This window comes from Bacillus sp. B25(2016b) (assembly GCF_001679765.1).
Classification (GTDB): domain Bacteria; phylum Bacillota; class Bacilli; order Bacillales; family Bacillaceae_G; genus Bacillus_A; species Bacillus_A thuringiensis_K.
The window spans coordinates 3,257,293-3,314,963 of the sequence record NZ_CP016285.1; the positions used below are offsets into that span (position 1 = coordinate 3,257,293).

The window sequence follows — 57,671 nt, forward strand, 5'->3', positions numbered from 1 at the left end:
ACTATTATCACCTGAATATGTAGCAAAAGCTATTCGTAACTTACTAGAAACTGAAGACTTCCCTCAAGGCGAGGTTATTAGAATTGATGAATAACAAAAAGGCGTGCTAAATTAGCATGCCTTTTTGTTCTACTTCTCTAAAAATATAAGCATAGACTCCGCAATTTTCTCATAACCAATTTCTTGGTAAATTTTATTCGATGTCGGATTCGCTAGATCAGTATATAACGTAGTTGTCTTGTATCCTTCATCTAACATACGTTGACTAAGTGCCGCTACACAATTAGATGCGTATCCCTTTTCCCTTGCTTCTTTCGGCGTATACACGAAATTAACTGTTATATTATTTTTAGTTGGGCGTGTTTTTGCAGCTACAGAAACAAGTTTTCCGTCTATTTCTAAACCAAATAGACGACGATTAGTAATTAATATATGTGCGGTTTGTTCCGCTTCTTCTTTTGTAGTAGGAAGATTCACTTCTTCGCAAAATTGGTATATCCACTGTTCTATTACTGGTAGCTCATCACTACTTACTTCTTTAAAGACTCCATCTCCGTTCCACTTTTTCTTCACTTGTTTTAATTCATATATACCTTGCTCCATTGCAATAGTAGTTTTCTTATTTTCTAACACGGCAATCTCTTCCGCTAATCTCTGTACAATTTTCTTATTACCAATTAATCCAGGAACATTCGGATATACTTCCGCTAATTTTTTTGCAAGTTCCACGATGGCCTCTTCCACCATTTCAGACGTAGCAACAATAATTTGTTTCTTTTCTTCTGTTTGAAGAAATACAATTGTAATTTCTTCCTCTTGTTTTACTACCCCCATAAATATCGGTTGTTGTACCATTTGTAATACACCTAATATGAGATTATTTTCCTGTTCATTTTTTTCTAAAAATGGTGTAACCGCTTCTTTAAAATTAACAATCTCTTCATATACACGTAATTGAATCATCGACAATCTCTTCTCTCTATTTATAGTTTCATTAAGTATTGGCGATTAATTCATTAAATCCTTCTTTTACGATTCAATAATATTCGAAACTAATATATTTAAATCATTTTCCACTTGTAAAACTCTCTGTTTTTCCTTTTCAAATACCTCTTCTTCTTTCCAAAATGACTCTTTTCGACTTTTAATCATGCGCTCCATTTCTTTTTTACTCGGTCCACCGTACACCTTTCTTTTTTGAATAAATGCTTCTGGCGATATAATTTCTTCCCACTCTTTTTCTAATAATTGTATTTTAAATTTTTCTTGTAAGTATATATTCACATCTTTGAAACATAATTCATGTAGCTCCTTTTTCTGTTCCAATGACATATTCGCAATAACACTTGCTACATGATGAGCATGCCGAAATGGAATGTCATAGTTTTTTGTTAAAACATCTGCGAAATCCGTTATCGTAATTGCATGTTTATAGGAACGACTTTTCAACGTTTCTTCTTCTACTTTCATCGTTCGAATGACTGCATTCAAAATGCAAAATACACGAATAGCCTTTTCAATTCCTTTATATAAATACGGCTGCAAGTCATCTTCCGTATCGACAATATCACCAAATGGTGTATTATGAATCATTTGAAATACTGTAAATGCTTCTCCAAAAGCACTACTCGTAATTGCACGGGCATGTTCAATTGAAACTGGATTTCGTTTTTGTGGCATAATACTACTAATTTGTACATATGGCCTTGCAACAGTAATACCATCATATTCTTTCGTCGCTAATAGTAAGAAATCATGAATCCATCTACTCGTATTCGTCATCATTACCGTAAGTAACGAGCTAACCTCTAATAAATAATCAGCTCCAGCGACAGCATCATATGAGTTCTCAATTACATTAGTAAATCCAAGTAAATCAGCAACTCGCTCTCGTTTAATTGGGAAACTTGTTGTAGAAAGAGCAGCTGCTCCCATTGGCGATTGATTTAAAAGTGTGTACGTTCGTTTTATTCTTTCTAAGTCTCTCTGCATCGTATCATAAATCGCTAACGTATAATGACCAAATGTTGTTGGCTGCGCTGGTTGTGTATGTGTATAAGCTGTCATAATCGTTTCCTTATGATCATCGGCAAGTTGCAGCATACTTTCTTGCAATAACAAATGATGTTCCATTAATTGTAGTACGTATCGCCTTAAACTCATGCGATACATCGTTACACCCATATCATTTCTACTTCTACCAATATGCATATTACTTACAAAATCGCATTTCGCTTCTTGAAAAATTAAATGTTCCACTAAAAAAAAGAGATCTTCATGCTGCTCTGTATAGAGCAATTGATCTTTTGGAATTCCCTCTATCTTTTTTAGTGCGTTTAATATAACTTTAGCTTCTTCCTTTTTCATTAAATTTTCTTCCGTCAGCATTGTAATATGCGCTTTATGCACTTGAAACATGTCTTTCAATAAGTAATTTCGTTGAAACTCAAATACATGTTGTAATACGCAATTCACGTATGTTTTCCCAGGGAAATCAGCGCCTTCGCTCTTTATAAACTCTTCTTTACTTTGTTTCATCACCTTTTCCCCTTTCACCTAAGTATTACTACCCATCATACCCAGAGATAGGAAAAAAGTGCTTGTACACAAAAATAAACTCGGTGCTCTCTGCACCGAGTTTATTTAATAAAAGTCGCATCATACTTATCACTTTGCAACACTTGAAAATGTAAGTTTGCTAAATGTTTCCGTATTTCTGCGCTGTCATCTTCATTTAAATTATTTGCTAAGAACACTATTTCTGTACAGTTCCCGCGTTTATCCATTGCATAAACTGCTTTTGTAACTGTCCATGGCGTATAACCATTTTTTTGCCCAGCATGTCTAAATGTTTTACGGTATTTCTTGGCACTCATGTCTGTTTCAACGATATTTGCCCACACTTTTTCTTCAGCTTCTGTCAAGCCACCTTTATGGTTTGCCTTTTGAAGTAATACCATATAATCATTTGCAGAAGCTGCTGGTAATCTATCTGACCAAATTTTGTCGTAACGTTCCTCTAAATAAAGCGGAATTTCCTTCTGTAATAATGGTCCCTTCTTCTTTAAGCGTTCATGAATAATCATCGCATATTCACGATATTGCTCTTGAGACATTTCTTTTAACTTTTTCTCTATTTTATATTTTGGAACATGTAATTCTTTATGCAAATATCCCGGGATATACAAAGATGAAACGATTGGAAATAGTGGTTGATGTGCAGGAAGTGATAAACTTTGTAAATTCCGATTAATATTATCTAATCCTAACACTTCCATTAAGTACTCAGCATTTGCATTTGAACTAAACTTAACCATTCCTTTTGCTACTTCTTCTAAAGAAACCGCTCCTTCAGTTATCTTTCCTTTCTTTTCCAAGTACCTTTGCCATCTATCTTGCGCACCACCATCTGTATTCGGTACATAATACCGATTCACATCATTAATGGAAACGAAACTAGAAGAATCAATTTTCCCTTCCGTAACTTGTTTCGTATATTCAAGCGCTATAATCAATTTCATCGTACTAGCAACTGGTAATACAACATTTGGATTTACAGAATAAACAACTTTATCATTTCTCTTTACTAGAAGTGCACTATTTTTTTCATCTTTATGTTCTTCAATAAAAGATGCAATATACTGTGCATCATCATTATTTGAACTCCACACTTTTTTCACTAAAAAGTTACCCGATATTAGCAAAACGAAAATACCCACAATCACTGCGCATACTATAGTTTTTTTCAAGTAAAATTCCTCTCCTATTGTGTAACTCTTCTCTCTATCTTTAAAAAACAAAATAATGGAGATGGTTATTCAAATAACCATCTCCATTATTTTAACTTGTATACTCCTATTATGTCTACGTCATGATTTTCACAAAATCCTCAAGGAATTTTTTATAATGTAATGACCAACCAATTCGCACCCAGTTTTTTAAGGCTTTTGCATCAGGTTGAGGACGGAAATCTGCAATACTTTCTCCTTTTGCTATTCCCACTGTATCTACATCTACACGGCGATACACATAATCCAATATTGAAGGATTTGCGGCAACCATCATTGTAACGACGTCATGTACTGGACTTCCTTTTATTTTCGGATTTAATTTTCTATAAGCTTTATAATAATACGTAAAAATCGGTTCAATTAATTTATTAAAACTTGTTTTAGAATGTTTCGTAATATACTTTACCATCTCTGGCGTAATAATAGCTTCAGATGTAACATTGAGCGGCACCAGTGTCACATTCTTGGCATTTTGCATAACTAATTGCGACGCAATCGGATCACTATGAAAATTCGCCTCTGCGACTGGTGTAACATTGCCAGGCATTAAGAAAGCACCGCCCATTATATAATATTCTTTCACATACTTCATCATTGGCTTTTCTAAAATAAATGCTGTCGCAAGTGTCGTTGACCTCCCAGCATCAACTATAATTAATTCTCCTTTATATTTTTCAAGAATGTCAAAAAACTCACAAAAAGGCTTTATATTTGGAGAAAGATTTTTCGGTGGTCGAATTGGTCCTAAACCTTCCGCCCCATGAATTTCTGGATAATACGTTGTAATATCTCCAGATAAAGGAATTTTCGCACCATTAATAACTGGTATATCTTCCCTACCTGCTAACTGTAATAAATATGCCGCATTACTTGTCGCCTTTTCTTGCGTTACATTTCCATATCCTGTAACCACACCAACAATATCAATATCAGGATGCAACAATCCATACATAATTGCTAAAGAGTCATCAATTCCTGGGTCTCCTAAAAATAATACTTTTTTCATCGACCTCAACTCCATCCCCTCAATTGTTATTAATTTATGAATAACAATCGGCATACAGAATAAAAAAGAACAATTTCATACGAAAAAACGCAGTCCTATAAGGACTACGTTCTCCAGCTAACCTATACAGTTTTTTTTACAGCACTCATACTTCCAATAATGTAAGCGATAAACGCAAAACAAATCGGAAAGACAACTGTATGTATACCAAACGGATTTGGATAGAAAAGGTGAATACACATATATGAACCTACTCCAACGAAAATGGAAGCAAGCGCTCCTGTTGCATTTCCTTTCCTCCAATATAACCCTAATACGATTGGCCAAATGAATGCTGCTTCTAATCCACCGAAAGAAAATAAATTTAGCCATATTAAAAAATCTGGTGGTTTAATGGCCGCTGCATAAACGAGTAGTCCTACAATACCAGTAATCCACAAACTTCCTTTTTTTATCGTACTGTCTGCTGCATCTTTATTTATGTAATTTACGTATATATCTTTAATAATTGACGAGCTTACAAGTAATAATAACGAGTTTACTGTAGACATAATCGCTGCCATTGGTGCAGCTAAGAAAACTCCAGCTAACCAAGGTGGCAACACTTCCATCGCAAGTAGCGGCATTACTTTATCTGGTACCGTTATACCTGGAAGTACTACTCTTGCAAATACACCTGTTAAATGCATACCGATCATAATTGTACCAACGACAACTGTTCCAATTATTAAAGCTTGGTGCATAGCTTTTGAATTTTTATAAGACATGGCACGCACGCTAATTTGTGGTAAACCTACAACACCAATTCCAATTAAAATCCAAAATGATGTCACATATGACTTCGTTAAACTGCCATCTGCTCCGAATGGTGTAATTAAATTTGGATTGATTTGAACAAGTTCCTGCATAATCTTTTCAATTCCACCACCAGCAATGACAGTAGCAATTAAAATGATTGTCGTTCCAACTAACATAATAATTCCTAATAATGTATCTGATAAAGCGACTGCACGAAATCCACCAATTAATACGTAAACAAGTACAGAAAAAGTAAATAAAAATAGTGCTGTTGTGTACGATAGACCCGTTAGTGACTCGATTAATCGTCCACCACCGACCCACTGGGCTACTGTCGCTGAAAATAAAAAGATAATAATACATAACGCAGAAAGTATAACAACTGCTTTATTATTGTATCTCCCTTTTAAATAATCGATAAGAGTAATGGCTTCCATCTTCCTAGCGATAATTGCAAACTTTTTACCGATAACCGTTAAAACGATATACCCTGTTACAACTTGAATCGCAGATAACAATACCCATCCAAGCCCCATATTGTAAGCAATACCAGGACCACCAATAAAGCTACTTGCACTACCGTACGTAGCAATCATTGTCATCGCTAATAATAAACCGCCTAGCTCACGCCCACCAAGAAAATATTCTTGTAAAAATTTATTATGAGCAGTTGCTTGAACGCGTCTTGAAGCATATACACCAATTAAAAATACAACGATAAACGAAATTATCATTGGAATGATTACATACCAATTCATCTATTATTCCTCACTTTTTTCTTCCTCATCGAGTGAAATATCTTGAAATACAAAACGAACAACTAAACTAAGTAAAATAACCATAACGATAAATCCAACGATACAGCTATAAAAAAACCATGCGGGAAAACCTAATACATATGTATATTCACTCGGATTTTTACTACCAAGCCCATAAGCGAATCCGTACCATATTATAAAATTAATAATAGCAAGTCCAAGACCAATTAACGCTTCTCTATGGGCTATTCGAAAGCGTGGATCATCATGATAATCTTTCATTTTTCCCCCTCCTCTCACGATGTATTATTGTACCATTGTTCTTCTAGTTTTTCCTACTAGAAAGCAAAACAAGCAGGATTTTTTATAATCATATAGAAGATTCTGTTACATTACATATTTTTTACAATTGTAACACAAATGAAATTTGAATTTTCAGTATTTATTAATTATGATTTTAATTAGAGGCTTTCCATCTAGTTTCCACATCCTTGATTTCGGAATAAGCGCCGTCTCGTACTGCGTTTACATTATATTTTCAAGGGGGTTATACAATGAGTCAACTAGCTGTAAATCTTCATGAAAAGGTAGAAAAGTTTCTTCAAGGTACAAAAAAGTTATATGTGAATGGATCTTTCATTGAAAGCGCTTCCGGAAAAACGTTTAAAACACCAAACCCAGCAACTGGTGAAACACTTGCTGTCGTTTCTGAAGCTGGTCGCGAAGATATTCATAAAGCTGTAGTCGCAGCTCGCATGGCTTTTGACGAAGGTCCTTGGTCTCGTATGAGCACTGCTGAGCGAAGCCGTCTCATGTACAAGTTAGCTGATTTAATGGAAGAACATAAAGAAGAGCTTGCACAGCTCGAAACGTTAGATAACGGAAAGCCAATCCGTGAAACAATGGCAGCAGATATACCACTTGCAATTGAACATATGCGCTATTATGCTGGCTGGGCTACGAAAATCGTTGGTCAAACAATCCCTGTTTCCGGTAATTACTTTAACTATACACGCCATGAAGCTGTTGGTGTCGTCGGTCAAATTATCCCTTGGAACTTCCCTCTTCTTATGGCGATGTGGAAAATGGGAGCAGCGCTTGCTACAGGATGTACAATCATTTTAAAACCTGCAGAACAAACTCCACTATCAGCTCTATACTTAGCTGAATTAATTGAAGAAGCTGGATTCCCGAAAGGTGTTATTAATATTGTTCCTGGATTCGGTGAATCAGCTGGACAAGCACTTGTTAATCATCCACTCGTTGATAAAATTGCATTTACTGGTTCTACTCCAGTCGGTAAACAAATTATGCGACAAGCATCTGAGTCATTAAAACGCGTTACACTTGAGTTAGGCGGTAAATCACCAAATATCATCTTGCCAGATGCTGATTTATCTCGCGCGATTCCTGGTGCCCTTTCTGGTGTTATGTTTAACCAAGGGCAAGTATGCTCTGCTGGATCACGCTTATTTGTTCCGAAGAAAATGTATGATAATGTCATGGCTGATCTCGTCCTCTATTCTAAAAAACTAAATCAAGGTGTCGGTCTTAACCCTGAAACAACAATTGGTCCTCTCGTTTCCGAAGAACAACAAAAACGTGTAATGGGCTACATTGAAAAAGGGATTGAAGAAGGCGCTGAAGTACTTTGCGGAGGAAGTAATCCATTCGATCAAGGCTACTTCGTTTCTCCTACAGTATTCGCTGACGTAAATGATGAAATGACGATCGCAAAAGAAGAAATTTTCGGTCCAGTTATTTCTGCAATACCGTTTAACGATATTGATGAAGTAATTGAACGTGCAAATAAATCGCAATTTGGTTTAGCTGCTGGTGTGTGGACAGAAAATGTTAAAACTGCACACTATGTTGCAAGTAAAGTACGTGCAGGTACAGTATGGGTAAACTGTTATAACGTCTTTGATGCAGCATCTCCATTTGGAGGATTTAAACAATCTGGCCTCGGCCGTGAAATGGGATCTTACGCATTAAATAACTATACAGAAGTGAAGAGCGTTTGGCTTAACTTAAATTAATGAGAAAGAACCTGACCTACCTGGTCAGGTTCTTTTCATTATGTATTCCTTTAAACTTGCAGTCCTCCGCTCACATTTAATACTTCACCTGTAATATAGGATGCGTATTCTGATGCTAAAAAGGCTGCTGCGTTCGCAATATCTTCTGGCGTTCCAATTCTACCAACTGGAATAGCGCCAACCATCTTTTCTTTCACTTTATCTGGTATCGTTTTTGTCATATCTGTATCCATAAACCCCGGACAAATCGCGTTACAAGTAATACCGAAACTTCCAACTTCTTTCGCTGCCGTTTTCGTTAAACCTACAACTCCTGCCTTTGTAGCCGCATAATTTGCTTGCCCTATGTTTCCTTCTCTACTAATTGAAGATATATTAATAATGCGCCCATACCCTTGTTGTCTCATGTAAAGAAGCGCTGGTTGCATACAATAAAAAACTCCAGTTAAGTTTACTTGTAATACTTGTTCCCAAGCAGACTTCTCCATTTTATGTAACATTGCGTCTCTTGTAATTCCAGCATTATTCACCAAAATATGTAATGTACCAAATTTTTGAACCGCATATTCAATTAACGACTTCGCTTCATTTTGATTACTTACATCACATCGATATGAGCACACTTCATATCCTTCATCTGATAACTCACGTGTCGTTTTTTGTAGATTCTCTTCATTTACATCGCTAATTAATACTTTCGCCCCTAGTTTTGCATAAACCCTTGCAATCTCTTTTCCAATTCCCTGTGCAGCTCCTGTTACAACAGCTGTTTTCCCGTTTAAAAACTCCATCCCTATCCCCCATTTCTATTACTTATACTGTATATTTCGGCTTTTTACTTTCCAATTCCTCTTTGTATAAAAAAGTCTATTTGTGTCAAACTAACTTTGCAACGTCGCATAAAGTGAAACTTTAATCAGTGGGGGTTTTCTTCATCCCCCACTGATTATTAGCCCTCACCAATCGGACTTTTATGGGCAGCCCGACCCCCACCTAACTTCTTTACTTTCGCTGAATTTTGAGGTGAGGTCTTACTGCCCATTAAAGCGGGATAAAGTGCAAGGAGATTGTGTCGAATGAACAAAAAAAATTTCAAACAAAACAAAGCTACTGATGGCATTGATGTTGAGTTCTCTCGCGAACTCGCTGACCACAATGACTTAGAAGCAAACGCACGTGCAAATGCCGCTGATGCACGTCAAAAGCGCCAATCAACCGAAAAATAAGGTACATCACAACCTTATTCTTTTCAAAAGGGACCTACTACCCAACAAAATAAACCGAGAGACATCTCTCGGTTTATTTTTTATATTTTTTTGCATAATGAGCCAAAGTAAGCAACGGATATATATGAGCATAACTATGATAACGAATATAAAACCCACCTGGTAAACCTGTTCCAGTAGGATATTTTTCATTTATATAAGAGTTGGAGAGCAAATATGAAATACCTTTTCGAATAACTGGCGTTTCTTTATCATAGTAAGAAATGAGGGCATCTAACGCCCATGCTGTTTGGGATGGTGTACTAAACGGCAAAGTAACAAATCTTTTTTCCACACTACTTTGGCAAGATTCTCCCCAGCCACCATCTTCATGCTGTATATGTTCAAGCCATAAAGCTGCTCGTTTTAATGATGGATTGCTAGATGGAATTCCGAATGACCGTAAACCTGTCATAACAGCCCACGTACCATATATATAACAAATTCCCCATTTCCCATACCACGATCCATTTTCCTCTTGTACATTCATTAACCAATTTATCGCACTTTGTTTTTGTTTCTCGGGCAATTCATTTTGCGTATACGTCCCAAACAATTCTAACACTCTTCCTGTAATATCTGGTGTAGAAGGATCTGTAATCATATCACTTGCATTTTCGATTGGTAAATTTGCTAATATACGGCTCGTTACCCCTTTTTCAAAAGCCCCCCAACCACCATCATTATTTTGCAATCCTTTAACCCAATTAACAGCTCGCTTCCAAGCATTGTCTACATTTTCGTTCCCTCTACTTCGCGCCAATGCTCTTAACGCAGCAGTTGTATCATCAATATCTGGAATCGTCGTATTCACATCCGAAAAGCCCCAACCCCCCGGGAAGAGATCCGGTGCATGTACACTCCAATCTACTTTCTTCGTTTGCTGTTTTCTTAGTAAATATGCTGATGCATTGTGAATCACTTTACTTGCTTTCGGAACTTGAGCTTCTTGCAAAGCATAACTGAGTAAAGCTGTATCCCATATAGTTGATGGAGAGTTTTGCAAATGGCTCCCTCTTTCCATCTTCCATATATAAGATGTGATTCCCGTTATAGCCTTCTCAATAATTGGTGATTGAATAGAATGTCCTAATGCAAGTAAAGCATAAATCATATAAAACGAGGCAGTTGCGTAGCTATATAATGTTCCATTTTCATCAATACGCTCTTTCATAAAACGTTCTACTTCCTCATATCCTTTATGATGCAAAGAAAGTGGATACGTTATAATTTTCTTCACGTCACTTAATAATGTTTGAAAAACCGGAGACCGGTCCTCCCGAAACCATTCTCCGCCCCCGCCTGCAATGTGATTTAAATTTGGCAATAACTTTTTCCCTACTCGAAATCTTTTATTTAAACAAAGCATCATCGGAATTAAATGAATACGTGCTGAGCTACTCAGTTCAAAAATACTGAGAGGGGAATCATTCTGCAGAAACATAATTGGTGTTGGCAAATGAAAGAGAGAAGGATATTCATATTCTCCATGAATCGCTAATAAAAACTTCGTCATAAAATGAGCACGCGCTACCCCACCGCGCTCATTTATAAACATTTCCGCTCGCTTCATATTCGCATCTTCTTTTGTATATTTTTCCGATGCAAGTAAGGCAGCATAAGATTGAATTGTAGCAGATAAATTCCCCCCCGCTTCATCTTCATACAATTTCCATGTTCCTTCATTTGTTTGGAGTGATGCTAATCTTTTTACAAACGGTTCTATCTCTTTATCTCTACCTAATAATTTTAATAAGAAAATCATATGACAATCTGTTAGTAGAGCTCCTTCAAAACAAAACCGCCACGTACCATCTTGCCGTTGCATTGTTTGAAGTGCAGTTGTTCTTCTCGCTATTTCTTCATGCACTTTTTCATATAATAACAAGTTACTCACCCACCCTTTCGAAATCCGTATAACGATATTCAAAAAGATAGCTGAATATGTATGAAAACAAAGAAAAGCAGAACATATAAAATGTTCTGCTCATAAACAATATCCTACTCCGACAATAATCCCTAATAAAGCACCGACTACTACTTCATACGGTGTATGCCCAACAAGTTCATTTAACTTCTTATATTCTGTTTCTCTACCGTGAAAAAACTCATTCAATATTTTTGCTTGTTTACTTACTGCAAGCCTTACTCCTGAAGCATCATACATAACTATAATGGCAAAAATAGCAGCAACCGCAAACATCGAGCTTTCCACACCTTCCACAACTCCAACTCCTGTAGCAAGCGCTGTAACTGTTGAAGCATGAGAACTTGGCATCCCACCTGAAGCAAAAAACTTTGCAAAATCAAATTCACCTGTTTTGACTAATTTAAAGACTACTTTCGTTAATTGTGCTAAAAACCATGAAAGTACAGCAGCCATAAGCGGATCGTTATGTAAAATTGTTTCCACGTTCTCAGCTCCCTACTAGCTATAATGGAAATCCTATATAGTATCAGTATAAAGAAAAATGCGTAGAAAATACTACGCATTATGATACTTTTGCTGATTTATTTTTTATAAATTTCGGTTGTTTCTGCACTAAGAACTTTGTCTTCGCTACCGAGAATACAAATAAAGCAACCCATATACAGAAAAATGCAATCATATGTGTAGCTGTGAAATGTTCACCAAATACAAATACACCTAAAATTAAGCTAATTGTTGGCGCAATATATTGTAAAAATCCGACCATATAAAGTGGAATAAGTTGCGCTCCTTTCGCAAAATAAAATAGTGGTAATGCTGTTACAATGCCTGCTCCTATTAAAAGTAACGTTGATAACATGGAAATAGATCCAAATGAGCCGAAACCATGTGTGCCTGTCATAACAAGGTAAATGATTGCAAACGGCGTCACTAACATCGTTTCCATCGTAAGCCCGATTGTCGCATCATAGTTTAACAATTTTTTCGTTAATCCGTATAATCCAAATGAAAAGGCAAGTGAAAGAGAAACCCACGGAATAGATCCGAAACGTACTGTTAAAATGACAACTCCTACTCCAGCTAAACCAACTGCAACATATTGCCAAAAGTTTAACTTTTCCTTTAAAACGACTGTACCAAGTAAAATACTAATAAGCGGATTAATATAATAGCCAAGACTCGCTTCAATAACATGATTATGATTAACAGCCCATATGTAAACAAACCAATTTCCGCTAATCAAGACTGAAGCTATTGTTAATGACATTAATAATTTAGGTCGTTTAAAAAGATTCACAAATTCCCCAATAAACTGGCGAAATCTCTTCGTAACACCTAATACGAGTAACATAAAAACAAACGCCCAAACGATGCGGTGTGCTAATATTTCATCTGCAGGAACTTCTTCAACCCATTTCCAATAAATCGGCAGAATACCCCACATCGTATAAGCACCAGCCGCATATAGTATCCCTTTTTTTTGCTCTGCTGATTGACTCCCCATCTTCCTTTTTCTCCTCTTCTCATTTTTTCTCCATTATACGTTCTCATATGCTCACTTTACCAATAATCAATCTGCATTTCTTTCGACATTTCTCATACAACGAATAATAAACATACCGTTATTGCAACAAGTAACGGTATGCCGAAAACAAATTTCTTTTTATGAGTTTTATGATGAAACATATACATACCAATCCAAGCTCCAACTGCTCCCCCAGCTGCCGCTGATAAAAACAACGTACTTTCTGGCGTTCTCCACTGTTTCTTCTTTGCTTTTCGTTTATCAAGCCCCATAAGGCTAAAAGCTATAACATTAATAATAATAAAATAAATCCATTTCATCGCTTTCTCTCCTTATGAAAAATTCGATTAATAGTAACACGAAAAAACGACGGAAACAACTGAAGAACGCTTTTTATCAAACTAGTTTAATTCATTACTTGCATATTTATATAACCAATTAAAATCGCAGTTATAGCAATTAAACAAAAAGATGTTATGAGCAGAAGCTTATATTTCATTCCCTTCACCCACTACCATATCATCGAAAAAACTTCTCTCAATCTCTTTTTCATCAAAATAAAGAACTACGATTAACCCTACGTATAAAGAAACGAAATTTAGAAACCATTCGCCATTATCATCTTTGTTAGCTAAACATTTAAATATCTCTTGAAATTGCATACGCTCGTCTGCAGCAACAATGGGACGTACACCAAAGTATTTCAATACGAGATTCAGCTTCAGTTGCACGGATAATGATAAAATATATTTTAATAGCTTCGTATACTCTGCACTATCTTTTTGACTATACAACTTCACAAGCTTTGGATGTAAATTCGAAATCGATAATTCCTCGTCAGTCACTCTAGTTACTTCTATCGTTTCAATCATCTTTTTCATATCCATCACATTCACCCCTTCTGAAAAAATTCTAAAGCCAAAGAGTACTTAATTCAAAATGTATAATAATTGTGCGTTTCTCGTCTCTCGTTCTTCCTCACTGACTAAATCATACTTTTTTAGGAGGTGAAAAACATCATTTAATAATTTCTGTGAATGAGTACCTTGCAAAAAATTCTTTAACTCTTTAAAAATCCCTTCAGGTAAAAAATTCTTTTGACTTTCAAGCTTATTCATCACATCTTCAATAGAATGATCAATGTTACATGCCATACTAAACTTCCCCCTCTATCCTCTATAAATAATATCCTCAGCTAACGATGTAAACACTTCTCCAACAAGAGAATCTTCATCATATACAGATGAACCATTATTTTCTTCACGTTTCGCAAAAGGTATTTTGGCAATTACTTCTGTTTGCAATTGTTCTGCAAGCATTTCGCCGCCGCCTTTTCCGAAGAGATAATTTTTCGATCCATCTTGTTCTTCATAATAAGCCATATTTTCCACAATACCTAAAATCTCATGCTTCGTATGTTTTGCCATTACACCGACTCTTGAAGCAACGAATGAAGCTACATTGTGCGGAGTTGTAACAATTATTTCTTTCGCTTGCGGAACCATTGCCGCAACATCAATGGCAACATCTCCTGTACCTGGTGGTAAATCAAGTAATAAATAATCTAATTCTCCCCAGTGCGTATTCGCAAGGAAATTTTGAATCCATTTATTTAGCATCGGTCCGCGCCACATCACTGGGTTATTTCCTTCTGTAAAGAATCCCATCGACATGATTTTAACACCGTGACTAATGACTGGAATTGCCGTTTGATCAATCATCGTTGGTTTCTTATTCGTTTCCATCATAGCTGGAATACTAAAACCATATATATCTGCATCTAATATCCCCACTTTTTTGCCCATACGAGCTAGTGCAGTTGCAAGATTAATTGTCACCGTTGATTTTCCAACTCCGCCTTTTCCGCTCGTTACAGTAATAAAACGTACTCCTGAATCCGGGCGAAGCATACTCGGCATACCAGTTTCTGTTCTAGTATTTTTCTTTAACTTCTCTGTTAAAGATGCACGTTCTTCTTGTGTCATAGAGCCAAATATTACCTCCACTTTAGAGACACCAATTGCGTAAAGTGATTCTTCAATATCTTGTTGAATTTTTGCTTTTAACGGACAACCTTGGATTGTTAGTACTACTTCAAGTTTAACCTCTGTTCCGTTCATTTGTATATTTCTAACCATATTTAATTCTACAACACTTTTGTGTAACTCTGGATCCTCTACATGTTTTAATGCATTCATTATTTGTTCTTGAGTAAGCATAGAACTCATCCCTTCTCTTATTCTAATTTATATACCACATCTTCTTGGCGCTTCATCTGGTGAAAAAACTTATTATCCCCCGCTAACGGGCGGGATTAATGCGACTATATCTCCAGTTTTTATCATATCTTCATTCATTACAAACTCTTCATTAACAGCCACCATCACTTTATCCAGCGTTTGTAAACAATAGCTGGCTTTGAGCCATTCTTTTAATTGCTGCACTGTCATTTCTTGCTTTTCTGAAATCACTAATCGATCCAATCCAACTTCCTCACGCAAATTTGCAAACAGTAAAATTGTAATCATTTTCTCATTCTTCCTTCTTTGGTTTTCCTTCTGAATATGGTGTGTTTTCAAGTTGATCTCCAACCCACATCGTTCCATCTTCCCAAAATTCTTTTTTCCAAATTGGAACGATTCGTTTTATACGTTCAATCGCGTACTCATTCGCTTCATAAGCTACTTTACGATGCGGTGATGAAACTGCAATGACTACTGCAATATCCATTATTTCTAGCCGCCCTACACGGTGCGTAATTGCTACTTTTGCGTCCGGCCATTTCCCACTAATTTCTCCACCAATTCTCATAAGTTGTTTTACTGCCATCGGCTTATATGCTTCATACTCTAAATGTAGCGTTCGTTTTCCTTTTGTTAATTCTCTCACCGTACCAATAAATGTTGTAATTGCTCCTGCTTCTCTTCTTGCAACCTTATTCGTTACTTCTTCAACTACAATCGGTATATCTACAATTTCAAATAGCGCTTGTCCCATTAGAACCACCTCTCCCTTTACAAAATGTCCAAGGCCATTTACTACCTTCGTTATCTTCTAATAAAAGAACATCGACAAACATATCTTTTTTATATCCTCTTGTCCCGCCCGGCAATACGATAAACGCGTTTGATTCTGCCAATGAAGAAACTGAGCTAGATTTATCAAACCCTGATGGATAAGCGATTAACTGACCTTCGTTATATGTCAATTTTGCTCGTACAAATCTTGTAAATGGATTCGGTTTTAGAAAATCTTCTCCTAATAACGCTTTTTCTCTTTTTAAATGTACTTTTTCACTAAACATATACGTCCGAATACACGGTCTTGCGAATAATTCAAACCCTACGTAACAAGCTGATGGATTTCCTGATAAACCAAATAATAACTTGCCATTTAATTGTGCTACAGTCGTAACACTTCCTGGTCGCATTGCAACTTTATTAAAAAGAACAAATGCACCTAACTTTTCGTAAATAGCTGGTAAATAATCATAATCTCCTACTGATACACCGCCCGTTGTAATTAACATATCGACTTGGCCAAGCGCTTCTTTCACAGCTGTAAAACACGTATTAAAATCATCACTAAACTTCCCAAAATATTTTACTCTTCCGCCTGCTCTTCGGATTTGAGACAATATCATATACGTATTACTGTTTCGGATTTTCCCTGGCTGTAATGACTCATTGACATCCAGTAATTCACTCCCAGTCGCTAACAGTCCAATTACAGGCTTTCTCGCAACTGGTACTTCACTATAACCGAATGTAGCAAGAAGAGCTGAAATACCTGGATTAATGTACGATCCTTTCTTTGCAAGAACTGTTCCTTTACGAGCATCTTCACCTTGAACAGAAATATTGTCGCCCGTTTTGAATGATCGCTTCACTTCTATATAATTGTTGCCATTCTTCTCATATTGACGAGTCAGCTCTAACATAACAACCGCATCACACCCAGTCGGAATTTGTGCTCCCGTCATAATTCGAACTGCTTGAAACGGACCTACTTTCTCATGGAATAGCGATCCTGCACCAATTTCACCCACTACTTCAAATACAATTGGCGTTTCATAACTTGCTAAATTAGTATCTTCTGCTCGAATAGCAAATCCGTCATACGGCGAACGATTAAATGACGGTACATCATGGTCAGCTACTAAATCCTCTGCTAATATACGTCCGTAAGCTAATTCAATTGGTAATAGCTCCTTTAAGCCTTTATGAGCAAATCCCATCACTTTACGAACAGCTTCTTCAACCGTAATTGGCACTCTTCTTTCCATTGTTGACACCCTCTCTATTAACCGAATACGCGATAATATAGTTGTTTCGCTTTTGAAATATCATTTGTACCATGAATAAAAACACGACCATCCCGAAAAAAAACGATGCGGTAATCATCGAATTGGCAAGATAGTAAATACGGATTCCGATCTACTTTTCCCAGTTTTTTTAATACTTTTTCTATATCATCAAAATTGTATTTCCTATTGTCTACTGTTCTAATTTGAACTGTATTTCTTCCGCATAAAACAGCTGCTTTCGTTTGATTTTCGTATGATAAATAAGGATAAGTTCGATTCAAACCGCATGAGAGACAAGCGTCTGTTTTTATTTTTCCTAGTTTTATAAAATGGTTTTGATTATTCCATATATCAAACATGAAAAATGTTTTTCTAATTGCTGAAAAATCTTCTATTAAAATTTTGAGTGCTTCCGCCACTTGATATGCTGCGACGATTTGTACAGTCGGGCTAATAATTCCAGCGGTATCACATGTCACACCTGTAACAGGAATATTTTTCAGCATACAATGTAAACACGGTGTCTCTTGCGGAATAATTGTATAACTCATACCATACGATCCAACGCAAGAACCATATACCCACGGAATATTATGTTTTTGTGATAAATCATTTATTACAAAACGAATATCAAAATTATCTGTTGCATCAATGATTACATCTACATTTTTTAATAGACCTTCCATATTTTCTAAAGTTGCATCCATTACGAAAGCATGTATTTGTACTTCCGAATTAATTTGTTCTAGCCGATTTTTTGCAGCAATTGCTTTCGGCATTTTCTCTATCGCATCTTGTTCAGAGTACAATTGTTGCCTTTGTAAATTACTCCATTCAACGTAGTCACGATCAATAATCGTCAACTTGCCAACACCTGCACGTACGAAACTTTCGGCACTTGCACTTCCTAATGCGCCTGCTCCTACAATTAACACATGTTTATTTCGAATTTTTTCTTGTCCTTTACTCCCAATTGGTTTGAACAACTGTTGTCGTGAATACCGATCAGCCATTACATACCCTTCCTCTCAAGAACTCTATTTCATATTAGAATGTTGTTTCTGATAACAAGCAAAGTAAGCAAAACCAACAAACCCAGCTCCTCCAATTACATTTCCGATAAAAACAGGAACAAAATTTTTAGCCAGATCCATCCACGTTAGATGACCAGCAAAAATAACAGCGGAAATGACAAATATATTTGCTACTACTTGCTGAAATCCAATGACTACAAATGCCATAATTGGAATCCAAATTCCGATGATTTTTCCGACAAAATCACTCGTCCCGTAAGCAAGCCAAAGAGCAAGACAAACGAGCCAATTACAACCAATTGCTAAAATTAAAGTTCTCCCAAATGATTCATGTAACTTCCCTTCCGCTATCGCTACCGTTTTATTTAAATACTCTCCCTCTGTTAATCCGCCAAGATGTCCAAAGCAATACGCAACGAAAATTGCCCCAATAAAATTCATGAGAGTAATCCAAACCCAGTTATTCAGTACACTTATCAATGTAATTTTCTTTGCATAAAGCGCCATAGACAGTGACATCATATTTCCCGTAATTAATTCTCCTCCTGCTAATACTACGAGCATGAGTCCAACAGGAAATACTGCCCCTCCTAAAACATTAACTAGACTTCCCCAGCGCTCAGGTAAATTCCCTAAAACTCGAATGTTAAGTAAAAAACCTATCGCAATAAACGCTCCTCCTAAAAAACCGAGAATAAGCATCGCTGGCAATGTCTGTCTTACTTTTTGAACACCGGCCTCAATGACAAGCTCAGCAATTTGTTCCGGCTTATGAAATGCCATTACCCATTCCTCCATTTTCTCCAAATAAAAAAGCAGCTTCAAAAAACCTCCTCAAAATAAAGGTTTTTGAATGCTGCTTAATTTCTCTGCACATCTTTTACAGAGATATCAATCATCACTTTTACTATAAAATAGAAAATCCACAACTCTTGTAAATTTTCCATTTTTCACTATGACGCTAGCTTTATATATTAACCACCGATATGTGACATTTCAATTTTAGGTATTGTTTTCTTATTTGTATGATTTAAGCGTTCATCTGAATAACGATCTTCCCTATTATTCCATATATCGCGTACTACATCTGTAATGTCCTCATCTGTATGTTCAGAACGAAGCAATTCTCTTAAATCATTTCCTTTAGAAGCAAATAAGCAGGTATATAATTTTCCTTCTGCAGAAATACGAGCTCTCGTACATGAGGAGCAAAAAGAATCTGTTACCGATGAAATAATACCTATTTCCTCATCGCTTCCTATATAACGATACCTAGTAGCCACTTCACCAGAATAATTTGCTTCTATCCGTTCTAACGGCATCACTTTGTGAATTGTATTTACTATTTCTTGTTTAGAGACGACCTCTTTTAAATCCCAACCATTATAATTTCCAACGTCCATATACTCAATAAAACGAAGAATATGCCTGTTTTCCTTAAAGTATTGCGCCATCTGCAAAATGTCTTGTTCATTTTTCCCTTTTTGAACGACCATATTTATTTTAATTTTCATACCAACTTCAGCAGCAGCCTGTATTCCTTCCAGAACCCTTTGTACTTTGCTCCTATTACCATTTAAATAGAAAAACCGCTCTTCTTCTAAGGAATCTAAGCTAACTGTTACACGTGATAGTCCCGCCTTATATAAATCAGGAGCAAACTTTTTAAGTAACGATCCATTGGTTGTTAAACCGATATCTTCCACACCATCTATTTTATGAAGCCGCTCAATAAGCTTTGGAAGCCCTCTTCGAAGTAACGGTTCTCCGCCTGTAATTCGTAATTTTCTCACACCTAAAGAAACGAAAATACGAGTTATCCTTTCAATTTCATCAAAAGATAAAATTTTATCATTAGACAAAAACGAGTAATCAGGACCAAATATTTCTTCTGGCATACAATATCGACAGCGAAAATTACAGCGATCGGTAACTGAAATACGTAAATCCTTTAACGGACGTTGTAACTTGTCTAATGTGACAGATTTCATATTTATTGCCTCGCTTTTACTTATTTTATATTTAAAACACGCTCTGGATGCGTATATACATTTAAGGATTGATTCCGAATAAATCCTATTGTCGTAATACCTAAATCTTCCGCTAGTTGCAAAGCTAACTCAGTTGGAGCTGATTTTGATAGTATAATTTCACAACCAATTTTTGCAACTTTCAATAATATTTCCGAAGAAATACGACCACTAAAAACAATGATTTTATCTTTTATAGAAATATCGTTTCTTAAACAATAACCGTAAATTTTGTCCAGTGCATTATGCCTACCAATATCCATTCGGCTTAAAATAATACCATTCACATCACATAAAGCTGCATTATGAACCCCGCCAGTATGATGAAACGTATCCGCAGATTGCTGCATTTCTTTCATTAACCGAAAACAATCCTCTGCCGCAACCTGTACATGGACACCCTGCATTTTTTTTGCACTTAGTGCATCATTAGCAAAAACAAACCCTTGCCTACTCATACCACAACAAGACGTAATATATCGTTTATTTTGCATTTGTTCGTAATACGGATTTACTTTTGCCGTCGTGACATGTACAAATCCTTCTTTCTCTTGTACCCATATGTCATCAATATCTTCATACTTTCGAATGATTCCTTCAGATGCTAAGAAGCCTATTACCATATCTTCTATATATTCTGGAGTACTAACCATTGTAACAAACTCCTGTCCGTTCATTTTAATCGTGACTGGAAACTCTGTTACAATGCTGTCCTCTATATGTTTAAACGCCCCTTGTTCATAACGAAAGATTTCTCTTTCTACCTGTATCGGTTTCACGATCAGTATCCTTCTCTCACGTTATATTTTTATCAAAAACAAATACCGAAACTGCAATATCTTCTTCTACTTTCATATCTGAAAATAGGTTCACTAATTTCGCTCCAACAAGTTCCTCCAAATGTTCACGGGAATTCGCAGCATATACTTCTTGAATCATTTTCGTTCTAGCCATATGAACCATTTCCGCACCGTCCATCGTACTTGAAATGAATTTTTCAGTAGGTGTTAAGTTTCCATAAAGAGTCGCAATCGCCATGTTTTCTGCAAAAACAGTATGAATTCGTTCTGGCCCTTTTCCGAAAAGTTCCTTTCGAAGTTTTCGTATCATATCATTAAATTCATGTACTTTTTTTGACATACCATTATACCTCCCACAAACCTCATTTTACTTTATTATATATTTTACCAAAATGAGCCTTCCGCCCAAACTATTTCGTACAAACATTTGGGCGAAAAGGTTCACTTCATGAAACTTATTCTTCTTTTAATCCTTTTCCCATACCTTTTAAGAAATGAAGCCCAAACCCGATAGCACGGTTAATATCTGGGTCTTTCAATACTTTCATAAGATCGAATACCCCTACTTTTTTATTACTCTCTAAATGTTCATTACCTTTTTCTAGCCCTACTAATAAGCTACCTATAAGCTTTTTCGTAAGCTCCGGATCAAGTTCTGTTAAAGCACCCGCAGCCCCCATCATATTATTAATTAAATTTGTAACAGGCTCACGAGTCACTTGGCCAAGAACAATCTTTGCGATTGGTTCTTTCGCCTTTAGCATAGAATTAGCTGCTTCTAACATGCCAATATCATTCAATTCCCCTACTATATTAAACATTTGATTTAGAGCGTCTTCATTATTAGCTAGAAGCTCTTTTAAATCATCTAATTTTTTCTGTTTTATTTCTTCCTCAGTTAATTCTTGTTTTTGAATCATTTTTATAGGTGCAGCCATATTTTTCTCCTCCTACTTATCCGTTAAATGCACATACCCTGGACGTGCCCACTTACGATGTACCTCAATACCAGCTTGAGGATGACGTTTTTTATTACGCGGGTTCGCTTTTGGCATCGGATTTTCGCCATCAACTTCTAGCACTTCCATACGCACTTTCGTCTGTTTATAAGCAGGTGTGTTCGTACGCGTATCGACCGCAGGACCTGTTAAGAAATTAATCGCTGTTTCATTATCTGTAGAATTCATCGGTAAATATAACTCATTCGCTTTTACACGCTCTGTAACGAGTGCACGTAATTTTAACGCTCCAAACGGAGAAACAAGACGGACTAATGAACCAGTTTTCACTCCACGTTCTTTTGCAAGGTCTGGAGAGATTTCAACGAAAACACCAGGTACTTTCGTTTGAATACCTGTTGATTTATTTGTCATATTCCCTTCATGGAAATGCTCAAGCATACGACCGTTGTTAATGTGAAGGTCAAACTCAGCTGGAAATTCAGCTGGACGTACCCAGTCAGCAATCGCAAAACGAGCTTTTTTATCTGGGAAGTTAAATCCGTCTTGGAACAGAAGTGGTGTATTCGTTCCATCAAAACTTCCCCAATGGAAACTGTTCCACCCTTCAAGCACTTCATAGTTCGCTTGCGAGAACAATGGTGATAAACTTGCCATCTCAGCAAAGATTTCACTTGGGTGGCTATAATTCCAGTTTGCACCTAGTTTATTCGCAACTTCCTGGACGATCCACCAGTCTGGTTTCGCATCTCCTAGCGTAGGAAGAACTTGATATAATCTTTGGACACGGCGCTCTGTATTTGTGAAAGTACCTTCTTTCTCAAGAGATGGCGCTGCTGGTAATACAACATCTGCATATTGAGCAGTTTTAGAAAGGAAAACATCTTGCACAACGAAGAAATCAAGGCTCGATAACACTTCATGTACATGATTTGCATTAGAATCTACAAGAGCCATATCTTCTCCGACAAGGTACATTGCTTTCATTTTTCCTTCGTCAATTGCGTGAAGCATTTCAATATTATTAAGACCTGGTTCACTGTCAATTTTCACTCCGTAAGCAGTTTCAAATTTCGCACGTTCCATTTCGTTAGTAACGTGCTGATATCCTGGAAGCCATCCTGGTAAAGTACCCATATCACAAGCACCTTGTACGTTATTGTGACCTCGAAGTGGGTATGCACCTGCTCCTGGACGACGATAGTTTCCTGTTGCAAGAAGTAAGTTTGAAATTGCAGCGGAAGTATCAGAACCACCTGTATTTTGCGTTACCCCCATACCCCAAAGGATACATGTACCATCTGCATCACGAATCATTTCAGCCATTTGAATAAGTGTTTCTTTTGAAATACCTGTTACTTCTTCTGCATATTCAAGTGTATATTCTTCTAGGCTTTCTTTGAAATCTTCAAAGAAGTTTACATTCTCATTAATGAATTCCTGATTATGCCAACCTTGATCAATCATATATTTCGTAACAGCCATTAACCAAACTTGATCTGTTCCTTGTTTTGGACTAATAAAGACATCTGATCGCTCTGCCATTTCGGTTTTACGAAGATCGGCCACAATTAACTTTTGTCCGTGTAATTTATGTGCACGTTTAATACGTGTAGCTAGAACAGGATGACCTTCTGTCGGATTACATCCTACAATAATAACAAGACCAGATTGCGCAATATCTTTAATCGTTCCGGCATCACCGCCCATACCAATTGTACGGAACAAACCATCCGTTGCTGGTGATTGGCAATAACGTGAGCAGTTATCAATATTATTCGTTCCAAATACTTGTCGAGCTAATTTTTGAATTACATAATTGTCTTCATTTGTAATTTTAGAGGAAGAAATAAATCCGATAGAACCTTTACCGTACTCTTCTTTAATAGCGCCTAATTTATTTGCAACTACATTCAGTGCTTCTTCCCATGTAGATTCAACAAACGTTCCATTTTTACGAATTAAAGGTTTTGTTATTCGTTCTTTAGAATTTACGAAATCCCAACCAAATTTCCCTTTTACACAAGTGGAAATTGCGTTAACTGGTGCATCTGAAGATGGCTGTACTTTAAGGATTTTACGCCCCTTCGTCCACACTTCAAATGAACAACCTACACCACAAAATGTACATACTGTTTTCGTTTTCTTCGTACGAGTATCACGCATGGCCGCTTCCACTTCTGATATCGCAAAAATACCGCTATAACCAGGCTCAACTTCTTTAATTAAATCTACCATCGGTTCAAGAATATCTGGTTTTAATCCCGTCATAAATCCAGCTTCACCGAGCATCGTTTTCTCCATTAAAGCGTTACAAGGACAAATCGTTACACATTGACCACAGCTAACGCATGAAGAATCATTAATATTTACTCCTTCATCCCAAATAACTCGTGGGCGTTCCGCTTCCCAGTCTATCGATAACGTTTCATTTACTTGTAAGTTTTGACACACCTCAACGCATTGACCGCATGCAATACATTGATTAGGATCATAGCGATAAAACGGATGCGTCATATCAACCTCACTTACATCTACTTTCGGTTCATACGGATATTTTTGATGTTCAATTTCCATTAATTCTGCTGTATTATGCAGTTTACAGTTCCCATTGTTGTTGTCACATACTGTACAGTATAATAAATGATTTTCTAGTAACCGATCCATCGCCTCTGTTTGTGCTTCTTTTGCGCGAACAGAAGCACGTTCAATGCTCATACCTTCCGTTGCTATCGTCGAACAAGAACGCATTAACTTTCCGTCAACTTCTACAATACAAGTGTCACATGTTTGAATAGGATCTACTTCTGGCACGTAACAAATTTGCGGATGTTCAATCCCGTTCTCATTCATAACACCCAATATCGTCGAACCAGGCTCCGCTGTATACTTTTTTCCGTCAATTGTAATATGAACCATGTTGTCATTCATGGTCTTTCCCCCTTTTTGAGAATAAAAAAACTCCACCACGAAAATATACGCACCACATTTTTGGCACGCTATCATCATGGTGGAGTAGTTTATTAGCACATCTTGCTAAAATACCAATCCATTTATTCATAAATAAAACGATAGATTCATAACAGGTCATATCACGATTCCATCTTTAACACTATAATTATAGCGTTAAAGTTAAAAATATACAATATAAAATTTAAACTACGCATATGTCAGCTTGTAACTATCCATAATAACCCATATAAAACATAACAAGGAGTAAGCGAACAAATGGGGTCTTTTAATAAATGGATTCGTGGTGAAAAATCTTTTTCTACCCAAGAACAAGCTGATTACGCATTAAATAAATCTATCTCTTCTTCCCTTTCCCTTAATTTAAAACACTGGTCCAAACTGTTTAGCGGTATTCCAGAATTAATAACACGCACTTTTCCATTAAAAAACGGACAGGAAGCTGCACTTATATATATGGAAGGACTTGTAGACAAAACTGTTATTAACATAAACATTCTTCGTCCTCTCTTATTTAAAGAGTGGAATGAAGACGATTTTTGGGAAGCTTCTGTTTCTATCGGAAATATAAAAAAAGTTCAACAGTGGACAGACATTGAACAATCTCTTTTACACGGCAAAAGTATTTTATTTATAAACGGGCAACTATCCGCTTTAGAGCTTGATACGCAAGCGGCACCAAAAAGGAGTATTGAAGAACCTACAACAGAGAGCTCCATAAAAAGCTCACACGAAGGCTTTAATGAAGTAGCGAGCGACAGCCTTGCACTTATTCGTCGATATATTCCAAATCGCGAATTGAAAGTGAAGGAATTCACTGTTGGTGAACGAGCTACTTCAAAGATTTTTTTGCTTTATCTAGCAGATGTTGCGAACGAAAATGTCGTAAAAGAAATGGCATCCCGTATCGAGTCAGTAAAAGTTGATGCGATTCTTACTACTGGTGAATTAGAGGGGTTTGTTGAAGATAATTCCTTTACTCTCTTTCCACAATTATCAATAACTGAACGCCCTGACACAACAGCACATCATATTCTTGATGGGCGAATTGCCGTTGTTGTAGATCGCTCACCAGGCGTATTAATAGGACCTATGACCTTTTCATCCTTTTTTCAGACGATAGATGATTACAGCTTCAGACCTATGATTCCATCTTTTATACGACTCCTTCGTTTCACTGGACTATTTATTGCAATATTTGCTCCTGCTCTTTATATTGCTATGATTTCCTTCCATTATGAAGTGATTCCGCTCAAATTGTTGTTAACGATTGGAGAATCTCGAGCCAAAATTCCTTTCCCCCCCCATATTAGAAGCTTTATTAATGGAATTAGTTCTCGAAATGCTCCGAGAAGCAGCGATTCGGCTCCCTGGACCTGTTGGACAAACAATCGGCGTCGTAGGAGGAATTGTAATTGGACAAGCTGCGGTTCAAGCTGGGATTGTTAGTAACGTTATGGTTATCGTCGTATCAATTACTGCGGTTGCCTCTTTCATTATTCCCAACTTAGAAATGTCAGCAGGAATTCGGCTTCTTCGATTCCCAATGATGATAGCCGCCTCTTTATTTGGCGTCATTGGAATTATGGTTGGAATGGCAATTATTATCATCCATATTCTTTCTATGGAATCACTTGGTGTGCCATATGGTAGTCCTTTTTCTCCGTCATATGCTTCGGATTTAAAAGATACCCTTGTACGTTTCCCATGGAAAATTATGAAGAAACGGCCACTATCTCTACAATTAAAACAAGATAACCGGCAAAGAGATGTTGAGGAAAAGGAGGAGAATAAGTGACAAAACGTACAAAGAGAGAGATCACTTTATTTCAATACATTTTAACGATTAGTGGTGTTCAAGTAGGATTCGGTGTCCTTACACTTCCGCGTGAAGTTGCACAAGGTGCGAATACAGATGGCTGGATGTCTATTATTATCGGATGCGCTATCACTACTTTAGTCAGTTTATGTATTGTAAAAATTATGGAAAATCATCCTGGATATACTTTACTTCATGTGCTGACTCGTTATCTTGGAAAATGGTTAGGAAGAGTAGGAATGATTTTTTGGATTTTATATGCTGTACTTGCAGCAGTTTCCTTAGTTTTTTCCCTCCTGTATGTTATTCACATTTGGATTTTACCTAGATCTCCTATGTTTTTAATTATGATTTTGCTTTCTATTCCAATGCTTATGCTTGCATGTAAAGGTGTACTTATTATTAGTCGCTTTGCCGTTTTCACTGTAATTTTTACCCTTTGGATGCCATTACTATTATTTATTCCTCTTAAAGATGGTCATTGGATATATCTTCTTCCCTTTCTAAAGGAAGGATGGATACCAGTTGTAACCACAGTGAAATCAACTATCATTGCGTTTCTCGGATTCGAGTTTGCATTCGTCCTTTATCCCTATCTAACTAACAAATCAGCTGCAAAAAAAGGAATCGTTATTGCAAATATGATTACTTTATTTGTTTACCTACAAGTTACGTTCGTTTCTTTCGTTTATTTTAGCCCGGATGGTATAACGAAATTTTTATGGCCGACTCTTTCTCTTGTTACACCATTTCACTTTTCATTTCTGGAACGATTTGAAATTATCTTTTTATCATTTTATCTCTTCATTATTTTCGATTCTTGTATTCCTTATATTTTCACTGCTTCAGATGGAATCAATCAATTACTTAACAAAAAAGGGAGTCCATTACCTGTTTGGATTTTATTATTCGGGTGCATTTTCGTTCTATTCTTTTATATCCCTTCCTCTTACCAAATAAGTGCGTTGCGAGAATTTTGGGGAACTGCCAGTTATTTTATCGTTTTTCTATTCCCAGTCGTATTTCTCTTATACATGACACTTTATCAGCATTGGAAAAGGAGCAAAATTTAAATGAGGCGCTTTATTCATTTCACTATACCTTGCTTTCTCATAACCTTATTAACAGGCTGTGGAGACCGGCTAGACTTAGAAAAACAATCTATTTCATTAATTTACGGTTTTGACGCAAAAGGAAAATTAATTGTGTACCACGTAAACCCTACTTTTAATGAAGACGTAGAAAAAAAGTACGAAACACATGAAGCAAAAGTGCGTACACCTCGAGAAGCAAAAGTGCGTACACCTCGAGAAGCAAAAGCAACGTTTAATAGTTCAAGTGGCGGTTTAGTATCTACAGAAAAGTTACAGCTCATTTTATTTAGCACAAATTTTTTAAAACAAGAAGGGGCTATGCCTTACCTTGATGTTTGGTATCGCGATCCTAAAAATACCGGAAACATGCGCATGGTCGCAGTAGACGGTCCAGTTTCTTCAGTTATATATAATAACTTTAAAGATAAACCTGCCCTTCCCGAGTATTTAACAGATTTAATTAATACAAATAAATTATACAATCGGACAGTTTTCACACCATTTCATGAATTTCATAGGCAAACGTTTAATAAAGGTATAACACCTGCTATTTCAGAAATAAAAAAAGGAAAAAAAGATGTTATCGTTACAGGCTCTGCACTATTAACTTCTCGAGGAATTTATAAGATGTCTTTAAATCGTTATGAAAGTGCCCTTTTGCTTATGTTGCAAAAGAAAGCTAATATACCCGTTTCACTTACAATGAAAATTCCGTCTCATTCAGTTGAAAGTAATAGTCATCTAAAAGATACAGAAGGTGACGATTTCGTAACAATAAACGTTCTTAGCATGAATCGTGATATCCGTACAGACTATAGCGATAACCACTTCAAATTTAATGTTAAAATGGATTTAAAAATTGCCGTATCTGAACTTACATTCAACATGGATATAGACAAAGATAGAAAGAAATTAACTTCTCTCATTGCAAAACAACTAAACAAAGATTTAAACGATTTAATCCACAAAATCCAAAAACAGCAACTCGATCCATTCGGGTTTGGTGATTATGCGAGAGCATTTCAATATAAAGAATGGAAAACAGTTGAAGATGATTGGCCGAGTGCCTTTTCAAAAGCTAATGTGAAAGTGGCACCAACTATTAAAATTTTAGAAAATGGGATTATTAAATAGCAAAAACACACTACTTACTCTTATACGTTTAAAGAGCAAGTAGTGTGTTATCATTTTTATTTTGAAGCTTCCTATGCAGTTACGCTTCTGTTTCTTGTTCTTCGTTTTCCGCTTGTTCCAACCTTTGCTGTTCTGCAAGTTCGGCTGAAATCATTCCATAATAAATTTCTGGATACAATCCAAATATTTGATATACACTTCCTAAAAACGGCATCGGAATCCCTCTTTTCTAAAGTTGTATTGCCACTTTTAAGGATTCCCTTTTCATTCATTAAACATTCGTTTTTGATGTTTCCTCCTCATCATGAACACTTAATAAATTTTGCCACTTTTTATACGGTGCACTATTTGGGTCTACATAACCTTTCGCGTACGAACGATCCCACAATTGTTTAATAAACATTTCTTTCTCTTTCTTTGCAACCATATCGGCACCTGTACCGTAATAGTTTTGGAAATATAACTCAATTTCATCAAGGAATAGCCTCAATAATTCATCAGAAGTTTCTTCTAACGTTGGGTCATATTTCGCTTCACGGTCATACATTAAAATCATATCTAAAATATTATGGACATGCTCTTTACGAAGCCATCTAATATCTTGAGCACCTAATACAAACGGATGTGTATATAAATGTCCACCTTGTATCATCGCCTTCTCTTGTTCTTCTTCAAACCTGGACAAGATGTTTTCATAAATAAATGGGTTATGAAGCAACGCTCTGTGTAATTTATAACTTTCGCTTGAAATATTTTTCCCCATCGACTGAATTAAGAAGCTACGTCCAACGCCATTATATTGATACACAAACTGGCCATCAACAGCAACTAAACTAATCCAGCGATACATATACGCGTATAGTAGAGCACGATTACATTTATCGTAATCTAACTTCGTTTGCGTTGCATTTAAGTCTGGCATGAAGGCTGGTAAGTGCCAATACTTATCTAAATGCGGCGTTAAACTAGATTTTTTACTATTCAACTTGTTCACTCGGCGATAGTAAGACTGAAAATAATCACCTTTATCATTCATAAATCCATTTGCAATATGCCCAGACGAAAGCTTAGGAAAGTCTTGCAGTGATAAACCGTAATGTGCACGATAGCAAATGACTTCAAATGGTGAAAAAGCTTCATGTACTGTATCTTTTTCTTTAAACATTTCTTGCATTAATTCCTCTTGCAATTCTTTCTTTAAAGATGGGTGTATACCCCAATATTGTAATTCCCTATGATGCGAAACTTTCGGAACGAATGGACTTGCTAAATGGAACAAGTCTTCAATTTTTTCACGAACATATTCATCACGATCACGATTCTTATAATCCGCTTCTTTTCGTAATGCTTCAACGATGTTCAGCTCTAATTTATCGCGATAGCGTATTTGTAACTCATCGTAACAATAGTTTAGTATGTGCTCACGATAAAAGTCTTCTACCTTTTTCGATTGAATCTCTTCTGTTTTCGCATCCCGGCAATATTCCCCGTATAAGCTCATATAAATTTCCGCACATATATCTTTCGGTAATACACCTAAATTTAAATGTTGTTGCATATCTTGCCATATCTTTTCTTGCAACTTCTCTTCAGCTAATACGTATACATTCGTTGGGTTTGTTTTCCCTTCAAATTCCTTGCTTCGTTTTTGAATTTCAAACAGTAAATTTTCACGTGTTTCATGTAAATTATCAAAAAATCTTTCCCAATATTGAATCATTTTGTTAACTGCTTGATATAGCGATTGATAAACGAGTTCTAATAGCATTTCTTTACGGTATTCGTTTAATTTGTGTACGTACTGCGTTACAATATCTTCAAATTCCTTTTTAAATAAACGCTGCTGGTTATTAATCATTTTTCCAAACCAGCCTTGTTGCTGCGCAATTTCTACTCGGCGTACAGCTGTTACCGTTCCATCAATATTACTCACATTAAATTTCTTATCGTAGTTTTGAATTAAATTACGCTTTTGTTCATTATTTTCATGTAGTCGATTCATTTTTTCGACTAACTGCTTTCGAATTTCATATAACATAAAACGAGCTGCTACTGGGTGAACTGGATCTGTTTTCTTTAAAAACCATGTATTTAATTGATAGGACTGCCCTTCAGAACCACTTGGTGAAAAGCGGTCTGATTCAATCATGTCATATAAAAGTGTCGTTACATGTTCATGTACACGGCTCGGAATCGCATACGCATATAAACGAACCGCATGATCCACTCTTGCCACTTCACCTTTCATTTGTTCCATCATTTTCAGTTTCGTAGCTGAAATTTTACACTCATGTTGCAGACGATTTAATTCCTCATCTTTTTGCACCGTTCGTTGTACATAACTTTCTACAGCTTCTAAAAACAGTTTTGATTTCGCAACTCCGAGCTTACCACCCTCTGCTCCTTCACGTGTTTCATTGTACATTTGTCTATAGAAAATATGAGCTTGCTCTGGACGGGTAGCAAGATGCTCCAAGTCCTCTAAATAACTTTTACCTCTTTCCGGCTTTTCACGTTGCATCCCACGTTTTACATCTTGATCGTATCTTTGCTTCTTCTCTTGAAACAGTTGATCTAAATGAAGCCACGATTCATCTAAACCTTGCACCGCCCATTTTAAAGCACAATATTTTAACACATGTTCATATGGATAAATGAGTTTTGCCGTTCCTGCCCCGCAATATCGTCCTTTTCCGCTTGATTCTGCTAATTGCTGAATTTGATTGTCTTCCTGTGCAAAATGACTTGTGGACATCGGGCTAAATAACTGTAAATAAATTGTATTTGCCATCTGTTCCATATAGTCTGATAAATTGTGTAAATGGTGTCCATGTAGGTTTTCGTAATCGTATAAGAAACAATAATTGTACGGTAAATGATGTTGTTTAATTGTATGATTCGTTCTTCCGTCTTCATCTACTTGATCAGGGCGATACTCTAATTCAATTGTTACACCGCCGCGTTTTGATAATTCTCCAGTAGACCCGAGCGTAATAGCATGTAATTCTTTTAACGATGCATAGCCATTTGCTTGCACCGTTTCAAATTCTTTCGCGCTAACTGTTCTCGTCTTTACTAAAACATCCGGCATTAAAAACGCACCGCGTATTAAAATGTTATGATGCTGCAATTTCTTCCGAAGCATTTCACGTAAATATAAAGCAATTTGCAGAAACATCCCTGAACCTGTTCCGCCTGCTAGTGATGTTACTATAATGACACGCACACCATATTCCGTTTGATCACTTGTAACCGGAAAAATTTTCTCGATTTCTTGCCAAAAAGACGTCAATTTATCTTCTTTCATCGCAGCACGTAACGCTAAACGTGAAATAACGCGTAACTGTCCTGCTCCTTCTGTTAATGGCTTATCAAGTATAGTCGGATCCATCGGAAACCACTCTGGGATCGTTGGATCTCCTGCAATATACTCCCTAGGCGTTTTACTAGAACTTGTTTGTGTCTTAAACTTTCGAATATGATCAAATTTACTTAATGTATTCACATCTGTATCAAATACGTGCATTGCTACCTTTTTTCGGCGCTCTTCAGGCAGTTTTTCATATATTTGATGCGTCACAGTACTACCGATTCCACCTAAACCAATTAATATTGTTGGAACTTGTAATGTCATGTGAACCACCTTCCTATTCTTGCTTGTTTGAAAAAAGGAGAAGAGAATCCATACTCCATCCCCTTCTTATCCCTACCTACTATTCACATTCGTACTTGTAAATCTCCTTACCATATCCCCTATCAATTAGTAAAAGTTCATTTGGATATAGTGTCTTATGTTCCATTCCTACTTCATCCTCTGTTATAAACATTCCATCAATAATCATTCCAACTACTTGTGATTCTTTCGCTACAAAGACAGATTTCGAACCTTTCTTCGCTATAAATGTAACGGATTGCACAGTTTTTCTTTCTGCTCTAAATGGGATACCAAAATAATGGTTCCACCATTTATTTCGAAGTAATTCTGGTTCAGATTGATATAGCCAATCTTTCGCTACCTCTTGATCCCATTCATAATACAGTAGTGCTTTCCTGTGAAATCTTGGCCGAACAATCCATCCTAAAACAATGATTCCTACTACTAGCAGTAATAAAGTGATAGGAATGACAAATTTAAAAATAAGCGCATATTTTTCATAAAACGGAGCATTTTGAATATGAAGTGATATTTTTTTCTTTACTTCTTGTAATTTTGAATCTTGCACTACGATGGTAGCTTCTATGGTGCCGGTATCTGTGAAATTGAATGTGTCGGAGTAATGAGGGCGAGGATAAATATAAATTTGATTACCATGTTGTTTTATTTCATAGTTGATTGATTGTTTAGATGTGACACCAGTAGATTTTAATAGTTTCTTTACAGCCTCTTCTGTCATCGGCTTACCATCTAACTGTGGTTGTATAATAAACGGTTTACTATTCTCTAAATTTGTTACTTTTTCTTCATAATCTTTCGTAATCGTTTGTAGTGATAATTTTGGTTTTTCCGTTACTTCGATTTTAAATTCTTTCGTCTGTCTGTAAAATCCCTTTATGTTCATATGAACTTTCCCACGCACTAGCCCTTTAGCAATCTTCATTTCGTAGTAAAATACATGTTTTTTATCGTCCCACTTCATCGGGTAGTGTTTTCCGTCTATTTCTAATTCTGCCTGAAAGTAAGAAGACTGAACTGGTAACTCCGTAGGCTTTGCTTCAATAACAGCAGTAACACCTTCGTACATTTTCTCTACATTTTTTTGACTACTATCATCTTTGTCATAAGTAGAAACCGTATAATTAAGCGCTGGTTCAACTAGTACTTGTAGTCCTTCTTTCTCAATGTCCTGGTCCACTTCTATCGTATAAGTTCCTGGTTTAATAACTTCCTCATTTTTCGTACTTATATGAACTATATTTCCGAACAATTTTGCTTCTCCTGGTGCATGTATGGAAAAAGAAGATTGTAATTGTAATGGTTTAGAAATTTGTGTGACCTGATAATCGAGCAGAGAAGGCGATTGTCGTACAAGCGTCATACGCTTTAACGGAAACGGTGTTGTAATCTCTACTCTTTTCCCAACTACTTTCGTTTTTACAATCGATTCAACAGAGGAGAATGGATCACGATTTGCAACTAATGCTGCCACTTGATTTACACTTTTTACAATGCCATCTTCTCCGCTTGACGGCATCGTAACACCATTTATCTCTTTCTTCCATATTTCCTTGAACGTATTTAGTTGTTCTTTTTCTTGTTGTCCTAAATCTTCTTCCATCGTAATTAAGACTGGATGTAACGATATCTTTTTTGCATCCATTTCTTTCTTAAACTGGGCTAATTTCCGCAAAATTTGTTCTTTTCCGCCAACCTTATCTTTCTCTAAATCATTAAATGCCCCGTCAGTTAATACAATAAGCCAAAATTCACGTTTTCCATCTATATCTGCTTCCTTTTTTATAGATTGCATCGCCGTTTCGACTGCGCTAAATGGAGTATTTAAATACGTTTTCCATGCTCCAATTCCCTCAATTTCTGTTTGCCTTTTATCCTTCGTTAACGAAATGTTTAATGTATCATTCGGCTTACTCATTGGAACGTAAGAAAATTTATCTTTTTCATCCAATAGCGCAACTAAACTTTGCAAAGCATAATTGGCATATTTCCAGCGATCGTTATTTCTCATGCTGCCCGAATCGTCATATACAAGTGAAACGACCCTTTCCTTTGCCTCCTCTCCTTTTGCAAAAGCTGATAAAGGTAAACATATAAATAGAAACAACATGAACGTGGCACAAATTCGGATTTTCATGATGAGGCTTCGCCACCTTTGTAGACAAATTCCTATGTTTAAATTTATGAGAGGAAACAAGATATATGACTTGTATTTTAGGACAACTAACCCACCATAACTTTATTATGTAAACAGACCATACACTTGGTAATATTCCTTCTAGCATTCTCTATCCAATTATATAAGTAAAAAAGCCTGTTTAAGCTCCACACTTAAAACAGACTTTTCCTACTTTTTATTTTAAAAACACTTAACAAAAAGTTTGATTTTTAACTAACACATCACTTCAATTGTAAATCCACCAGGTGCTTCCACATAAAACGTATACGCATGTGCACGTTTAGGAGCCTCAACCAAAAATCCATCTTCCTTCAATCTTTGATTTATCTTATCTACTTGTTCTTCACTTTCTTGTGGAAATCCTACATGAAATGTTTTTGGATAATGTACGTCTTTCCCTTTCATTAACGTTAATATAAACCCATCATTATCACGCATAACTGCAAAGCCATTTCCCCTTGTTCCGCTACAAGTTAAACTAAAATACCTCTCTAAAAACGCTCTAGATGCTGTTACATCTGTAACTGTTAAATTAAGATGTTTAATTCCCAATCCTTCACCTTCTTTCTCAATTTTCTAACATTTTATCATACAAATAAAAAACACGCCTTCCACAGCGTGTTTCATTGCTTTACATACACTTCAACAATCGGATTCTCTTTATGATCCGCATGCAAGCGTATATTCTCTTCACTTGTATTATAAATACTAGCTAATAACATTATCGTTAACACATTAGGTGTCTTCGCATCACTTCCGTATTTTCTCTCAAGCGCTTCCTTATATTCAAAATCTAAATCCCCCTGCACATATGTATACACTTCAAAACCATCTTCTAAATTGCAAACTACTGTATCAATAATATCTGCCCCTACTTGCTTCTTCATTTCCTCTCGCAACGCTTCAATAAATTCTTCCCACGGTACTTCGTATGTCTGAAACTGATCTGTAGATTTCATGCCTTTTCCTCCTTATATATCCTCTCCTTATATTTCCCCTTTCCTATAACAATTATGATAGATAGGGCATTCGTACAAGCCGCACTTGTCCCCCTTACATATCGTATTACTGTAATGCGGAAGGAGGAAAGAACATGCATAGACAAAAATGTTATGATACATGCCGACGTTACTTCGGAAAAGTTGTTCGGATTGAAGACCGTGATGGCCGTATACATTTAGGGAAAATAATCGATGTGACACAAAGCTCTGTATGGATTGAACCGGTGCAACAGCGCTCATCTTTTGATTCAGGATTCGGATACTACGACGCTTATGCAAACGGTGGTTGTGACCTTTGTGGAGGCCTTAGCAGGTGTGATAGTTGTGGATTCGGATGCGGTGGTGGATTCAGCAGCTGCGGATGTGGTGGTCGTGGTTGTAGTAGTTGTGGTTGCGGCGGCTGGGGAGGCGGCGGTTGTGGCTGGGGTATTGAACTCGGATTTGGTTTCATCTTCGGAATTACATTAGCTGCATTATTTTTCATTTAACATAGTAAAGAGTTGGCTACCTTTAGCCAACTCTTTTTCTTTATTTTTCACATATAAAAATACGATGCCCTAAAATGTGTTGGTACATAAGCCGTACATTTTCATGCTGTACCCACGCCTCATATAACTCATTCGGAATATGTGAGGATACATTCCATTCTGGCTCTTCTACATAGCCAGAGATTGTTTCTGCAATCGTGCCACCACCTGCAGTTGTAATTCTTTTAAAATTTGCTTTCTGAAATAATTGTACCCACTCCTTCTCAGTTAATAGTTCTTTCATGCCATATAATTGGGCGATTTTTTCTTCCTCACCCTTATCAATGTGCCTATCAATAATCATTTCAATGACAACAAGCTTACCGTCCTGCTGTAATACACGATAACACTCCGAGATAACCCTTTCTTTGTCTGTAAAAGCGATGATTGATTCTCCAAGTACGAACTCAAATGAGTTATTCAAACACGGTAAATGCGCTACATTTCCTTCAATTAATTGTATATCTAACCCTTCAAACAACCATCTATCTTTTGCCTTTTGAATCATAATTTCATTCTTTTCAACCGTTGTTACTTTATAGCCAAATTCCCTTGTCATATACGCCGCTGTTCTCCCCGTACCGCAACCTATCTCAAGGACATTCGCTCCATATTTAAAAGGCAGTTGTGCTAACAATTGTTTTGTTAACGTAAAGCCACCAGGATGAGCACTTCCTATTCCGTAATAAGCTAGGAAATCGATGTATGTGTTTCGTTTCATGGGATTCTCCCTTTTTTATTTTATATATTCAAGCACGGAAGAAAAGTGCATAGAAAAAAGGGCGTATTGTACGCCCCCCATCTTACTTATCCTCTGTAATATATGCCCATTTATAGCTGTAGTCTCCACCAACTGGATGGTGAACAATACCTTTTACTTTAGGTCTTTGAACGATAGCATCACCACGTTGATATAATGGTGCAATTGCTGCATCTTCCAATAACATTTTCTCCGCTTTTAGTAAGCTATCCCAACGCTCTTTCGTTTTCGTTAATAGCTCACCTTTACCTTTTTGTACAATTTCATCATATTTAGGATTTGAATATCCTGTTTGGTTATGAGGGCCATTTGTAACGAACATATCAATGAATGTCATTGGATCTAAGTAGTCAGGTCCCCAACCAGCGTAAGATAAATCATAATCTAGATCTGATTCTAATTTTAACTTTTGTTTAAATGGCTGGTTTTTCAAATTCACTGTTAAACCTGGTAAGTTTTTCTCAAGTTCTCCTTTTAAGAATTCTCCTACTTTTTTCGCACCATCACCATCATAGTTTAATAGTTCTACTGTAATTGCATCTTTTCCAAGTTCTTTTTTCGCTTTTTCCCAATGCTCTTTTGCTTTTTTCACATCTGTTTTTAAAATATCTCCATTTTCTTTACGGAAGTCTTTTCCATCTGGGCTCTTAGCAAATTCTTTTGGTACTAAGTAATCTGCCGGGGTAGATCCGTCATTTAAAATAACGTTCGTTAAGCCTTTTTTATCATACGCTTTTGCAATCGCTAAACGTAGATCTTTGCTCTTTAACACTGTATCTTGCCCACCACGTTTTTGGTTTAAGCGTAAGAAGTACGTTGACGGTGTTTTTTGTGTAAAGAAGTCGGGGTTTGATTTATATTTGTCAACAAATTCAGATGTAAGTCCTGAACGATCGATTTGTCCACTTTCATATAAGTTAACACGTGTACCGCTATCTTTTACTACGTTAAAGTTGATTTCATCTAACTTAACTGTTTTATTATCCCAATATTGTGCATTTTTCTTTAACTTCCAACCTTCTTCATGTTTCCAGTCTGTCAATGTAAACGGTCCGTTGTATAACGTCGTATCTGATTCTAAACCGTACTTTTCACCTTTTTCTTTTACAAATTTCTCGTTTAATGGATAAAATGTTCCAAATGAAGTTAATTCTACAAAGTAAGGAACTGGATTTTCTAATTCTACTTCTAACGTATAGTCATCTACAGCTTTTACTCCTAATGTATCTAGTTCAGCTTTTCCTTCATTAATCGCTTGTGCATTTTTCAAATCAAACATAATGTATGCATATTCTGCTGCTGTATTTTTATCTACCGCACGTTTCCAAGCAAACACGAAATCTTTCGCTGTTACAGGCTCTCCATTTGACCATTTTGCATTTTTATTTAATGTAAATGTATATTTTTTACCATCATCACTCTTTTTATATGATTCAGCAACTCCTGGTGTTGCTTTATTATCTTTATCAAGTCGATATAAACCTTCCATTACGTTGTTTAAAGCGAGAAACGATACTTGGTCTGTCGCTTTAGCAGAGTCCATAGATGGAATCTCTTGAGACTCTGTTAAATTAAGCACTTGCTTCGCCGCTAGCTTTCCACCTTCTTTTTCACCGCTTTTTGGTGTTGTGCTTGCCTTCTCTTTATCTCCTGATCCAGAGCAAGCCGTTAATGCCATACTCATTACTAAAACTGGTGCTACGACCGCTGTCAATTTTTTCATCTTTTTTCTCTTCATTTTTTTGTACCCTCCCCAATTATATGTACGATATTAACATTTAGAAATTCTCTACTAACTTTCGTTATCAGAAAATTCTTATTAATTAATATTCTACTATTTTTTTAGGTTTTGTAAAGTATTTTTGTAAATTTTCTAAATATTTATTTTTTTATTATAGTAACTTATCGTTTTAACTACTATATGGATTATCCCCTGTCTACTATATGTAAACATCCTTCCCCTTATTCCAATCTATTACTACGTTCTATATTTTTCTTATTAGCATGAGGTCTCTTACTATCATCTGTCTTACTACTTACTGACCTCTCTAAATCCCTCCGATAGAACCTTCCTAATTACCTACCCGATTCTCAATAGGCTAACGAGATTTATTCCCTTATACATACTAAAAAGCATTTCAAAAGCAGCTCAGCCACTTTTGAAATGCTTTCACTTTATTTTTTTCCGCCATCCTCAGTTACATACGCCCACTTAAAGCTATATTCTGGACTGATGTTATGTTTCACAATTCCTTTTACATTCGGTTTCATTACATACGATCTTCCTGTTTGATATAAAGGGACTAACCCTGCATCTTCTTCAAGGAATAATTTTTCAGCTTTCCCTAACGTTTCCCAGCGTTTTTTCGCATCACTCATTAATTCATTACCTGCTTTTCCTACCATTTCATCGTATTTTGGATTTGAATAACTCATTTGGTTGTACGGGCTCTTCGATTCAAACATATCAATAAATGTCATTGGATCCGCATAGTCTGGACTCCAACCAGCATAAGAAATTTCATAATCTTGCGCAGTTTCTAATTTTAATTTTTGTTTGAACGGCTGAATTTTCGTATTAATCGTTACACCTTTTAAATTTTTCTCAATTTGATCTTTTACATAGTCAGCAATCTTTTTCGCAGTTCCATCATCATAGCTTAGCAATTCAATTGTAACTTGATCTTTTCCAAGTTCTTTTTTCGCTTCTTCCCATGCTGCTGCTCCTTTTTTCGGATTATATTTCAGACCATTTTTAAATGTATCTTGATAATCTTTACCATCTGGCCCTGTCGCAAGTCCTTTTGGAACCAATTGATCTGTTGCTTTTGATCCATTATTTAAAATTACATTTGCCAATCCTTTTTTATCAACTGATAATGCAATTGCTTCACGAAGTTTTTTGCTCTTTAAAGGCGTATCTTGTCCGTTACGTTTTTGATTTAAACGTAAGAAGAATGTACTTGATTCCGCATACTCACCATATTCTTCTTTGTTCGATTTATATTTATCTACAAACTCTCCTGATAGTAATGTAAAATCAATTGATCCTGTATCATATAAGTTTACTTTCGTTGCAACCTCTTTTACTACACTATAGTTAATTTCTTCTAATTTCACAGTCTTTTTATCCCAGTACTTATCATTTTTCTTTAGCTGCCAACCTTGTTCATGTTTCCATGAAGACATAACGAATGGACCGTTATACACAGTTGTATCTGCTTCTAAACCGTACTTATCACCTTTTTCTTTTACGAATTTTTCATTTAATGGATAGTATGATGGGAATGCTAATAAATTTAAGAAATACGGTACCGGTTTTTCTAATTCTACTTCTAGCGTGTAATCATCTACCGCCTTCGCTCCTAATTCAGTTACAGGTTTTTCTCCTTTATTAATCGCTTCTGCATTTTTAATATAGTAAGCAATAAATGCATATTCTGCCGCAGTATTCTTATCAAGTAAGCGTTTCCATGCGAAAACGAAATCTTTCGCTGTTACAGGATCACCATTTGACCATTTTGCATCTTTTCGCAGTTTAAACGTATACTTTTTACCATCTTCACTTTTCGTACTAGACTCTGCCGCAGCAGGAATTGGCTTATTATCTTTATCAAGACGATATAGGCCTTCCATCGTGTTCCCTAAAATTTGCGAACCTAATGTATCAGTAGATTTAGAAGTATCCATCGTCGGAATCTCTTGGTTTTCCGTACGATTTAATACTTGTTTCGCTGCATATTTAATATCAGTTTTTTTTTCTTCCCCACTATTTGATGTAGTAGTCGTTTTCTTTTCCCCACCTGCCCCAGAACATGCTGTCAATGCAACACTCATCGCTAAAACTGGTACTACAACTGCCGTTAACTTTTTCATCTTTTTTCTCTTCATTTTTATACCCTCCCTAATTATATGTACATTACCAATCCTTGAGAGACCCCTTACTAAAGATTTATTTTTCAGAAAATTACAACTAATGTTATTCCGCTCTTTTTTTCGTACTTGTAAATAGTTTTATTTTAAATATTCTTATTTTTTAATTTAGTAGGATTTATCCCCCATCTACTATATGTACATACTATACACATTATTCGCCTCTATTTAACCACACTAAAAATTAGTATTTTAAGCTCACAAAAAAAGCATTTAAAAGTAGCTAAGCCACTTTTAAATGCTTTTTCAACTCTATTATTTTTCAGTCACATATGCCCACTTAAAGCTAAATTCTGGACTGATATTATGTTTTACTACTCCCTTTACATTTGGTTGTAAAACATAAGAATCTCCTCGTTGATATAAAGGTACAATCGCTACATCTTCTTCAAGTAATGTTTTTTCAGCTTTTCCTAACTCTTCCCAACGTTTTTTCGCATCGCTCATTAATTCCGTTCCAGCTTTTTTCACCATGCCGTCATATTTAGGGTCAGAGAAGCTCATTTGGTTATGAGAATGTCCAGTCTCAAACATATCTAAGAACGTCATTGGATCTGCATAATCTGGATTCCAACCACCGTATGAAATATCATATTGTTGCTCAGATTCTAATTTTAGTTTTTGCTTAAATGGCTGAAGTTTAATGTTAACTGTTACACCTTTTAAGTTCTTCTCAATTTGGTCCTTAATATATTCTCCAACTTTTTTCGCATTACCAGTATCATAGTTTAAGAATTCAATTGTAACTTGGTCTTTACCTAGCTCTTTTTTCGCTTCTTCCCAAGCTGCAGCAGCTTTTTTAGCATTTGGTTTTAAACCATTCTTAAACGTTTCTTGGAAGTCTTTACCGTCTGGTCCAGTTGCTAAACCTTTTGGTACTAAGAAGTCAGCTTCTTTTGATCCATCATTTAAAATTACGTTTGCTAAATTCTTTTTATCAACTGATAGTGCAATTGCTTCACGTAACTTTTTACTCTTTAATGGTGTATCTTGTCCATCACGTTTTTGGTTCATACGAATGAAATACGTACTCACTTGTGAATATGTTCCGAATTCATCTTTCTTATTTCTGTATTTATCTACGAACTCTCCAGTTAATAAAGCAAAGTCAACTTGACCGCTATCATATAAATTGATAAGAGTTGCTGGTTCTTTAACAACACTGAAGTTAACTTCTTCAAGTTTTACAGTCTTTTTATCCCAATATTGATCATTTTTCTTTAATTGCCATCCTTGTTCATGCTTCCAATCTTTAAGAACGAACGGTCCATTATAAACTGTTGTATCAGACTCTATACCGAACTTCTCCCCTTTTTCTTTTACGAATTTTTCATTTAATGGGTAGTACGATGGGAATGCTACTAAGTTTAAGAAGTACGGTACCGCTTGCTCTAATTCAACTTCAAGCGTAAGATCATCTACCGCTTTCACTCCTAATTCAGCTACAGGTTTTTCACCTTTATTAACCACTTCTGCATTTTTAATTGGGAATGCGATAAATGCATACTCAGCAGCTGTTTTTGGATCTAATAGACGTTGCCAAGCATATACGAAATCTTTCGCCGTTACTGGATCTCCATTTGACCATTTTGCATCTTTACGTAGTTTGAACGTATATTTTTTACCATCTTCACTTTTCGTGCTAGATTCTGCTGCAGCTGGAATAGGCTTATTATCTTTATCAAGACGATATAATCCTTCCATCGTATTCCCTAGCATTTGTGAAGATACTGTATCTGTTGATTTAGAAGAATCCATCGTTGGAATCTCTTGGTTTACTGTTCGATTCAACACTTGTTTTGCCGCTAATTTTCCCTCTGACTTGCTATCTCCACTTGAGTTTGTGTTTGTCTTTTTATCTCCGCCTGATGTAGAACATGCTGTTAACGCCATGCTCATTGCTAAAACCGGTGCTACAACTGCTGTTAGTTTTTTCATTTGTTTCTTTTTCATTTTGTACCCTCCCTAATTCTTAACGATAGCTATTAAAGAATTTTCTGATAATTCTGTTTTTCTCTATATATTTATCAGACGATTCTTACTAATTCTTATTCTACTAATTTTTTAATTTTTGTAAAGTATTATTATTGAAAATTTTTAAAAAATTATTTTTTTACAGTAATATTCATAAAAATGCCATATGTTGTTCAAACCTTATTTCGCATTCATACACATTCGTTGTTTTAATCACTTTCATCTCATTTACCACTTGAATACTTGTTAATTATTGCTAATAAATAATGCATATATCTAAAAACATCTTTTCTACAAAAATAAAAAAGTCAGCAAAGCTGACTTTTTACCCGGCCATTTTTTTTCGTTTCATTTCCTCTACTACTCTCGTATACTTCTCATCATCAAATTCATTTTCACTTTTTGCAACAACTACAGTTGCAATACCGTTACCAATTAAATTAACGATAGCACGTGCTTCTGACATGAAACGATCTACACCAAGTAATAACGCTAAACCTTCTAATGGGATAACATTCATTGCAGATAGAGTAGATGCTAGCACAATGAATCCCCCGCCGGTTACTGCTGCTGCTCCTTTAGATGTAACTAATAAAATAGCTATTATAGTTAATTGTTGACCTAGTGAAAGATCGACGTGGAAAACTTGTGCTAAAAATATAGTAGCCATCGATAAATAAATTGTTGTTCCATCTAAGTTAAAAGAATAGCCTGTTGGAATGACTAAACCTACTACCGGTTTCGAACACCCGAAGTCTTCCATCTTTGTCATCATTCGCGGCAGTACTGATTCTGACGATGATGTCCCGAGAACAATAAGTAATTCTTCTTTAATATGAGCTAAATATTTCCACAAACTAAATTTATACAGTTTACAAATAAAATTTAAAACAATAAAAACAAATAATGCCATTGTCGCATATACACAAATCATTAATTTGCCAAGTGGTATGAGCGTGCTTAAACCATACTTCCCAATTGTAAATGCCATCCCACCGAATGCTCCAACCGGTGCTAATTTCATTACAATTGATAAAATGTTAAAAAATACTTTCGATAATCTTTCAAAAAAATCAATAACCGGTTGTCCATTTTTCCCTAACATCGTTAATCCTGCGCCGAATAAAATGGAGAAGAATAACACTTGTAAAATATCACCTTTTGCAAATGCTTCAAACATGTTAGACGGCACAATATGTAAAAAGAAATCCATCCATTTCATTTCTTGCCCGCTTTGTACATATTGTGAAACATCTCCGCCTTTTAGTTTTGAGGGATCTAATCCATCTCCGGGACGCACAACATTCGCTACGATGATACCAATAATTAAAGCAGCTGTTGTAACAATTTCAAAATATAATAGTGCCTTCCCACCAACACGGCCTACCTTTTTCATACTTCCCATACTTGCAATACCGAGTACAATTGTTAAAAAGATAATCGGTGCAATAACCATTTTAATCATATTGATGAATGTTTCACCAATTGGCTTCATTTGTTGTCCAACACTCGGCCAAATTGCCCCTACTGCAATACCACAAATAATGGCCACAATAACTTGGAATGTTAAATTCTTTGCAATTCTCATTTTTGCTACTCCCCTGTATTTTCATTTCTCCCAAACTATTTTAAGCAATAACATTTATTCTATGTGATAGCCCCCTTGCTACTTAACTTGAACCCTACTATTATGTTACACTATTAACTCTAATTCTTAAATAGTATATAACATTAAAAACTAAATGTCATACCATTAGACAAAAATAAAAAAGCAGACATTACATCTGCTTTAATTCTCCTCAATTTGCTTTTCACTTAATCCTAGATGTGTTCTAAGAGTATTACTCAAACTCTGTAGATCTTTTTTATTAGGATTATAATAATATACACGTTGCCCGTTTGGGCCATTAGGTAAGTATAAATCATCACCAGCTAATTGTATTTTTTCAACTGAACCGTTTAAACCGTATTTATAAAAAGATAAAATATCGTCCATTACTAAATTTGTTTTAAAATCACCATCAACCGCCTCAACTATTTTTTCTAGCTTCGTAATCGATCCTACACTTTTTAATTTACTTAAAATCGCTTCAATAACAAGTTGTTGGCGCTGTCCTCTCATTGCATCACTATCAATATGACGCGTTCTTGCTAGTGCGAGTGCTTCTTCCCCATTTAATTTTTGTAATCCTTTTTTCAAATGAATCGTATCAGGTTCATCTTTACTATTTTGCTCCGTAAATTCAACTGGGACATCCACTTCAATACCATCTAACCCATCAACAATTTTAGTAAAGGAACCAAAATTAAATTTCACAAAATAATCAACAGGCACCTGTAACAATTTTTCTACCGCTTCCACAGAAGCTTGCGGTCCTCCATCTTTACCATTTTTAACGAAACCACTTCCATATGCATGGGTTATTTTATCTTTTTTCTTTTCAACTGGAACATATGTGTATGTATCACGCGGTATGCTCGTTAATTTCACTGTTTTATCATCTTTATTAAAAGTCGCTAACAGTAATGCATCTGTATGAAATGCACCATTATATTCCTTTTGTCGTTCTTGATTTTCATCAATTCCCATAATTAAAAGTGAAACATGATTTGCAATTGGCTTTACAGATTTCTCACGTAAATTGGATTTTTCACCTCGTGCTAAATTCAAATTAGATTTTTGTACGAGACTAGAAGTTTTCATATATACATAAGCTCCATAGCCAATTCCACCAAATAGTAATACCGCCAGTAGTAAACTTATTATCGTTTTCTTTTTATATTTTTGCTTAATTTTCTCTTCTCTTAAAGATGAATGATTCCCCATCTACTCTCCTCCTGTCTCTATTCATCAAATATGTTTTTCATTTTTTCATATTTAGCGCTATCCTTTTGAAACATACTTTCTTTCAATCCCTTATCTATTTGTATCCATTCAGTCGTAACTGAATATTGAATCAAGCCTTCTTGAAAACTAAGAAATTTCAACATAATCCCTGTATTTTTCTCCACAACCATTTCGAATTTCCCTCTTAAATCTTCAGAGGTGCTAACAGGCATCTCTATGTTGATAACTCCTTCAATTTTGTAACAATCTAATCCAAGATATTTCGTTTCTTTATAATTCCAATCTTTATATCGAATTAACAAATCTGCAAATTCTGATTGAATACTATATTTAGCTAGCCCTACATATTCATCATCATATCTCTTTTTCTCATCTGATTTTCTCACTACCCTTTCCGTAGGATTTAATTTTAATAGTTCATTGTTTCTTTCTTTCGGGTTCCATTTTGTCTCTTTATAGGTATACTTCTCATCATCAAACTCTTTTTTCTTGCCCTCGTTATATATAATTGTTCGTTTTTTCGCTAGTTTATCTTCTTTCGAAGAGATACCTCTTTGTTTCTCCGTATCAATCGCATACTTATATGTTGTAGCAATTCTTGATGAGCTAGAATATTCCTCAAATTGTCCTGAAATATTTTTAAAATAATCAATAGAATCTAGCATCTTTTGATGAATCTTTTCTTTATCTGGATAATGTACATTCGATTTTATTTCTTCTTCATTTTCATAATCAGAAAATGCTTTTTTCTTTACATATTCAAATACTCCACCGTTTTGCGCAAAACTTTGTATAGAAAACTCAGACATAGATACCACTGAAAGTATACAAACCGCTGCACTAATTATCATCATATAAATTTTGTAACTCTTCTTTTTTACCTTAAGATTATGTACCGTGCCATTAATCTTTTCATTTAACTCTGGAGGTACTATAACATTTTCATCTTTTATTCTCTTTTTTAATTTCTCATCAAATAATTTTTCATTATCCATCCTTTGCCCCCCCTATTCCATCTTTAATCGTTTTTGTAGTTGTTCCCTCGCACGTGATAATCTTGATTTCACTGTTCCTTTCGGTATTTCTAACAGCTTTGCTATACTCTCTTGATTCATGTCTTCATAGTAATAAAGCACCGTAACAGCTCTTAATTCTTCATGTAACGATTGAATCGCATTACACAAATCTATATCTTCATACTGATCATACGCACTCATATTGTAATCATTCTCTTCTGTCACAATTACCTTTTTATAAGCTCTAATAATATTGTTACACTCATTTATTAGTATTCGAATTAACCAAGTTTGAAAAAATTCTTCTTTTTTTAATTTTTTTATATTTTCATAGGCTTTTAAAATTGTTGTCTGTATCGCATCCTCTATATTTGTCTCATCACGTAACATCGCCTTTGCTATTCGATACATTTTCACTTTTTCTGTATGTATAAGCGCTATAAAGGCTTCATGATCACCTTTTTTCGCTAAAGAAACATCCGTTTCTTCTTTTATAATCATTTTATATAAAGGGATTACTTTCACAATCGCTCCTCCTGTTTCATCCTCACTTCATCACTTCCAATTTAACTTTACATGTATTAGACGTATGAACCTAGAAAAAGGTTCACTTTTTTGAATATTTTTGTAATTAAAAAGATAAATATCCTTTATAAGGATGCAATGAACATACTAGTTTAAATTTACAAATAAAAAAAGCCCACTTTCTCAGTGGACTTTCTACTTTATAACGTTAAATCCCTCTTCCTAAATACTACAATCGCTACGATAAAAATACAAAGCGCTACAGCAGTTAAACTTATACTTACCGGCCATATATTATATGATCCTTCAGCAATTTCTTTCGGACGAAACAGCGTGAATAATGATAGGTTTTTCATCCATTCTAACTTATCACTTAACTTCCCTACCATATCTAATACGAAAAATAAGATAGTTAAACTCGCTGAATAACTTAGTGCTTTTCTTTCGTCATTACATATACAAGAAAAGAAAAATGAATAGGCACTAACGACTAAAAATATGAGCCCTCCGACTACATTTATCTTCAAAAATAATTCTTTATTTAAGTTATTATCCTCTAAAAACCATTCTGCACCTACTATACCCGCTACATACGTAACCGCTACAATAATCAGTAGTCCTAATATAAGAATAGCCGCTTGCGTAATTGCGATTCGTACTCTAGATACAGGCGTTGCTAGCAAGTATGCCATTGCTCCTTTATCTACATGACGAGCAATTAAATGTGTCGCAACTGTTACGCAAAAAATTGTTAAAATGATAATAAACAATAGACTATAGTATTCGCCCGCTAAAAAATCCATTACGTTTTGAATCGGACTTTCCATACCAACGATTTTTTTCACACTATCAGGCATGGCAGCTATTAATTCATTTAGCCCTTTCGCTGATACCATTGACGGGAATATCCAAATTAATAACCACAGATATAAAGCTGCACCAGACGCATAACTCAAAATACTTTTTTGTGTTTCTTTCAAACTAGCTAAAAATAATCGCTTATTCATGCGCTATCCCTTCTTTCTTATCGTAATAATGCATAAATAAATGTTCTAAATCCATCGCTCTCGTTTGAAATGCCGTTACATTATAGTTTGAAAGTGTTTGTAAAACAGTTTGATAATTTCCTTGTACAATGATAGATGCCTCTCTGCCTTTTACCGCTTCAAATTGCAAATTACACTTTGTAAGGGACTCAATCTCTTCTTGTGATGATACTATTACATCTATCACCTGTCTTCTCATACTTTGTAAATCGTGAATATTTTCAACCGTTACGAGTCGACCATCTTTAATAATAGCTACTCTGTCACAAGTTCTCTCAATTTCAGTGAAAATATGTGATGACATTAGGATTGTTTTTCCTCTTTGCTTTTCCTCTAATATTAAATCTATAAACACTTGCTGCATAAGTGGATCAAGTCCAGATGTTGGTTCATCTAAAATTAACACCTCTGGATCGTGCATAAATGCAGCGACTATCCCTACTTTTTGCTTCATTCCTTTAGACATTTTGCGAATCGGTGTTTTCACATCAAATTGCAGACGCTCTATCAGTTCATCTCGTCTTTTTGTATCCTTTAATCCACGCATTCCTTGCATTAATTTTAAAAATTCTAATCCGTTCATTCCTTCAATAAAAGAAATTTCACCCGGTAGATAACCAACTTCCCTTTGAATTTTCGCTGCTTCATTCCAACAATCTAATCCAAAAATTGTCGCTTTACCAGCTGTCGGTTTTATAAATCCCATTAAATTACGAATCGTCGTTGATTTTCCGGCACCATTCGGTCCTAAATAACCAAATACTTCTCCCTCTTTTACATCAAATGTAATATGAAACAAACCTTTTCCATTCGAAAACTGTTTTGTGACATCTTGAACTGAAATCATAATTCCACCTCATTTTTTTGAAATATTTAATATGTGATATTTCAAAATTATTGTACTCCTCATCTTCCATATTCGCAACAATTTTTTGAAATATTTATTAGTCCATATTTCAAAATTATTGTTTTCCATTATTTTTTCTTGTATATTTTAAGTGAGGTGATTGCATTGAACGGCTTTGAAAGAGTAAAACAAAAGAAAAAGCGTGCCATTAAAGAAGCAGCATTCGTATTATTTTCAGAACGTGGATTTAATGAAGTGAAAATAGAACATATCGCAAAAGAAGCAAACGTTTCTCAAGTTACAATTTATAATCATTTCGGAAGTAAAGATGCGTTATTTAGGGAGCTTATACAAGAATTTATCATATCTGAATTTCAATATTATAAAGAGCTTGCGGAAGAAAAATTACCTTTTTATGATATGATGCAAAAAATGATTGTAAGAAAAATGAATACTGGCGGATTATTTCAACCTGATATGTTACTACAAATGATGCAAAGGGACGAAGAACTCCGTAAGTTTATTTATAGTTATCAAAATGAAAAAATCCTGCCCTGGTATTTAGAAATATTAGAACGAGCTCAGCGCAAAAACGAAATTAATCCACACCTTACTAAAGAAATGATGTTACTTTACATTCAAATGTTTACAAAGTTAGGTGATGAATTTGGAGCACAACTTCTTGAAGGAGATCGCGAAAAACATATACAAGATATCGTTACGATGTTCTTCTATGGTCTTTCTGTTCCACAAAAATAAAAAGACACGAATTTCGTGTCTTTTTATTTTATAGAAATGACTCTACCCTTTTCACTGCTTTCAATCGCTAATTGAATCAGTTTAATAACATCTAAACCTTCTTTTGCTGTTACAGGTAGTTTCTCACCATTTAATATACTATCTCGTACACCTTTATAATAATTGTTATAACAACCGACTTCTGTTGGAATACGCTCTAAGCTTTCTTCTGTTTCTAAAGTAGCAAAATTCTCTTCATCGTCTACTCCATAACCGTTATCACCTGGCTTCATTCCATTTTTTAATTGCTCTTCCTGCGAATCCATACCGTACTTCACGATAGAACCTTTCTCTCCATGCACTATAAAATGCGGTCCAGCTTTTTTCACATAACTACTACTACGTAAAATGACACGTTTAACTCCGTAATGAAGTTCTATGTGGAAATAATCATCCACCTCTGCACCTGGTCGTTGTTTTATTACATCTGCACTTATAGCATCTGGTTTCCCGAATATTGATAACGCTTGGTCAATTAAATGCGATCCTAAATCATATAATATACCGGAGCCTGGTAGATTTTTTTCTCTCCATCGATCACGTACATGTGGACGGAAACGATCAAAATTCGATTCATATGCATATACATTCCCTACTCTGTTTTCTCCTAACAATTTCTTAATTGTTAAGAAATCATTATCAAAACGACGATTATGATATACGCTTAACATTACATTATGCTGCTCTGCTAATAAAATAAGCTCTTCCCCTTCTTCAATTGAAACAACAAATGGTTTTTCTACAACAACATGCTTACCGTTTAAAATTGCTTCTTTTACATATGGAAAATGAGTTGTATTAGGTGATGTAATAACAACTAAGTCAACATCAGCTCGCTTCACCAATTCATCAATTGTACTAACAACATTAGCGTTTGGTAATGTTTCTTTTACTACCTCTTCTTTTGAGGATAATACAGCACGAATATCATATTCTTCTATCGTTTGTAATAGTGGGATATGAAATGTCGTACTTGAAAAACCAAATCCTACAATCCCTACACCTATTTTTTTCATGTTGCCCCTCCATTTGTCCCGCTCTAACGGGCAGTAAGATTCCTAACTCAAAATTCAGCGAAAGCTAAGGAATTAGGTGAGGAATCAACTGCTCGTTAAAGCCCGATTGATTAAAGTTTCACTTTATGAGAACGATTTCATCCAGTTATTATAACAAGATTATTATTATTTACATAATAAATTGCCTAGAAAAAAGCATCTTGCTATTATTCATAGCAAGATGCCCTCTTTATTCTGGTCTTTTCTTCGTCCACGTTTCTACTACTTCACCAGTATCATTAACATCTAGCACTAGGCTACCATTACTATACCGGTCTTTATTTCGATACGCTTTCGGATCAATCTCTTCTACAATGTTTTTCTCTGTCTTCATGTAAACTAATTCATCGTCCCGAACAATTTCAATACCGACAATGCGGTACGGATTACGTTTTAATTCTTTGAAAATAACTAGACCTCGTTTCGCCCTCGTTGATTTTTCAATTTCTGATGCTTTTAGACGTTTTACAGCACCGCGCTGTGTTACGAGAATAAGTTGATCTTTATCACCATTTAACGGTTTACCAGAAGCGACATAGTCATCTTCTTTTAAATTAATTGCTTTCACTCCAGCAGCTCTTACACCGACTGGACTTACTTCATCTTCATGGAAAATAAGTGCATATGCACCGTGTGTAGCAAGAACGATATCACTCGTTCCATCTGTCGCAAATATATCGACAACTTCATCATCTTTTTTCAAGTTTACAGCAACGAATGCCCTTGAATAACGCTGAACTTTATATTGATTTAATTCTGTTTTCTTTATCATACCATTTCGTGTTACAAATACGATAAATCGTTTTTCTTCCTCAAAGTTCGGTACAACCGTTGCCCAAATGATTGTTTCATCCCGGTCGAGTGAAACGATATTAGCAACGTGCTGACCTAAATCTTTCCAACGAATATCTGGCATTTCGTATACTGGCAGATATATATAGTTTCCTTTATTCGTAAATAAGAGGACTGTCTCTGTCGTATTCGTATCGAATCGTTCAAGTAAGATGTCACCCTCTTTCATACCGAAGTCTTTGCCGTTCGAGGCATTATGTGAGCGCCATCCAGTACGTTTCACATATCCTTCTTTCGTTACAGTAACGATGACATCTTCTTGTGGGATCATCACTTCTACATCGATTTTAATTTCCTCGATTTGATCTTCAATAATCGCGCGTCGATCATCACTATATGTTTTCTTAACTCTCTTTAAATCTGTTTTAATTACTTGAAGTAATCTTTTTTCACTTTGTAAAATTGCCTGTAGCTCAATAATTTTCTTATTAAGCTCATCTGCTTCTTCTTGTAACGCTGTAATGTCTGTATTCGTTAAGCGATATAATTGCAAGGAAACAATTGCTTCTGCCTGTGCTTCTGTAAAGCCAAATTTTGCACTTAAATTATCTTTCGCGTTACGTTTATCTTTTGAAGCTCGAATTGTCTCGATTACTTGGTCTAAAATCGATAATGCTTTCTTTAAACCTTCTACAATATGTTGACGATTTTCTGCTTTTCTTAATTCATATTGCGAACGTCTCGTAATAACCTCTTTTTGATGTCCAATATAAGCATCCAAAATTTTCGGTAATGTCATAAGTGTTGGACGACGATTATTGATCGCTACCATATTAAAGTTATATGGAATTTGCAAATCTGTATTTTTATATAAATAATTTAAAATACCTTCGGCGTTTGCTTCTTTCTTTAATTCAACAACAATTCGTAAACCAGTACGATCTGTCTCATCACGCACCTCAGCAATACCATCTAACTTTTTATCTAGACGTAATTCATCCATTTTCTTTACAAGGTTTGCCTTATTCACTTCGTAAGGAATTTCAGTGATTACAATTTGTTGTTTCCCACCGCGCACTGTTTCAACTTCTGCTTTTCCGCGAATAATAATTTTACCTTTACCTGTTTCATATGCCTTTTTAATACCATCAATCCCCTGAATAATACCACCTGTTGGGAAATCTGGTCCTTTCATAACTGTTAATAAATCATCAACAGTACTATTTGGCTTATCAATACGCATCATTGTAGCATCAATAACTTCTCCAAGATGATGCGGAGGAATTTCTGTTGCATAACCAGCGGAAATCCCTGTAGATCCGTTCACTAATAAATTGGGGAACGCTGCTGGTAATACAACTGGTTCTTCACTCGTATCATCAAAGTTTGACACGAATTCAACTGTTTCTTTATCAAGATCACGTAATAATTCAGATGCAATTGGTGATAAACGAGCTTCCGTATAACGCATCGCTGCCGCTGGATCCCCATCAACACTACCGTTATTACCATGCATTTCAACTAAAACATTACGCACTTTCCAAGTTTGGCTTAAGCGTACCATTGCTTCATATACAGAGGAATCTCCATGTGGATGATAATTACCAATAACGTTACCTACTGTTTTAGCTGATTTACGAAACGCTTTATCATGTACATTACCTTCTACATACATAGAATATAAAATACGTCTTTGTACTGGCTTTAAGCCATCACGTGCATCTGGAAGTGCACGATCTTGAATAATATATTTACTATAACGTGCAAAACGATCACCTAACACGTCTTCAAGCGGGAGGTCATGAAACTTCTCTGCTTGCATGTTATTCCACCTCCGTCTCCATAATCATTTCATTTTCTAAAATATTTCCTTCTTCTTGCATACCAAACTGTACATTACGTTCAATCCATTTACGGCGCGGTTCTACTTTATCGCCCATTAATGTTGTAACGCGACGCTCTGCTCTTGCTGCATCATCAATTTTCACGCGAATTAATGTACGCGTTTCAGGGTTCATTGTTGTTTCCCATAATTGATCCGCATTCATTTCACCAAGTCCTTTATAACGTTGTAACATATAGCCTTTTCCAACTTTTTTCGTTACACCGTCTAATTCCTCATCTGACCAAGCGTATTCAATTACCTCACTCTTACCTTTTCCTTTACTTACTTTGTATAAAGGAGGAAGTGCGATAAACACTTTACCAGCTTCGATAAGTGGCTTCATATATCTGTAAAAGAACGTTAATAACAATACTTGAATATGAGCCCCATCCGTATCGGCATCGGTCATAATTACAACTTTATCGTAGTTAATATCTTCAACATCAAATTCATTTCCTACACCGCCGCCAATTGCATAAATGATTGTATTAATCTCTTCATTTTTAAAGATATCAGCAAGCTTTGCTTTTTCTGTATTAATTACTTTACCACGTAACGGTAATACGGCCTGGAAACGTCGGTCTCGTCCTTGTTTCGCAGAACCACCGGCAGAGTCACCCTCTACTAGGTACAGTTCATTTTTTTGCGGGTTACGTGATTGTGCAGGTGTTAATTTCCCGCTTAACGTACCTTCTGATTTTTTCTTTTTCTTACCACTCCGCGCTTCTTCTCTTGCTTTACGGGCTGCTTCACGGGCTTGTGCGGCTTTAATTGCTTTTCTCACAAGAAGTGTAGCTACATCAGGATTTTCTTCTAAAAAGTATGCTAAATGCTCAGATACAATGGCATCAATTGAAGAACGCGCTTCACTTGTACCTAGTTTCCCTTTCGTTTGCCCTTCAAACTGAAGCACTTCTTCTGGTACACGTACCGAAACGATAGCCGCTACACCTTCACGAATATCTGTGCCTTCTAAGTTTTTATCTTTTTCTTTTAATAGGGCTACTTTACGAGCATACTCGTTAAACACACGCGTCATCGCTGTTTTAAATCCAGCTTCGTGTGTTCCACCATCTTTTGTACGTACGTTATTTACAAACGATAAAATGTTTTCTGAGTAGCCATCGTTAAATTGAAATGCTAGTTCTGCTTCAATTCCATTTTGTTCACCAGTGAAATATACAACTGGATGAATGGAATCTTTTTCTTCGTTTAAATATGAAACGAAAGCTTCAATTCCCGTTTCATAATGAAATACATCCTCTAAATCATTTCGTTCATCTTTTATCGAGATTTTCATTCCTTTTAATAAGAATGCAGATTCACGTAATCTCTCACATAATGTTTCATAATTATAATTTGTTGTGCTGAAAATCGTTGTATCTGGTTTGAAATGCATCGTAGTACCAGACTCTTTCGTCTTCCCGATTTTCTCAAGCGTCGTTACAGGAACACCGCCATTTTCAAAGCGTTGTTCGTAAATATTTCCGTCACGCTTAATCGTTACGACTAACCATTCTGATAAGGCATTTACAACAGATGCCCCAACACCGTGCAAACCACCACTCGTTTTGTAACCACCTTGACCAAACTTACCACCGGCATGAAGTACAGTTAAAATAACTTCAGGTGTAGGTTTCCCAAGTTTATGCATTCCCGTAGGCATTCCTCGCCCTTTATCTATAACGCTAATACTATTATCTTTATGTATTACGACTGAAATTTCGTCGCCAAATCCCGCTAACGCTTCGTCAACGGAGTTATCTACTATTTCATATACTAAATGATGCAATCCACGGCTGTCCGTGCTCCCGATATACATACCCGGGCGTTTTCGAACGGCTTCAAGTCCTTCTAACACTTGAATCGCATCTTCATTATATTGGAACTGATGCTTCGCCAAACTCCTTGCCCCTTTCCTAATCCAAAATCAGAACATATGTTTCTATTATAGAATAACGCCTCGACTATAGTTTTGGCAAGTTATCTTATCTCTTTTATATACCATTTTCAATAGAAAAATCCTTGTTTTCTCACAAGGATTCCTCTAGGCTACTATTTCAGAAAAATAATCGTTTGTCAACGAGAAATGGATATGTATTCCAAGATTACACATTCCAAACCTTTATTATGATCCAAATGATCAAGATCCAAAATGGGATTACAAATAACAATCCCCAAAAACAGCCTTTAAAAAATCTCATGATGAACACCTCGTTCATCGGCCCTACTTATCTATAATGAGGGCTGAATCAATCTTTCTACCTTTACATCTACACTATTTTGTCATCGCATGTTCTACTTTAATACAACGATCCATTATTACAGTATAGTCTTTTTCTTTTAAAAGTTTATATGTATCCTCATCTTGTACTCCTAATTGTGCCCAAAAAACATCTGCATCAATCTCTACAAATTCTTTTGCAACATCCATTAAAAACTCTGAGCGACGAAATATATTTACTATGTCAACGTGTTCCTTAATATCCTTTAGTGAAGAAACTGCCTTTTCTCCAAGCACCTCATCTACTGTTGGATTAACTGGAATAATGCGGTATCCAGCATCTTGCATTGCTTTTGAAACCATATACGATGTACGTTCTGGCTTATCTGATAATCCAACAACCGCAATTGTTTTGCTTTTCTTTAGCACTTCACCAATTTCCGTACGAGTTGGGTTTTCAATTGTCATAATTAATCCCTCCTATTCCTTTAGTATAGCCGATAAAGAAAGTCTCTTTCAATATGAAAGAGACTTTCTTTTATTTCGATTATTGATTCTTTGTAGCTGAATTATCTGCTAAAGTAGCCGATTTCGTCATTTTTTGACCGTTACGGTAGAATGTAACTTCTACTTTCTCGCCTACTTTTTTCTTTTCATATAAATATTTACGGAATTGAAGAGCATTCTCTACTTTTTGATTATCTAATGCTACTACAATATCATATTGCTCTAAACCAGCTTTTTCAGCCGGTGAGATTGGGTAAATTTTACCTAATACAACACCATTAGTTACTTCTTTCGGTACTTTCAATTGATTGACTGCATAAGCTTGCACATCTTCTAATGAAACAACACCTACTCCAAGCGCTGGACGTTTTACTACTCCATCTTTTTCAAGAGATTCAATAACTGGTTTTGCGATATTAATTGGAATAGCAAATCCAATTCCTTCAACTTCTTGTTGTGCAATTTTACTTGAATTAATCCCAATTATTTCACCATTTTGGTTAAATAATGCACCACCACTGTTACCAGGGTTAATCGCTGCATCTGTTTGAATAACTTGTGCTTGCCAATCTGGTCGTTTATCGCCATCAATATCAACCGGAATTTCGCGTTCTTTACTACTGATTATACCTTCCGTTACACTTCCATCAAATCCTAGCGGGTTACCGATTGCAATGGCTTTTTCACCCGCACGAAGTTTACTTGAATCACCTAAAGTGGCAACTTTATTTACATTAGATCCATCAATTTCAACAACTGCTAAGTCTAACCAAGGGTCCTTACCAACTAATTTCGCATCAACTTGCTTTCCGTCGCTCAGCTT

General features: G+C 35.7%; 51 protein-coding genes and 1 pseudogene (2 of these 52 only partly in view). 8 read left to right on the forward strand and 44 right to left on the reverse strand.

All coding sequences use genetic code 11. From position 1 onward, the window contains the following. On the forward strand, positions 1 to 94 hold the end of the coding sequence (locus BAQ53_RS16540) for a (S)-benzoin forming benzil reductase (protein ID WP_208905968.1). It extends 656 nt beyond the left edge of the window; only the last 94 of its 750 coding nucleotides appear in the window; its start codon lies beyond the left edge, outside the window; the stop codon is at positions 92 to 94. 35 nt (positions 95 to 129) lie between these two features. Here BAQ53_RS16540 and BAQ53_RS16545 read toward each other — a convergent pair whose 3' ends face one another. The 6 genes from BAQ53_RS16545 to BAQ53_RS16570 all read right to left on the reverse strand — a co-directional run bounded on the left by BAQ53_RS16545 (position 130) and on the right by BAQ53_RS16570 (position 6,635). Next, on the reverse strand, positions 130 to 963 hold the full coding sequence (locus BAQ53_RS16545) for a GNAT family N-acetyltransferase (RefSeq protein ID WP_208905970.1): 834 nt from the start codon (positions 961 to 963) through the stop codon (positions 130 to 132). Positions 964 to 1,029: 66 nt separating this feature from the next. Beyond that, complete coding sequence (gene argH / locus BAQ53_RS16550) at positions 1,030 to 2,556, reverse strand: argininosuccinate lyase (RefSeq protein ID WP_003302262.1); 1,527 nt, start codon at positions 2,554 to 2,556, stop codon at positions 1,030 to 1,032. A gap of 83 nt (positions 2,557 to 2,639) precedes the next feature. Next, positions 2,640 to 3,749 (reverse strand): serine hydrolase, encoded by a 1,110-nt coding sequence (locus tag BAQ53_RS16555; RefSeq protein ID WP_000751356.1) that lies wholly within the window; start codon positions 3,747 to 3,749, stop codon positions 2,640 to 2,642. Between the two features lie 115 nt (positions 3,750 to 3,864). After that, positions 3,865 to 4,851, reverse strand: coding sequence for a nucleoside hydrolase (locus tag BAQ53_RS16560; protein ID WP_003302260.1), 987 nt, complete (start codon positions 4,849 to 4,851; stop codon positions 3,865 to 3,867). A 68-nt stretch (positions 4,852 to 4,919) separates the two neighbouring features. Continuing rightward, positions 4,920 to 6,353, reverse strand: coding sequence for a sodium/pantothenate symporter (panF, locus tag BAQ53_RS16565; protein ID WP_001104823.1), 1,434 nt, complete (start codon positions 6,351 to 6,353; stop codon positions 4,920 to 4,922). 3 nt (positions 6,354 to 6,356) lie between these two features. Continuing rightward, positions 6,357 to 6,635, reverse strand: a complete 279-nt coding sequence (locus tag BAQ53_RS16570) for a YhdT family protein (protein ID WP_000656244.1) — start codon at positions 6,633 to 6,635, stop codon at positions 6,357 to 6,359. A gap of 272 nt (positions 6,636 to 6,907) precedes the next feature. Between BAQ53_RS16570 and dhaS the strand changes: the two genes are divergently transcribed. Beyond that, the gene (dhaS, locus tag BAQ53_RS16575) at positions 6,908 to 8,392 is read left to right on the forward strand and encodes an aldehyde dehydrogenase DhaS (protein WP_000080283.1); all 1,485 of its coding nucleotides are present in this window, start codon (positions 6,908 to 6,910) and stop codon (positions 8,390 to 8,392) included. A 50-nt stretch (positions 8,393 to 8,442) separates the two neighbouring features. Here dhaS and fabG read toward each other — a convergent pair whose 3' ends face one another. Beyond that, complete coding sequence (gene fabG / locus BAQ53_RS16580; RefSeq protein ID WP_000395038.1) at positions 8,443 to 9,183, reverse strand: 3-oxoacyl-ACP reductase FabG; 741 nt, start codon at positions 9,181 to 9,183, stop codon at positions 8,443 to 8,445. Positions 9,184 to 9,468: 285 nt separating this feature from the next. On the opposite strand from fabG, the gene BAQ53_RS16585 reads away from it, so the two are divergent. Beyond that, positions 9,469 to 9,618: a YfhD family protein gene (locus BAQ53_RS16585; protein ID WP_001035808.1), complete on the forward strand. Its 150-nt coding sequence runs from the start codon at positions 9,469 to 9,471 to the stop codon at positions 9,616 to 9,618. Between the two features lie 73 nt (positions 9,619 to 9,691). On the opposite strand, the gene BAQ53_RS16590 is transcribed toward BAQ53_RS16585, so the two are convergent. From BAQ53_RS16590 to fdhF, 17 genes are all read right to left on the reverse strand, one after another. Further along, a complete protein-coding gene (locus tag BAQ53_RS16590) occupies positions 9,692 to 11,545 on the reverse strand; it encodes a terpene cyclase/mutase family protein (RefSeq protein ID WP_208905972.1) in 1,854 nt (617 codons plus the stop codon). A gap of 99 nt (positions 11,546 to 11,644) precedes the next feature. Next, on the reverse strand, positions 11,645 to 12,070 hold the full coding sequence (locus BAQ53_RS16595) for a divergent PAP2 family protein (RefSeq protein WP_000447824.1): 426 nt from the start codon (positions 12,068 to 12,070) through the stop codon (positions 11,645 to 11,647). Positions 12,071 to 12,149: 79 nt separating this feature from the next. Continuing rightward, on the reverse strand, positions 12,150 to 13,091 hold the full coding sequence (gene rarD / locus BAQ53_RS16600; RefSeq protein WP_208905984.1) for an EamA family transporter RarD: 942 nt from the start codon (positions 13,089 to 13,091) through the stop codon (positions 12,150 to 12,152). A gap of 92 nt (positions 13,092 to 13,183) precedes the next feature. Next, on the reverse strand, positions 13,184 to 13,432 hold the full coding sequence (locus BAQ53_RS16605) for a DUF1294 domain-containing protein (protein WP_000871325.1): 249 nt from the start codon (positions 13,430 to 13,432) through the stop codon (positions 13,184 to 13,186). 168 nt (positions 13,433 to 13,600) lie between these two features. Next, complete coding sequence (locus tag BAQ53_RS16610) at positions 13,601 to 13,999, reverse strand: nucleoside triphosphate pyrophosphohydrolase family protein (RefSeq protein ID WP_000367298.1); 399 nt, start codon at positions 13,997 to 13,999, stop codon at positions 13,601 to 13,603. Positions 14,000 to 14,041: 42 nt separating this feature from the next. After that, positions 14,042 to 14,266 (reverse strand): hypothetical protein, encoded by a 225-nt coding sequence (locus BAQ53_RS16615; RefSeq protein WP_000752373.1) that lies wholly within the window; start codon positions 14,264 to 14,266, stop codon positions 14,042 to 14,044. Between the two features lie 15 nt (positions 14,267 to 14,281). Continuing rightward, positions 14,282 to 15,331 carry a P-loop NTPase gene (locus BAQ53_RS16620; protein WP_000957516.1) on the reverse strand — a complete coding sequence of 350 codons (1,050 nt, stop codon included), beginning with the start codon at positions 15,329 to 15,331 and terminating at the stop codon, positions 14,282 to 14,284. Positions 15,332 to 15,403: 72 nt separating this feature from the next. Then, positions 15,404 to 15,640: a molybdopterin converting factor subunit 1 gene (gene moaD / locus BAQ53_RS16625; protein WP_000628483.1), complete on the reverse strand. Its 237-nt coding sequence runs from the start codon at positions 15,638 to 15,640 to the stop codon at positions 15,404 to 15,406. A 4-nt stretch (positions 15,641 to 15,644) separates the two neighbouring features. Further along, positions 15,645 to 16,109: a molybdopterin synthase catalytic subunit MoaE gene (moaE, locus tag BAQ53_RS16630; protein ID WP_000529378.1), complete on the reverse strand. Its 465-nt coding sequence runs from the start codon at positions 16,107 to 16,109 to the stop codon at positions 15,645 to 15,647. Next, positions 16,090 to 17,397, reverse strand: a complete 1,308-nt coding sequence (locus BAQ53_RS16635) for a molybdopterin molybdotransferase MoeA (protein WP_000442204.1) — start codon at positions 17,395 to 17,397, stop codon at positions 16,090 to 16,092. The genes moaE and BAQ53_RS16635 overlap by 20 nt, the downstream gene beginning before the upstream one ends. 17 nt (positions 17,398 to 17,414) lie before the next feature. After that, the gene (locus BAQ53_RS16640) at positions 17,415 to 18,431 is read right to left on the reverse strand and encodes a molybdopterin-synthase adenylyltransferase MoeB (protein ID WP_000785256.1); all 1,017 of its coding nucleotides are present in this window, start codon (positions 18,429 to 18,431) and stop codon (positions 17,415 to 17,417) included. Positions 18,432 to 18,455: 24 nt separating this feature from the next. Next, positions 18,456 to 19,235, reverse strand: a complete 780-nt coding sequence (locus tag BAQ53_RS16645) for a formate channel (protein ID WP_002164134.1) — start codon at positions 19,233 to 19,235, stop codon at positions 18,456 to 18,458. A 191-nt stretch (positions 19,236 to 19,426) separates the two neighbouring features. Next, positions 19,427 to 20,443 (reverse strand): GTP 3',8-cyclase MoaA, encoded by a 1,017-nt coding sequence (gene moaA, locus BAQ53_RS16650; protein ID WP_000844116.1) that lies wholly within the window; start codon positions 20,441 to 20,443, stop codon positions 19,427 to 19,429. A 20-nt stretch (positions 20,444 to 20,463) separates the two neighbouring features. Then, entirely contained in the window at positions 20,464 to 21,261 is a 798-nt protein-coding gene (gene fdhD, locus BAQ53_RS16655) for a formate dehydrogenase accessory sulfurtransferase FdhD (protein WP_000802676.1), read from the reverse strand. Positions 21,262 to 21,277: 16 nt separating this feature from the next. Beyond that, positions 21,278 to 21,622, reverse strand: coding sequence for a Na-translocating system protein MpsC family protein (locus BAQ53_RS16660; RefSeq protein ID WP_000039582.1), 345 nt, complete (start codon positions 21,620 to 21,622; stop codon positions 21,278 to 21,280). A 115-nt stretch (positions 21,623 to 21,737) separates the two neighbouring features. Further along, positions 21,738 to 22,220, reverse strand: a complete 483-nt coding sequence (locus BAQ53_RS16665) for a helical membrane plugin domain-containing protein (RefSeq protein ID WP_000729889.1) — start codon at positions 22,218 to 22,220, stop codon at positions 21,738 to 21,740. Between the two features lie 12 nt (positions 22,221 to 22,232). Further along, on the reverse strand, positions 22,233 to 25,172 hold the full coding sequence (gene fdhF / locus BAQ53_RS16670) for a formate dehydrogenase subunit alpha (protein ID WP_074593079.1): 2,940 nt from the start codon (positions 25,170 to 25,172) through the stop codon (positions 22,233 to 22,235). 297 nt (positions 25,173 to 25,469) lie between these two features. Here fdhF and BAQ53_RS16675 point away from each other — a divergent pair. The 3 genes and pseudogenes from BAQ53_RS16675 (at position 25,470) to gerSC (ending at position 29,258) form a co-directional block, all read left to right on the forward strand. Next, positions 25,470 to 27,009: pseudogene (locus BAQ53_RS16675) on the forward strand (spore germination protein). Next, positions 27,006 to 28,103 (forward strand): endospore germination permease, encoded by a 1,098-nt coding sequence (locus BAQ53_RS16680; protein WP_208905986.1) that lies wholly within the window; start codon positions 27,006 to 27,008, stop codon positions 28,101 to 28,103. Before BAQ53_RS16675 ends, BAQ53_RS16680 begins: the two are co-directional and overlap by 4 nt. Then, positions 28,104 to 29,258, forward strand: coding sequence for a spore germination protein GerSC (gene gerSC, locus BAQ53_RS16685; RefSeq protein ID WP_208905989.1), 1,155 nt, complete (start codon positions 28,104 to 28,106; stop codon positions 29,256 to 29,258). A 79-nt stretch (positions 29,259 to 29,337) separates the two neighbouring features. On the opposite strand, the gene BAQ53_RS16690 is transcribed toward gerSC, so the two are convergent. The 5 genes from BAQ53_RS16690 to BAQ53_RS16710 all read right to left on the reverse strand — a co-directional run bounded on the left by BAQ53_RS16690 (position 29,338) and on the right by BAQ53_RS16710 (position 36,069). Continuing rightward, positions 29,338 to 29,472, reverse strand: a complete 135-nt coding sequence (locus BAQ53_RS16690) for a phosphonate ABC transporter permease (protein WP_001116180.1) — start codon at positions 29,470 to 29,472, stop codon at positions 29,338 to 29,340. A 57-nt stretch (positions 29,473 to 29,529) separates the two neighbouring features. Continuing rightward, positions 29,530 to 32,892 (reverse strand): tubulin-like doman-containing protein, encoded by a 3,363-nt coding sequence (locus BAQ53_RS16695; protein WP_046945594.1) that lies wholly within the window; start codon positions 32,890 to 32,892, stop codon positions 29,530 to 29,532. Between the two features lie 79 nt (positions 32,893 to 32,971). Next, entirely contained in the window at positions 32,972 to 35,068 is a 2,097-nt protein-coding gene (locus tag BAQ53_RS16700; RefSeq protein ID WP_000702070.1) for a vWA domain-containing protein, read from the reverse strand. A 255-nt stretch (positions 35,069 to 35,323) separates the two neighbouring features. Then, positions 35,324 to 35,662 (reverse strand): VOC family protein, encoded by a 339-nt coding sequence (locus BAQ53_RS16705; protein WP_000511527.1) that lies wholly within the window; start codon positions 35,660 to 35,662, stop codon positions 35,324 to 35,326. A 71-nt stretch (positions 35,663 to 35,733) separates the two neighbouring features. After that, positions 35,734 to 36,069: a hypothetical protein gene (locus tag BAQ53_RS16710; protein WP_000842901.1), complete on the reverse strand. Its 336-nt coding sequence runs from the start codon at positions 36,067 to 36,069 to the stop codon at positions 35,734 to 35,736. 134 nt (positions 36,070 to 36,203) lie between these two features. Between BAQ53_RS16710 and BAQ53_RS16715 the strand changes: the two genes are divergently transcribed. Next, complete coding sequence (locus tag BAQ53_RS16715; protein ID WP_000554999.1) at positions 36,204 to 36,599, forward strand: hypothetical protein; 396 nt, start codon at positions 36,204 to 36,206, stop codon at positions 36,597 to 36,599. A 40-nt stretch (positions 36,600 to 36,639) separates the two neighbouring features. Here the strand turns inward: BAQ53_RS16715 and BAQ53_RS16720 are convergent, their stop codons facing one another. From BAQ53_RS16720 to BAQ53_RS16765, 10 genes are all read right to left on the reverse strand, one after another. Next, positions 36,640 to 37,359, reverse strand: coding sequence for a class I SAM-dependent methyltransferase (locus tag BAQ53_RS16720; protein ID WP_000828258.1), 720 nt, complete (start codon positions 37,357 to 37,359; stop codon positions 36,640 to 36,642). Between the two features lie 82 nt (positions 37,360 to 37,441). Further along, positions 37,442 to 39,136: a peptide ABC transporter substrate-binding protein gene (locus BAQ53_RS16725; RefSeq protein WP_000823446.1), complete on the reverse strand. Its 1,695-nt coding sequence runs from the start codon at positions 39,134 to 39,136 to the stop codon at positions 37,442 to 37,444. 437 nt (positions 39,137 to 39,573) lie between these two features. Then, positions 39,574 to 41,289 (reverse strand): peptide ABC transporter substrate-binding protein, encoded by a 1,716-nt coding sequence (locus tag BAQ53_RS16730; RefSeq protein ID WP_208905991.1) that lies wholly within the window; start codon positions 41,287 to 41,289, stop codon positions 39,574 to 39,576. A gap of 297 nt (positions 41,290 to 41,586) precedes the next feature. Next, positions 41,587 to 43,284 (reverse strand): peptide ABC transporter substrate-binding protein, encoded by a 1,698-nt coding sequence (locus BAQ53_RS16735; RefSeq protein ID WP_208905993.1) that lies wholly within the window; start codon positions 43,282 to 43,284, stop codon positions 41,587 to 41,589. A gap of 346 nt (positions 43,285 to 43,630) precedes the next feature. Further along, positions 43,631 to 44,893, reverse strand: coding sequence for a dicarboxylate/amino acid:cation symporter (locus tag BAQ53_RS16740; RefSeq protein ID WP_001216973.1), 1,263 nt, complete (start codon positions 44,891 to 44,893; stop codon positions 43,631 to 43,633). Positions 44,894 to 45,094: 201 nt separating this feature from the next. Further along, positions 45,095 to 46,132, reverse strand: coding sequence for an LCP family protein (locus tag BAQ53_RS16745; protein ID WP_000526720.1), 1,038 nt, complete (start codon positions 46,130 to 46,132; stop codon positions 45,095 to 45,097). Between the two features lie 17 nt (positions 46,133 to 46,149). Continuing rightward, positions 46,150 to 47,148, reverse strand: a complete 999-nt coding sequence (locus BAQ53_RS16750) for a hypothetical protein (protein WP_000368249.1) — start codon at positions 47,146 to 47,148, stop codon at positions 46,150 to 46,152. Positions 47,149 to 47,160: 12 nt separating this feature from the next. Further along, positions 47,161 to 47,694: an RNA polymerase sigma factor gene (locus tag BAQ53_RS16755; RefSeq protein ID WP_208905995.1), complete on the reverse strand. Its 534-nt coding sequence runs from the start codon at positions 47,692 to 47,694 to the stop codon at positions 47,161 to 47,163. A 200-nt stretch (positions 47,695 to 47,894) separates the two neighbouring features. Then, positions 47,895 to 48,701: a DUF2705 family protein gene (locus BAQ53_RS16760; RefSeq protein WP_208905997.1), complete on the reverse strand. Its 807-nt coding sequence runs from the start codon at positions 48,699 to 48,701 to the stop codon at positions 47,895 to 47,897. Next, positions 48,694 to 49,587: an ABC transporter ATP-binding protein gene (locus BAQ53_RS16765; RefSeq protein WP_208905999.1), complete on the reverse strand. Its 894-nt coding sequence runs from the start codon at positions 49,585 to 49,587 to the stop codon at positions 48,694 to 48,696. The genes BAQ53_RS16760 and BAQ53_RS16765 overlap by 8 nt, the downstream gene beginning before the upstream one ends. Before the next feature lie 156 nt (positions 49,588 to 49,743). On the opposite strand from BAQ53_RS16765, the gene BAQ53_RS16770 reads away from it, so the two are divergent. Then, positions 49,744 to 50,346: a TetR/AcrR family transcriptional regulator gene (locus BAQ53_RS16770; RefSeq protein WP_208906001.1), complete on the forward strand. Its 603-nt coding sequence runs from the start codon at positions 49,744 to 49,746 to the stop codon at positions 50,344 to 50,346. 23 nt (positions 50,347 to 50,369) lie between these two features. Here the strand turns inward: BAQ53_RS16770 and BAQ53_RS16775 are convergent, their stop codons facing one another. The 5 genes from BAQ53_RS16775 to BAQ53_RS16795 form a co-directional block, all read right to left on the reverse strand. Then, positions 50,370 to 51,401 (reverse strand): oxidoreductase, encoded by a 1,032-nt coding sequence (locus tag BAQ53_RS16775; protein ID WP_000719766.1) that lies wholly within the window; start codon positions 51,399 to 51,401, stop codon positions 50,370 to 50,372. Positions 51,402 to 51,630: 229 nt separating this feature from the next. Then, complete coding sequence (parC, locus tag BAQ53_RS16780) at positions 51,631 to 54,054, reverse strand: DNA topoisomerase IV subunit A (RefSeq protein ID WP_001147463.1); 2,424 nt, start codon at positions 54,052 to 54,054, stop codon at positions 51,631 to 51,633. A 1-nt stretch (position 54,055) separates the two neighbouring features. After that, the gene (gene parE / locus BAQ53_RS16785) at positions 54,056 to 56,020 is read right to left on the reverse strand and encodes a DNA topoisomerase IV subunit B (protein ID WP_001062202.1); all 1,965 of its coding nucleotides are present in this window, start codon (positions 56,018 to 56,020) and stop codon (positions 54,056 to 54,058) included. A gap of 375 nt (positions 56,021 to 56,395) precedes the next feature. Continuing rightward, complete coding sequence (locus tag BAQ53_RS16790; protein WP_000151386.1) at positions 56,396 to 56,809, reverse strand: CoA-binding protein; 414 nt, start codon at positions 56,807 to 56,809, stop codon at positions 56,396 to 56,398. A gap of 79 nt (positions 56,810 to 56,888) precedes the next feature. Further along, positions 56,889 to 57,671, reverse strand: partial view of a S1C family serine protease gene (locus BAQ53_RS16795; RefSeq protein WP_000542646.1) — the 3' portion only. Its footprint extends 459 nt past the window's final position; only the last 783 of its 1,242 coding nucleotides appear in the window; its start codon lies off the right edge, out of view; its stop codon occupies positions 56,889 to 56,891.

What these genes read in the sequence shown, in the direction of transcription:
- BAQ53_RS16700 (WP_000702070.1), bottom strand. Translation starts at nt 35,068, where the DNA reads ATGAAAATCCGAATTTGTGCCACGTTCATGTTGTTTCTATTTATATGT.
- BAQ53_RS16760 (WP_208905997.1), bottom strand. Translation starts at nt 48,701, where the DNA reads ATGAATAAGCGATTATTTTTAGCTAGTTTGAAAGAAACACAAAAAAGT.
- BAQ53_RS16615 (WP_000752373.1), bottom strand. Translation starts at nt 14,266, where the DNA reads ATGGCATGTAACATTGATCATTCTATTGAAGATGTGATGAATAAGCTT.
- fdhF (WP_074593079.1), bottom strand. Translation starts at nt 25,172, where the DNA reads ATGAATGACAACATGGTTCATATTACAATTGACGGAAAAAAGTATACA.
- BAQ53_RS16730 (WP_208905991.1), bottom strand. Translation starts at nt 41,289, where the DNA reads ATGAAGAGAAAAAAGATGAAAAAGTTAACGGCAGTTGTAGTACCAGTT.
- BAQ53_RS16715 (WP_000554999.1), top strand. Translation starts at nt 36,204, where the DNA reads ATGCATAGACAAAAATGTTATGATACATGCCGACGTTACTTCGGAAAA.
- BAQ53_RS16660 (WP_000039582.1), bottom strand. Translation starts at nt 21,622, where the DNA reads ATGTCAAAAAAAGTACATGAATTTAATGATATGATACGAAAACTTCGA.
- BAQ53_RS16545 (WP_208905970.1), bottom strand. Translation starts at nt 963, where the DNA reads ATGATTCAATTACGTGTATATGAAGAGATTGTTAATTTTAAAGAAGCG.
- BAQ53_RS16765 (WP_208905999.1), bottom strand. Translation starts at nt 49,587, where the DNA reads ATGATTTCAGTTCAAGATGTCACAAAACAGTTTTCGAATGGAAAAGGT.
- BAQ53_RS16645 (WP_002164134.1), bottom strand. Translation starts at nt 19,235, where the DNA reads ATGGCATTTCATAAGCCGGAACAAATTGCTGAGCTTGTCATTGAGGCC.
- BAQ53_RS16635 (WP_000442204.1), bottom strand. Translation starts at nt 17,397, where the DNA reads ATGGAAAGAAGAGTGCCAATTACGGTTGAAGAAGCTGTTCGTAAAGTG.
- BAQ53_RS16585 (WP_001035808.1), top strand. Translation starts at nt 9,469, where the DNA reads ATGAACAAAAAAAATTTCAAACAAAACAAAGCTACTGATGGCATTGAT.
- BAQ53_RS16695 (WP_046945594.1), bottom strand. Translation starts at nt 32,892, where the DNA reads ATGACATTACAAGTTCCAACAATATTAATTGGTTTAGGTGGAATCGGT.
- parC (WP_001147463.1), bottom strand. Translation starts at nt 54,054, where the DNA reads ATGCAAGCAGAGAAGTTTCATGACCTCCCGCTTGAAGACGTGTTAGGT.
- moaD (WP_000628483.1), bottom strand. Translation starts at nt 15,640, where the DNA reads ATGATTACAATTTTACTGTTTGCAAATTTGCGTGAGGAAGTTGGATTG.
- dhaS (WP_000080283.1), top strand. Translation starts at nt 6,908, where the DNA reads ATGAGTCAACTAGCTGTAAATCTTCATGAAAAGGTAGAAAAGTTTCTT.
- BAQ53_RS16690 (WP_001116180.1), bottom strand. Translation starts at nt 29,472, where the DNA reads ATGCCGTTTTTAGGAAGTGTATATCAAATATTTGGATTGTATCCAGAA.
- BAQ53_RS16720 (WP_000828258.1), bottom strand. Translation starts at nt 37,359, where the DNA reads ATGAAACGAAACACATACATCGATTTCCTAGCTTATTACGGAATAGGA.
- BAQ53_RS16640 (WP_000785256.1), bottom strand. Translation starts at nt 18,431, where the DNA reads ATGGCTGATCGGTATTCACGACAACAGTTGTTCAAACCAATTGGGAGT.
- BAQ53_RS16740 (WP_001216973.1), bottom strand. Translation starts at nt 44,893, where the DNA reads ATGAGAATTGCAAAGAATTTAACATTCCAAGTTATTGTGGCCATTATT.
- BAQ53_RS16725 (WP_000823446.1), bottom strand. Translation starts at nt 39,136, where the DNA reads ATGAAGAGAAAAAAGATGAAAAAATTGACAGCGGTCGTAGCACCAGTT.
- BAQ53_RS16710 (WP_000842901.1), bottom strand. Translation starts at nt 36,069, where the DNA reads ATGAAATCTACAGATCAGTTTCAGACATACGAAGTACCGTGGGAAGAA.
- BAQ53_RS16665 (WP_000729889.1), bottom strand. Translation starts at nt 22,220, where the DNA reads ATGGCTGCACCTATAAAAATGATTCAAAAACAAGAATTAACTGAGGAA.
- BAQ53_RS16790 (WP_000151386.1), bottom strand. Translation starts at nt 56,809, where the DNA reads ATGACAATTGAAAACCCAACTCGTACGGAAATTGGTGAAGTGCTAAAG.
- fabG (WP_000395038.1), bottom strand. Translation starts at nt 9,183, where the DNA reads ATGGAGTTTTTAAACGGGAAAACAGCTGTTGTAACAGGAGCTGCACAG.
- gerSC (WP_208905989.1), top strand. Translation starts at nt 28,104, where the DNA reads ATGAGGCGCTTTATTCATTTCACTATACCTTGCTTTCTCATAACCTTA.
- BAQ53_RS16735 (WP_208905993.1), bottom strand. Translation starts at nt 43,284, where the DNA reads ATGAAAAAGAAACAAATGAAAAAACTAACAGCAGTTGTAGCACCGGTT.
- BAQ53_RS16750 (WP_000368249.1), bottom strand. Translation starts at nt 47,148, where the DNA reads ATGGATAATGAAAAATTATTTGATGAGAAATTAAAAAAGAGAATAAAA.
- BAQ53_RS16560 (WP_003302260.1), bottom strand. Translation starts at nt 4,851, where the DNA reads ATGCCGATTGTTATTCATAAATTAATAACAATTGAGGGGATGGAGTTG.
- BAQ53_RS16605 (WP_000871325.1), bottom strand. Translation starts at nt 13,432, where the DNA reads ATGAAATGGATTTATTTTATTATTATTAATGTTATAGCTTTTAGCCTT.
- panF (WP_001104823.1), bottom strand. Translation starts at nt 6,353, where the DNA reads ATGAATTGGTATGTAATCATTCCAATGATAATTTCGTTTATCGTTGTA.
- rarD (WP_208905984.1), bottom strand. Translation starts at nt 13,091, where the DNA reads ATGGGGAGTCAATCAGCAGAGCAAAAAAAAGGGATACTATATGCGGCT.
- moaA (WP_000844116.1), bottom strand. Translation starts at nt 20,443, where the DNA reads ATGAAATCTGTCACATTAGACAAGTTACAACGTCCGTTAAAGGATTTA.
- BAQ53_RS16570 (WP_000656244.1), bottom strand. Translation starts at nt 6,635, where the DNA reads ATGAAAGATTATCATGATGATCCACGCTTTCGAATAGCCCATAGAGAA.
- BAQ53_RS16775 (WP_000719766.1), bottom strand. Translation starts at nt 51,401, where the DNA reads ATGAAAAAAATAGGTGTAGGGATTGTAGGATTTGGTTTTTCAAGTACG.
- moaE (WP_000529378.1), bottom strand. Translation starts at nt 16,109, where the DNA reads ATGGGACAAGCGCTATTTGAAATTGTAGATATACCGATTGTAGTTGAA.
- BAQ53_RS16620 (WP_000957516.1), bottom strand. Translation starts at nt 15,331, where the DNA reads ATGCTTACTCAAGAACAAATAATGAATGCATTAAAACATGTAGAGGAT.
- BAQ53_RS16745 (WP_000526720.1), bottom strand. Translation starts at nt 46,132, where the DNA reads ATGGGGAATCATTCATCTTTAAGAGAAGAGAAAATTAAGCAAAAATAT.
- BAQ53_RS16610 (WP_000367298.1), bottom strand. Translation starts at nt 13,999, where the DNA reads ATGGATATGAAAAAGATGATTGAAACGATAGAAGTAACTAGAGTGACT.